Here is a 57002-nt window from a genome sequence, read left to right on the forward strand (position 1 = left end):
GTTAACGGCTCGTCCCGAGGCCCGCGTCCCAACGGGACGCGGGCCTCGACGCATGGGTCCAGGTGTGCGGGCGGGTCCCGCCCCGGGCGCCGAGCCCGGGTCTCGCTGCTTGATCGACTTCACTCCGCCGACTTGGCGGTGTCCGGTTACCCGGGATCACCCCACGTCGGCGATCCGGCGGCCGGGGAGTGGCCGCTGGGTCAGGCGGCGCGGCGGCGGGGGAGTGGCCGCTGGGTCAGGCGGCGCGGCGGTGCACCGGGCGGGTGCCGCGGCGACGCTGCTCCAGGCGCGGCGCGTGGAAGGCGAAGGTGGCGATCAGTTGGGCCGCGCCACAGCCGGTGCAGACCAGCTCCGACCACTTCGGCTCGGCGTGTCTGACGCCCCGCCGCGACTCGGAGCAGTCGTCGGGGCAGTCGGCGCCGTGACCGTCGACGCAGGGCGGGGCCTCGAACAACGCAACGCCCTCGCAGGTGTCGCAGTGGAACTCGCGGTCCGACACGGGCGTCTCCTCTCCTATCCGGTGCCCGCCGCGGGGCGCTGCCCGCTGTGGGGCGGTGCCCGCATTGGCGGAAAACGGAAAATTACTCCCGTGTAGTTTGGCACGCCGGTCTGACACTTCCGGGCGTGGGCCCGGGCCTGCCGTCCCGGGACGCCTTCAGGCGTACCAGCGGGGTGTGACAGCGCCCGGGGCCGGGCGTCAGAGCGAGCGGGCCACCTCGAGCCAGCGGTCCAGTACGCCGGCGGCGGCACCCGAGTCGATGGACTCCGCTGCCCGGGCCAGGCCGGCCCGCAGCGCCTCGTGCAGGTCACCGTCGAGCGGGCCCTGGGTGGCCAGCGCGACCGCGGCGTTCACCAGCACCGCGTCCCGGACCGGGCCGGTCTCGCCGGCCAGCAGCCGCCGGGCCACCCCGGCGTTGTACGCGGCGTCCCCGCCCCGCAGGTCGGCCAGGGTGGACCGGGGTACCCCCAGCTCCGCCGCGTCCAGCAGCGCCTCCCTGACGGTGCCCTGCTGGGCCGCCCAGACCCGGGTCGGCGCGGCGGTGGTGAACTCGTCCAGCCCGTCCTCGCCGCGCATCACCACCACCGAGTCGCCCCGGGCCGCGAAGACGGCCGCCATCACCGGCGCCATCCGCAGGTCGAAGCAGCCGACCGCGCCGGCCCGGGGACGGGCCGGGTTGGTCAGCGGGCCGAGGAAGTTGAACGCGGTCGGCACGCCGATCTCCCGGCGTACCGGGCCGGCGTGGCGCATCCCCGGGTGGAAGCGGCCCGCGAAGCAGAAGCCGATGCCGGCCTCGGTGACGCACCGGGCCACCTGCTCGGGGGCCAGGTCCAGCGGGACACCCAGGTATTCCAGCAGGTCGGCGGTGCCGCACGAGGAGGAGGCGGCGCGGTTGCCGTGCTTCACCACGCGGACGCCGGCCCCGGCCACCACCAGCGCGGTCATCGTGGAGATGTTCACCGTGTGGGCGAGGTCGCCGCCGGTGCCGACCACGTCCAGCGCGGTGGCCCGGATCTCCTCGGGGAGCTCGACCTGCACCGATCGGCCGAGCATCGCCTGCACCAGGCCGGCCAGCTCGGCGGGGGTCTCACCCTTGGCGCGCAGCGCCACCACGAAGCCGGCCACCTGCGCCGAACTGGCCGAGCCGGTCATGATCTCGTCCATCGCCCAGGCGGTGTCGGCGGTGGAGAGCTCCTCGCCGCGCAGCAGCGCGTTGAGCAGCAGCGGCCAGGTCCGGTCGCCCATGGCGGCCCTCCCGTGTCGGGTGAGAGCGGGGGTGGAACGGCGCCACGGCCTCGTTGCCGTGGCGCCGAAGGGGTCGCTCAGGCCGCGGCGTGCGTACGCCGCAGCAGCTCGGCGACGGTGGTGCCGGTGGTCACCGGGTCGAGCGGGTGGGTCAGCGTGGCGTCGACCTCGGCGTACGCGGCCAGCCAGCGGTCGGCGGCGCGGGCCAGCACCACGCAGGTCGGCGGGGCGTCGTCCCGGTCGTCCTTGATCTGGCGGGCGATGCCGAGGCCGCCGCCCGGGCTGGCCTCACCGTCCAGCAGGAGCAGGTCGATCTCGTAGTCGTCGACCAGCCGGACGCACCCGGCGTAGTCGGCGGCCTCCACGAACTCGATCTCGAGGCCGGGCGCGGGCCGGGTGCCGACGGCGAGTCGCATCCGGTCGCGGACCTTCGGGTCGTCGCTGTAGAGCAGGACGGTGTAAAGACGATCGCTCATGCCGGCACTCCGCTTCGCTTCGTGCCGTCATGAGGCACCGTCGCACTGAGCCTGATGATTCGCTCGCTGCGCTCACTCATTGGCTGACTAGCTCCCACCTCTGTAGCTGCCCGCTGATCGTAGCGGGCATCACATTCGGCCGGTCGGCCCGCCCTGGCGTGCCGCCCGACGGCTCCAGGTGGCGGCACGGCGTCAGACGCGCCGAGCTGGATTTGCCGCCGGGGCAGCTCAGGCGGTGGCCTCGGCGGCGCGCTCGCGGGCCTCCTGGCGGTCCAGCTCGCGGTCCAGCCGGCGGGCCTCGCGCTCGGAGTGCTTGATCCACTGGACGACCAGCACGGCCAGCATGGTGACGCTGACGAACTCGCCGCCGGCCCACAGCACCCCGCCGGCGACCACCTGGTCGTTCGCCGGGTCCGACCAGGTCAGGTGCAGCGACGGGTACCAGTCGCCGCCGAGCAGCGTGGTGCTCTGCATGATGGTGAGCCCGAGCACGGTGTGGAACGGCACGGAGAGCACCATCAGCAGCGCGCGGGCCGGGTGCGGCCAGCGGCCGGGCAGCGGGTCGAGGCCGAGCAGCGGCCAGAAGAACACGCACCCGGTGGCGATGAAGTGCGCGTGGACCAGCTCGTGCGCCCACCCGTGCTGCAGGGTGTACTCGTACAGGTTGGTGAAGTAGAGCACGAACGGGTTCACCACGAAGATGGCGAACGCCACCAGCGGGAAGGTGTAGATCCGCGCGATCCGGCTGTGCACGACCGCCAGCAGCCGCTTCCGCGGGCGCAGCGGCAGGGTACGCAGGGCGAGCGTCACCGGGGCGCCCAGCGCCAGGAAGATCGGCGCGACCATGGACAGCACCATGTGCTGCACCATGTGCACCGACAGCAGGGTGGTGTCGTACGCTCCCAGCCCGCTGACCGTCACCGCCGCGATGCCGCCCAGGCCCGGGCCGAGGAAGCAGACCGTGCGCAGGACCGGCCAGTGGTCGCCGCGCAGCCGCAGCCGGTACACGCCGTAGAGGTAGAGGCCGGCGGCCAGCACCAGCCCGACGGCGAGCCAGTTGTCCAGCCGGGTCTCGGTGAACACCCGGGCGATGGTGAAGGGCGGCGGGACGCCCTCGCCCCCGGCGGCCAGGGTCGACGGAGCGGCCGAGGTGGCGGCGAAGATCGGATCGACGTGCAGCACGCTTTTCAGGGTAGGTCAGGCGAAGCGGACGTCCCCGATCGGGCCACTGATGGCACGGGATTGCCACCCCGCTGATCGTCGGTCCCGGTCAAGGGCAATAATGACCGCGTGACTGCGGCCCCAGCCATTGACAAGAGCCGGATCCACTCCCTGACGCGCCCCAACATGGTCAGCGTCGGGACGATCGTGTGGCTCTCCAGTGAACTCATGTTCTTCGCGGCGTTGTTCGCGATGTACTTCTCGATCCGCGCGGCGGCGCCGGAGCAGTGGGAGAAGCACACCGAGGTCCTGAACATCCCCTACGCGACCACCTTCACGGTGATCCTGGTGCTGTCCTCGGTGACCTGCCAGCTCGGTGTCTTCGCCGCCGAGAAGGGTGACGTCCACGCCCTGCGGCGGTGGTTCACGATCACCTTCGTGATGGGCCTGATCTTCGTGCTCGGCCAGGCGAACGAGTACCGGACCCTGGTGCACGAGGGCGTGAAGATCAACGGAGACGGTTACGGGTCGATGTTCTACCTGACCACCGGCTTCCACGGTCTGCACGTGACCGGCGGTCTGATCGCCTTCATCATCTTCATGATCCGCACCACCATGGGCCGGTTCACCCCGGCCCAGGCCACGTCGGCCATCGTCGTGTCGTACTACTGGCACTTCGTCGACGTCGTGTGGATCGGGCTCTACGCCATGATCTACTGGCTCCAGTGATCTTGGCGCGTCACGTATCGCGCCGCTGCTTCGTCCCCTGAGACAAGGTCCAACCGGTTAAGGACACAGGTCATGACTTCTGACAACGACCGCCGACGCGGTCTGCTCGCGCGGCTGCGCGGGCGGCCCGTAGCGCGCAGCAGGGGCCGCCGCCGGCTGGGTGCCGCGGTCCGGCTGGCCGCCGCGCTGATGCTGGCCGGCGGTGCCTACACCCTCTTCGCCCCGGGCGTGCAGGCGCAGGAAAACCCGCCCCTGAGCGCCGCCGCCAACGAGGGCAAGGCGCTGTTCGACGTGAGCTGTGTGACCTGTCACGGTCGCAACGCCCAGGGCGTCGCGGGACGCGGTCCGAGCCTGATCGGCGTCGGGTCGGCCTCGGTGGAGTTCCAGGTCAGCAGCGGTCGGATGCCGATGGCCCGACAGGAGGCCCAGGCCCCCCGCAAGAAGCCCCAGTTCACTGACGAGCAGGTGCGCCAGCTCGGCCAGTACATCCAGGAGCTGGGCGGCGGCCCGCAGGTCCCCCACGGCAACCTGCGCGAGGGTGCCGACCTCGCCACCGGTGGTGAGCTGTTCCGGATCAACTGCTCGCAGTGCCACGCGTTCAGCGCCGGCGGCGGTGCCCTCTCCTCGGGCAAGTACGCGCCGAGCCTGTACCCGGCCACCGACCGGCAGATCTACGCCGCCATGCTGAGCGGCCCGCAGAACATGCCGGTGTTCGGCGACAACCAGATCTCTCCGCAGGAGAAGGCGGACATCATCGCCTACATCCAGGAGAACCTGAAGGACACCCAGGACCAGGGCGGTTTCAACCTGGGCCGGTACGGCCCGTCGACCGAGGGTCTGGCGGCCTTCCTGGTCGGCATCGTCGCGCTGGTCTTCACGAGCCTGTGGATTGCGGGCAAGTCGTGACCGAGCGGATCATTCGTTTCAGTGCTGTGGCGTCGACCCCCGGCGCCACCCGTAGCGAGGTGACGGCATGAGCGAGCGCAAGCGAGCGAATCGTCAGTACAGCGCCGTGATGCCTCATGCCGGCGCCGAGCGGAGCGAGGTGACGGCATGAGCACCCACACCGAGCACCAGGCCCCGGCGGGCCGGGAGCCGCTCGACGTGCACGACCCCCGGCTCTCCCGGTTCGAGGTGGTGCAGGAGGGCGCGCGGCGGGACGACATCGAGATCGTCCACTACGAGCCGCAGGTGGTTCCGGGCAGCAAGGCGGAGCGCCGGCTGACCCGCACGGTCGCCCTGATGTTCCTGCTGACCGGTGCGGCCGCGACCGCGTTCCTGATCATCTACATCTGGTGGCCGTGGGAGTGGGCGCCGGGCCGCGGCGGCGACAAGTACTTCACCCCGCTGCTCGGCCTGAGCCTCGGCATCGCGCTCCTCGGCATCGGCTTCGGCATCCTCACCTGGGGCAAGAAGCTGCTGCCCAAGGAGGTCTCGATCCAGGACCGGCACGACCAGCCGAGTTCCCCGGACGATCGCAAGATCACCGGCGAGACCATGCTCTTCCTGGCCGACGAGATGGGCGTCCGGCGTCGGCCGCTGCTCGGCGTCTCGCTGCTCGCCGGCCTGGTGCCGGTCGGCGCGGTCGTCGCGGCGCCGCTGGTCGGCGGCCTGATCTCCGACCCGCACAAGAACAACCAGATGTTCACCACCGGCTTCAAGCCGGAGAACGGGAAGAAGATCCGGCTGGTCCGCGAGGACGGCCGGCCGCTCCGCCCGGCGGACGTCAGCGTCGGCGGCCAGCTCACCGTCTTCCCGGGCATCAACGGCGGCGTGAGCAACAAGCACGCCGACTCGCCGACCCTGCTGATCCACCTGCGTGAGGAGGACGCGCAGAAGTCGCGCGAAGCCAACGCCCGGATCGGCCACGGCGACTACATGTGGGGCAACTTCGCGGCATACTCCAAGATCTGCACGCACGCCGGTTGCCCGGCCAGCCTCTACGAGCAGCAGACCAACCGGCTGCTCTGCCCGTGCCACCAGTCGCAGTTCCTCATCACCGACAACGCCAAGCCGGTCTTCGGCCCGGCGAGCCGGCGGCTGCCGCAGCTGCCGATCGAGGTGGATGAGGAGGGCTTCTTCGTGGCGAGGTCCGACTACACCGAGACCATCGGTCCCGACTTCTGGGAGCGGCCATGAAGCGCCGAAAGTTTGACGTAGCCGCGGTGCCGGCCAGGAGCGCGGGCGCACTGGACGACCGCTTCCAGGCGGCCACCCCGCTGCGGAAGCTGCTGAACAAGGTCTTCCCGGACCACTGGTCGTTCCTGCTGGGCGAGATCGCGCTCTTCTCGTTCATCGTCCTGATCCTGACCGGCGTCTTCCTGACCTTCTTCTTCGAGCCGGCGATGACCGAGGTCATCTACAACGGCAGCTACGCCCCGCTGCGGGGCACCCCGATGTCGGCCGCCTACGCCTCCAGCCTGAACCTGTCGTTCGATGTCAGGGGCGGTCTGATCATGCGGCAGATGCACCACTGGGCGGCCCTGCTGTTCATGGCCTCGATCGTGGTGCACATGCTCCGGGTCTTCTTCACCGGCGCGTTCCGCAAGCCGCGTGAGACGAACTGGATCATCGGCTCGTTGCTGTTCTGGGTCGGCTTCCTGGCCGGCTTCACCGGCTACTCGCTGCCGGACGACGGCCTCTCCGGCACCGGTCTGCGGATCGCCTCCGGCATCATGCTGTCGATCCCGGTGATCGGCTCCTGGGTCACCTCGTCCATCTTCGGCGGGGAGTTCCCCGGCACCATCATCATCAGCCGGTTCTTCATCGCCCACGTGCTGCTCATCCCGGGTCTGCTGGTCGCCCTGATCAGCGTCCACCTGGGCCTGGTCTTCAAGCAGAAGCACACCCAGTGGCCCGGCCCCGGCCGGACCAACGAGAACGTGGTCGGCGAGCGGATGTTCCCCCGCTACGCGCTCAAGCAGGGCGGCTTCTTCATGGTCGTCTTCGGCGTGATCGCGCTGATGGGTGGCCTGTTCCAGATCAACCCGATCTGGTACTTCGGCCCGTACGAGGCGTGGGTGGTGTCGGCGGCCAGCCAGCCCGACTGGTACGTCATGTTCCTCGACGGCTCGACTCGACTGATGCCGGCCTGGGAGATCAACATCCCGATCGGCGACGGCTACGTCATCCCGCCGCTGTTCTGGCCGACGGTCGTCCTGCCCGGCATCCTGGTCGGCCTGTCGCTGTTGTACCCGTTCCTGGAGGCCCGCCGCCTCAAGGACTACCGCCACCACAACCTGCTCCAGCGGCCCCGAGACGTGCCGGCCCGGACCGCGGCGGGCGCGATGGCCGTGTCCTTCTTCATCGTGCTGACCCTCTCCGGCGGCAACGACGTCATCGCCGACAAGTTCCACATCAGCTTGAACGCGATGACCTGGGCGGGCCGGATCGGCCTGCTGATCCTCCCGCCGCTGGCGTACTACTTCACCTACCGGATCTGCCTGGGTCTCCAGCAGCACGACCGGGAGGTGCTGGCCCACGGTGTGGAGACCGGCATCATCAAGCGGCTGCCCGACGGCCGGTTCGTCGAGGTCCACCAGCCGCTCAGCGAGGCCGACCACGACGGGCACGGCGCGCTGGACTACGTCGGCTGGGTGGTCCCGAAGAAGATGAACCGGCTCGGTGCCCTGGGCCCGGCGATCCGGGGCTTCTTCTACCCGATCGAGAAGCCGGCCGAGGCGCCGGTGTCGCCCGGGCACCCGCCGGTCGAGACCCGACCGGAGCGGGAGGAGATCACCAGCGGCGAGAGCCGCCGCTGACCCGCTCGCGCACGACTGACCGTGGCGCCCGCCGGAATCCCCGGCGGGCGCCACGGCCGTTTCCGGGCCGGGTGTCCCGTCCCGCCCGCCGCGGGCCGGACGCTCCCGCTCCGGCGGCCCGCCACCCCCCGACACGGACGGGTGGAATCGCAGGAATAACCCCGGTCAGCCGGGTATCCGTGCGGTCCAACGAAAAAGGGGGGGAAACATGTTGGGTATCAAACGCCTCGGACTGCTCGCCGCCATGGTGGTGGTCGGGGTGGCGCCCGCCGCGGCGGCGCAGGCCGCGGCACAGCCGTCGACGCAGGACACCCAGTACCTGCAGGCGCTGCACCAGGTCAACCTGTTCGAGATCACCTCGGGCAACCTGGCCCAGCAGAAGGGCCAGAACGCGCAGGTGAAGGACCTGGGCAAGCAGTTCGTGACGGACCACACCCAGCTGGACCAGACGGTGAAGTCCACCGCGCAGCAGCTGAACGTCCAGCTGCCGAACAACCCGACCGCCGACCAGCAGAAGGTCCTCGACCACCTGAACACCCTCAGCGGCGCCGCGTTCGACAAGGCGTGGGTGACCGCCGAGCTGGCCGGCCACGTCCAGGCCATCCAGGCGACCCAGACCGAGATCTCGCAGGGCTCCGAGCAGTCGGTGATCACCGTGGCCCAGGACGCGCTGCCGGTGCTCCAGGCGCACCTCGACGCGCTGACGGCCCTGGCCCAGACCCTGGGCGTCCCGGTGCCGCAGACCAGCGCCAGCAGCGGCACGCCCAGCCCGGGCGGCAGCGCCACCACGGGTCCGGGCGGCACCGAGTCGCCGGCTCCGGGCGGTACCGAGTCCCCGGCTCCGGGCGGCACCAGCACCGAGGCCCCGGCCCCGGGTACCACGGAGACCCCGGCGCCGAGCACCAGCTGACGCCGTACGGCCGACGGTGGCCGGTCCGCCCCTCCGGGGTGGGCCGGCCATCCGGCGTGTCGGGCTAGTCCGCGCCGGCCAGCCCGATCGCGAACGCCTCCTCCAGGTCGTGCTGCGAGTAGGCCCGGAACGCGATGTGCGACTCAGTGTTGATCACGCCGGGGACCTTGGAGATGCTGCCCGCGATGACCTGGGCGATCTGCTCGAACTCGCGGACCCGGACCATGGCGATCAGGTCGACGTGGCCGGCCACCGAGTAGACCTCGCTGACGCCGGGGAGGTTGGCCAGGGTCTCGGCCACCTCGGGGATGGAGTCGGTGGCGCAGTCGATCAGCACGATCGCGGTGATCACGGGACATTTCTCCGTTCGTCGGCGTCGTGGCCCATGCTAGAGGTTCGCCCGGTCAGGCCTCCCCCGGCTCGGGGATCCGGCCGGGACGGTCAGGTCGGTGCCGGCCCGGATCGCGTCGGTGAGGCGCTCCTCCGGGCCGACCGTCGCCCCGGGCCAGACCACCACCCGGGTGGCCGCACCCCGGACCACCGCACCCGCCCCGACCACCGACCGCGCCAACCGCCCGGTGACCGTGGCGGTCGGATCGACCAGGCTGCCGGCGCCGGCCGCGTGCAGGTTCGCCGCCAGGTAGTCGGCGGGGGTGCCGGTGTCGTAGAAGGTGCCCCGGTAAGGCACCACGGTCAGCGCGCCGGCCGCCTCCGCCGGCCGCCACACCGACCGGACCAGGTCCCCGAAGGCCGCCGGCAGGTCGCGGACCAGCCGCCAGGGCAGTAGCGAGAACCCGACGAACACGTGGCCGCTGAAGGTGCCGGGGGCCGCCGGGTCGGCGGCGGGCTGGCCGAGCAGGCGTACGCTCCGCCCGTCCCAGCCGTCCAGCAGCGCCGCCACGTCCGGCCCCGGTGGGGCATCCGGATCAGCCAGGTACGCGTCGGCGTTGCCGACCAGCACGCCCCGGCCGGCGATCCAGTCCCGCAGGTTGCCCAGCCCGCCCGCGGTGCCGAGCGGGTCGCCCGGCTCGACCGACAGGTGGGCCCGTCCGCCCGCGTGCGCGACCACCTGGTCGCCCAGGTAGCAGGCGTTCACCGCGACGCGCCGCGGACCGGCCAGGCCGAGTCCGGCCAGCCGATCGAGGGCCCGGTCCAGCAGCGGTACGTTGCCGACCGGGCAGAGCGCCTTGGGCAGCCGCCCGGTGAGCGGGCGCAGCCGGGTGCCCTCGCCCGCGGCGAGCACCACGGCGCAGACGTCCACCGCCGCCCGCCAGCCGGCGCCGGTCGGACCGGTGGGACGCCCGGTGCCGGCCGGGCCGGGACGCGGGCCGAGGTCGGTCACGGGGCCGGTGGCGCCGCCGGCGGGACCTCGCCGGCGCGCGGGCCGATGCCGTAGTGGGCGAGCAGGTTGGCGGTCGCGCGGCTCAGCCGCGGCAGGTCGTCCAGCGGGTGCCAGGCCGCCTCGAAGACCTCGGCCCCGTCCACCGTCAGTGCCGTGGTCGAGGCCGGCACCTCGGCCTCGAAGACCACGTCCACCCAGCCCTTGGCGTGCACCACGGCGTTGGGCACGGCCGGGCGGAGCCGGTCGGGGGAGAGCCGGACGCCCGACTCCTCGTACAGCTCACGGGCCGCGCCGACCACCGGCGCCTCGCCACGTTGCAGCAGGCCGGCCGGGAGGGTCCAGCTGTAGCCGGGCGGTTGGCGCAGCAGCAGGATCCGCCCCGGGCCCTCGGCCTCGGCGTCCCGGACCAGGGTGACCGCGCCGACGACGTACTTCGGCACGGCGAGCCGCACCAGGCGACGCCGCAGCGGGACGGGGAGCCGGTAGAAGATCTGGTAGCCGATGGCCCGTCCGGTGGCACGCGCGCGGGGGATCATGCCTTCAGGCTAGTGGCCGGACGGTCCCGCCGGATGAGCGGCGTTCACCTACTGCCGATGGTCGACGAGATCGATGAGCTGCTGGACCACCGTGTCCGGCTCGACGGCCCGGTCGAAGACCGCCACCAGCAGGGTCTCCAGGTCGGGGTAGCCCAGCTCCTCGGAGAGCCGCAGCAGCGGCAGGTCGCTGGCCAGGCCCCGGTTGTGCTTGCGCAGCGCCAGGCCGATGCTGGCCCGGCCGAGGCGTACCTTGTCGGCGATCGAGATGCCCGGCTCGGTGTGCTCGGCGAACCAGCGGTTGATCTGCATCTGCGCGTGCGGCGACTTCACGAAACGCAGCCACTCCCGGCGCGGTCCGCGCGGCGCCGCGTCGGCCTCGAAGCCGCTCTCCGCGTCGCTCTCGGTGAAGATCTCCACGACGTCGCCCTCCTCCAGTTCGGAGGAGAGCGGGGCCAGCCGCCCGTTGATCCGCGCGGCCAGGCAGTGGTCGCCCCGCTCCCGGCCCAGCTCGTAGGCGAGGTCGACCGGGGTGGCGCCGGCCGGCAGGACGATCTGCCGCCCGTCGGCGACCACCTGGACCTGCGCCTCCGCCAGGTCGCAGCGCAGCGACTCCATGAACTGCGTCGGGTCCACCGTCTCCTGCTCCCAGTCGAGCACCCGGCGCAGCCAGGCCAACTCGGCCGCCCGGTCGGCGGCACGCCCGGCGGCGCGGGGGAAGCGGTAGTGGGCGGCCACGCCGTACTCGGCGGAACGGTGCATCTCCTCGGTGCGGATCAGCACCTCCACCGTCCGGTCCTGCGGGCCGCAGACGCTGGTGTGCAGCGAGCGGTAGAGGTTGTTCTTGGGGGAGGCGATGAAGTCCTTGAAACGGCCCGGCACCGGCCGCCAGAGCCCGTGCACCGCGCCGAGCGCCGCGTAGCAGTCGGTGGCCGGGCCGTCCACCACGATGGCGATGCGGGGCAGGTCGTAGGGGGCGGTGTGGCCGCCCGCCACGGTGTCCTTCCAGATCGAGTAGAGGTGCCGGGGGCGGGGGGAGACCTCCGCGTCGACCCGGCTGCGGCGCAACGCGGCCCGGGTCTTCGCCACCACGTCGTCGAGGTACGCGTCCCAGCCCGGCCGGTCGTGCACGTGCCGGGCGATCCGGGCGTGCTCCTCCGGCTGGAGGTGCAGCAGCACCACGTCGTCCAGCTCGCGTTTGAGGGTCTGGATGCCCAGCCGGTCGCAGAGCGGGACGAGCACCTCCTGGGTCTTGCGGGCGATACGTTCCCGGGAGGCGGCGGAGCGTACGCCGAGGGTGCGCATGTTGTGCAGCCGGTCGGCCAGCTTGATGATCAGCACCCGGACGTCCTTGCCGGCCGCGACGATCATCTTGCGGACCGTCTCCGCCTCGGCGGCCTTGCCGTAGAACGCCTTGTCGAACTTGGTCACCCCGTCGACCAGGTGGGCCACCTCGCGGCCGAAGTCCTCCTGCAGCGCCTGGAGGGTGTAGCGGGTGTCCTCCACGGTGTCGTGCAGCAGCGCGGCGACCAGGGTGATGGTGTCCATGCCGAGGTTCGCGCAGATCTGGGCGACCGCCAGCGGATGGGTGATGTAGGGCTCGCCGCTCTTGCGGAACTGGCCGCGGTGCATGTTCTCCGCGATGGTGTAGGCCCGCCGGAGCACCGAAGCGTCGGCGTTGGCGTGGCTGCCACGGTGGGCGCGGACCAGCGCGTTGACCGGGTCGTGGTCGGTGGTGGGCCAGGTGAGCAGGGAGCGCAGCCGGCGGGTCAGCGGCAGCTCCCCGGGCTGGGTCGGAAGCGCGCCGCCCAGGGCGGCGCCGTGTCCGGCGTCGACGTCCACCTGGGACACCTCCTCACCCCGGCCCCCGGCCGTCGGGAGCGGCGACCGGGAGCAGGCCCGCGAAACGGGCAGGACTACACTTCTCTAACAGCCTAAGGGAGTCGACGTAGTCCGATCGGACAGTTGGTCATGAGCGTTCGGTTGAGAGTTGGTGGGACGCTCCGTTCTCCGCCTTGGTCAGCAGGTCCCGGAACCGGCCCGCGCCCGCGATCGGGGACGCCCAGCCGGACGAGATTTCCACCAGCCGAGTCTCCGGTCGCTCCAACCAGGACAGGATGCGCTCGCTCTCCTCGGCGGAGGCCCGGGGGACCGGGCCGTGGCCGGGCAGCACGGTCTCGGCGGTGGCTCGGATCGCGTTGATGGTCGGTCGCGGATGGACACCGGGCGGGGAGACGCCGGCGCCGGCCAGCCGGCCGTACCGGACCAGGGCCAGCTCCCAACCGCCCCGGGCGGCCGGGCGGGCGGCGGCCAGCTCGGCGATGCCGGTCAGCCCGGCCAGGCGCTGCATCCGCACCGCCGCGCGCAGCACCGCGACCAGCCGGCCGCGCACCACCGCGGCCTCCTCGTAGCGCTGGGCGCGGGAGAGCACCTCGATCCGGGCGAGCAGGGCGTCCACCACCACCTGCGGGTCGCTGGTGGTGGCGGTACGGAACGGGACGGCGGCGCGGTCGTCGTATTCCTCCGGGGTGATCCGGTGCTCGCAGGGCGCCGGACACCGGCCCAGCTCGGCCAGCGCGCAGGCCGGCATGGTGGTGCGCCGGGAGAGCCGGTGCGTGCACTGGCGCAGCGGCACGGCGTCGTGGAAGCCGGCGGCGGCCAGCTCGGCGGCCTGCTTCGAGCGGAACGGGCCCAGGTAGGCGGTGTCGGTGGGGGCGAGCTCGCGCACGATGGACAGCCGCGGGTACGCCTCGTCGGTGAGCTTCAGCCAGACCTGGCGTTCGGGGTACTTGGAGCGCCGGTTGTACGGCGGCGCGTGGGCGGCGATCAGCCGCAGCTCGCGGACCTCGGCCTCGAGCGAGTGGGCGCACTCGACGGCCTGGACCCGCTCGGCGGCGGCCAGCATCTCGGAGATCCGGGCCCGCTTCTCCGCGGCGGTGAAGTAGCTGCGGACCCGGGTGGCGATGTCGCCGGAGGTGCCGACGTAGAGCGGCCGGTCGTCGGCGGCCCGGAAGATGTAGACCCCGGGCACCTTCGGCAGCCCGTCGGCGAGGTGCCGCTTGCGGCGCTGGGTGGGGGTGACCGCCCGGGCGAACTCGATCGCCTCGCCGACGGTGTCGACCCGGTGCCCGCCGAGCCGCCCGATCAGCCCGTGCAGCACGTCGACGGTGGCCTTGGCGTCGTCCAGCGCCCGGTGCGTCGGCTGGGTGGCCGTGCGGAAGTACGCGGCGAGCGTGCCGAGCTTGCGGTTGGGCACCTCGTCGCGGCTGAGCACCCGGCGGGCCAGCGCCGCGGTGTCCAGCACCCGGGGGTTGGGCCAGCGGTAGCCGTGCTTCGCGCAGGCGGCCTTGAGGAAGCCGACGTCGTACGGAGCGTTGTGGGCGACCAGCACGGCGTCGGTGATGAACTCCAGGAAGCTCGGCAGCACCTGCTCGATCGGCGGGGCGGGGATCAGCATGGCCTGGGTGATGCCGGTCAGCACGGTGATGAACGGCGGGATCGGCACGCCCGGGTTGACCAGGGTGGCGAGCACCCCCAGCTCCTCGCCGCCACGGACCTTCACCGCGCCGATCTCGGTGATCCCTCCGCCGTCCGGCGCGCCGCCGGTGGTCTCCAGGTCGACGACCACGAAGGTGGTCGCGTAGAGCGGCAGCGCGGGGTCGACCCCCGAGCCCGCCGCCCGGTCCAGGCCGGCGAGCGCCTCCTGGACGTACTCCGCTCGCGTCACCCCGGGGACGCTAGCGGCGGGGTCCGACACTCCCGTCCCTCCCGTCCCAGGCGTTACCACGGGGCTAGGATGAGAGATCGGCTCACTCACCGGGCGGTGGGCCCGTCCGCGGTGGGAGACTTGCCACATGCCCCTCACCGAGCCGTACGACGACCACTCCTCCGAGGAGGAGCTGATGGCCGCCGTGCACGACGCCGGTGAGGACCCGGACGCGCCGGGCCCGGACCCCGCGGACCTCGCGGACGCCGCCGGAACCGACGCCGGTGCGGCGGTCCCGCCCGAGCCGGAGCCCAGCCTGCCCGAGCCGGTCCGGCAGCGGATCGTGGCGCTCACCGCCGCCGTGCTGCCCGGGCTGCCCGCCGACGAGGTGCCCGTCCCGCTGCGGCGGATCGCCAAGTTCGCCCCCAACCGGCGCGCCCGGCTGGGTGCCCCGGCCATCGCCGCCCAGCTCACCGCCGACCCGTTGTTCCGGCAGCGGGTCGCCGCACGGGTGCTGGCCGATGCCGGCGACCTCGGCACGGCCGTGGTGGAGGGGACCGCCCCGGCCGCCGCCGACCCGGTCGAGGTGGCCGCCCTGGCCTACCTGGCCCGGCCCCGGGGATGGCGGGAGCTGATCGAGGCGAGCGGCGCCGCCGTGCGCGCCGAGGCGGACACCGCGGTGGTGGCCGAGCTGGTCCGGGAGGCCGAGCAGCGGGCCACCCGCGCCGAGCACGACCGGGCCGTAGCCCGGGTGGAGGCGGAGAAGCTCCGCGACGAGCTCGCCCGGGTCCGGGAGGAGCTGGGGCAGCTCCGCGAGGAGGCCCGCCAGCTGGCCCGCGCGCTGCGGGAGACCCAGGCCCGGGAGCGCAAGGCCACCGAGATGCTCGCCACCGAGCGGGGCCGGGCGGCCCGGGCGGCGGCCGACGCTGACGCCGAGCTGCGCCGTGCCCGTGCCCGGCTGGCCGAGGCGGAGGCCGCGGCCGGGGTGGCCCGGGCCACCGCCAAGGAGGCCCGCTCGGTCGACGACGCGAAGCTGTGGCTGCTGCTGGAGACGATCGGCCAGGCGGCCGTCGGGCTGCGTCGCGAGCTGGCCCTCGACCCGGTGGACAGGCTGCCCGCCGACTTCGTCGCGGACGCCTTCGCCGACCAGGCGGCGGTCACCCCGGCCGGCGCGGCCGCCCGCGCCCGGGACACCGATGACCCGGCCCGGCTGGACCAGCTGCTCGCCCTGCCCAAGGCGCACCTCGTGGTGGACGGCTACAACGTCACCAAGCGAGGCTTCGGCGAGATGTCGCTGGAGCAGCAGCGCAAACGGTTGATCAGCGGGCTGGGCGGGATCGCCGCGCAGACCGGCGACGAGGTCACCGTGGTCTTCGACGGCGCGGAGCGGATCCACGGGCTGCCGCCGGCGCCGCGCGGGGTGCGGGTGCTCTTCTCCCGCAAGGGGGAGACCGCGGACGAGTTGATCCGCCGGCTGGTCCGCGCCGAGCCGCCGGGCCGGCCGGTGGTGGTGGTCTCCTCCGACCGCGAGGTCGCCGACGGGGTACGCCGACACGGGGCGTACCCGCTGGGTGCCGACTCGCTGCTGCGGCGGCTCGCCCGCTCCTGAGGTACGGCTCGCCCCCCGGTGCCTGATGATCGGATTCGGGGTGGCTGCTGCCTCGTTGTCCGGTTCTGTCATACCCCTGGCCTAGCGTCGTGGTGACCGACGGTGGTCGGGCGGCGACGGTCCCGTCTCCCGCCCGTCACCGGCGAGGCGTCTGGAGGCGTTGATGCTCATCGACTGCGACACCTGCGGGATCCGCGGCGCCGGCTGTTCCGGCTGCCTGGTGACCGCGCTGCTCGACACCGGCTCGCCGGCGGCCGACCTCGGTCCCGCCGAGCACCGGGCGATCGAGGTGTTCGCTCGGGCCGGCTTCGACATCGAGGTGCTGTCGGCCGAGATCGCCGGCTCCGCCCGGCGGCCGGGCCGCCGCCGGATCGCCTGATCCCCAGGGCGTACCGCCCCGATGGCCGGGCGCCCGGTGCGGCCCGGCCCGGTGCGTCCCGCTGCCGTATCCCGCGAACTCGTGTGGATCATCGAGCCGGGTCCGGCGCGGCCGTACCGGGCAATAGGATGAGCGCTCACGGCGGGAGGAGCGGCATGATCCGGGTACGGCGCGACGGCGGGGTGTGGCGGTGACGCCGCGCGCCTGGGCGCTTCTCACCCTCGCCGGGCTGGCCGTCGTGCTGGCCGTCACCGCGGCGCTGCTGATCCCCTGGCACCGGCCCCCGGCGCCCCGCGCCGACCAGTTGGCCGCGTTGCGGTCGCTGCCGGTCGAGCAGGTGGCCCGGGGCCGGGCGTTCCACGGCGCGCTGCGCCCCGCCGGGTGGTCGGCGCTCGTGGTCGGCCTGGTGGTGGCCCTGGTGCTCGGGCTCACCCCGATCGGCGGTCGCCTGGTGGAGCTCGCCGGCCGGCCGTTCGGCGGGCACTGGATCGCCCAGGCGGTGCTCGGCGGGCTCGCCGTGATGCTCCTCGCCGACCTGCTCACGCTGCCCTTCGCCGCCTGGCGACACACCGTGCTCACCCGCTACGGGCTGAGCACCCAGGGCTGGGGCGGCTGGGCGGTGGACCTGCTCAAGTCGTACGCGGTCAGCGCGGTCATCGGCGCGCTCGCCCTGCTCGGCTTCTACACGGTCGTCCGGCTCGCCCCGCGCTGGTGGTGGGCGTTCGGCGCGGCCGGCGCCGCCGCGTTGGTGGTGCTGCTGTCGTTCGTGCTGCCGGTGCTGGTGGAGCCGGTGTTCAACCGCTTCACCCCGATGGAGCCGGGGCCGCTGCGCACCGAGCTGATGAGCCTGGCCGCCCGGGACGGGGTGCCGGTCCGCGACGTGCTGGTCGCCGACGCCTCCCGGCGGACCCGAGCGGTCAACGCGTACGTCTCGGGGCTCGGGCCGACCCGGCGGGTGGTGGTCTACGACACCCTGCTGCGCGAGGCGACCCCGGCGGAGGTGACCAGCGTGGTCGCGCACGAGCTGGGGCACGCCCGGGACCGGGACGTGTGGGTCGGCACCCTGATCGGGGCGCTCGGCGCCGCCGCCGCGGTGGTGGCCCTCTACCTGATCGGCTCCTGGCCACCGCTGCTGCGGCTGGCCGGGGTCGACTCGGTCGCCCAACCCCGGGCGTTCCCGCTGCTGATCGCGCTGATCACGCTGGCCGGGCTGGCGGCCACCCCGGGGCAGGCGCTGGTGTCGCGGCGGGTGGAGGCCCGGGCCGACGCGCACGCGCTCGCGCTGACCGGCGACCCGGTCACCTTCGAGGCGATGCAGCGCCGGCTGGCCGGGGTGAACCTGGCCGACCCCGACCCGCCCCGCTGGGAGTACCTCTGGTCGGCGTCCCACCCGTCCACGGTCGAGCGGATGGCCGCCGCCCGCGCCTACGCCAGGGAGATCGGCAGATGAGCCGGACCTTGCTGATCACCAACGACTTCCCGCCGCGGCCCGGCGGTATCCAGTCCTTCGTGCACAACCTCGCCATCCGCCAGCCCCCGGGCTCCGTGGTGGTCTACGCGTCGAGCTGGCGGGGCGCCGCCAAGTTCGACGCCGACCAGCCGTTCGAGGTGATCCGGGAACGCACCAAGGTGCTGCTGCCCACCCCGCTGATCGCCCGTCGCGCCGCGCGGCTGGCCCGGGCGTACGACTGCGACACGGTGTGGTTCGGCGCGGCGGCCCCGCTGGGGCTGCTCGCGGCGGGGCTGCGCCGGCGGGCCGGGATCCGGCGGGCGGTGGCGCTGACCCATGGCCACGAGGCCGGCTGGGCCGCGCTGCCCGGCGCCCGGTCCGCGCTGCGCCGGATCGGGCGGGGCGTGGACGTCACCACCTACCTGGGGGAATACACCCGGGTCCGGCTGGCCCGGGTGCTTGACGGGGTGACCGAGCTGCGCCGGCTTGCGCCGGGCGTCGACGTGGAGACGTACCACCCGTCCGTCGACGGGGAACGGGTGCGGCTGCGGTTGGGCCTGGCCGACCGCCCGGTGGTGGTGTGTGTCTCGCGGCTGGTGCCGCGCAAGGGACAGGACATGCTCATCCGGGCGATGCCGGAGATCCGTCGGCGGGTGCCGGACGCGGCGCTGCTGATCGTGGGTGGTGGGCCCTACCGGGCCACGCTGGAGAAGCTGGCCCGGCAGACCGGGGTGGAACGTGACGTGGTCTTCACCGGCTCGGTGCCGTCGGCCGAGTTGCCCGCCCACTACGCCGCTGGCGACGTGTACGCCATGCCCTGCCGGACCCGCAACCGAGGCCTGGACGTCGAGGGGCTGGGGATCGTCTACCTGGAGGCCAGCGCGACCGGGCTGCCGGTGGTGGCCGGCGACTCCGGCGGCGCGCCGGACGCCGTCCGGGAGGGCGAGACCGGGTACGTGGTCCGCGGCCGGGACGTGGCCCAGCTCGCCGACCGGGTGGCGACGTTGCTCGCGGACCGGGACCTGGCCCGTCAGCTCGGCGGGGCCGGCCGCGCGTGGGTGGAGAAGGAGTGGCGCTGGGAGACCCAGGCGGAACGGATGACCGCCCTCCTCGCCGGCTGACCGGCGCAGGCCGACGCCCCGCCGTGCGCCGACGGCGGAGGTGCCCCGATCGGGTGCGCTTCCCACTGGCCGGGCCTGCCCACCGGCTGGGCCTTCCTTCCCGTCGGGCCTTCGCGGCCCGGCGGCCGAATGTCTCATTCGGACGCTACGAACTTGATGACGTGAACGACTCAGGCCGGGGTGGGGGGCCGTTCGGTCCGGCGTTCGGCGCTGAATCGTCTGCGTCATCAAGTTCGTAGGTGGGGCTAGGTGTACTCGCCGTCGCTGGCGGTGGCAGTTCCTGCGGACGCTTTGGAGTTGATAGCACGAACGACTCAGGTGGCTGCCACGGTTGGTGTCGTGAACGCCGCCGTCGTGAGTCGTTGGTGATGTCAGGTCCAAAGGCGGACCGCGGTTATCGTCCGTCGGGGCGCGGGGCGCGGGGCGCGGGGCGCGGGGCGCGGGGCGCGGGGCGCGGGGCGCGGGGCGCGGGGCGCGGGGCGCGGGGCGCGGGGCGCGGTGCGCGGTGCGCGGGCTCAGGCCGGGTGGGTGAGGGCCTGGCTGGCCGGGGCGGGGCGGCCGAAGTGCCAGCCCTGCCCGGCGTCGCAGCCGATCGCCCGGAGCCGGTCCGCCTGTCCGGCGGTCTCCACGCCCTCGGCGGTGACGGTCAGCCCGAGGGCGTGCGCGAGCGACACCAGCGAAGCGAGGATCCGCTCATCCGTGCGGCTGCTTGGGTCGTCGGCCGGCGCGCGCAGCCCGGCCACGAACTCGCCCGCCACCTTCAGCTCGGTGACCGGCAGGTCCCGCAGGTACGCCAGGTTGCAGTAGCCGGTGCCGAAGTCGTCGATGGCGATCCGGACCCCGAGCTCCTTGAGCACCCGCAGGGCGCGGACCGGCTCGGCCACCGTGCTCATCATGGTGCTCTCGGTGACCTCCAGCTGAAGCCGTTCCGGGGGCAGCCCGGTCCGCTGGAGCACCCCCTCCACCTCCTGCACCAGGCCGGGCCGGTGCAGCTGACGGACGGCCAGGTTGACGCTGACGAACGGCGCGTCGGGCCGCCCCGCCGACCAACTCCCCGCCTCCCGGCAGGCCTCGGCGAGCACCCAGCTGCCGAGCCGGACGATCAGCCCGGTCTCCTCGGCCAGCCCGATGAAGCTGTCCGGCTGGAGCACGCCCAGCTCGGGGTGCCGCCAGCGGACCAGCGCCTCCATGCCGAGCACCCGGCCGTCGCACAGCGAGGTCAGCGGCTGGTAGTCGAGGTAGAACTCGCCCCGGTCCAGGGCGGTGGGGATCGCCGCCGAGAGGGCGTACCGGGCCAGCTCCCGACGGTTGCGGTCGGCGTCGAAGACCGACCAGCGGGCGCCGCCGGCCGCCTTGGCCCAGTGCAGCGTGCTGTCCGCTTCCCGCATCAGCTCCATCGGCGTGGTGCCAGCCACCTGCCGCTCCACGATTCCGATGCTGGCCGACACGGTCAGCTCGTGCCCCTCCACGAGGGCCGGCTCGCTCACCGCCGCGAGGGCCGCCTCGGCCACCTTGACCACGTCCTCGATGCAGGCGGTGCGCTCGACCAGGATGACGAACTCGTCGCCGCCGAGCCGGGCCACCAGATGCTCGCCGAGCGCCCGGCGCAGCCGCTGCGCCACCGACAACAGCAGCGCGTCGCCGACCTGATGGCCGAGCGAGTCGTTGACCACCTTGAAGCGGTCCAGGTCGAGGAAGCAGACCCCGATCCGGTCGGCGCCCCGCCCGGGCGCCTCGATCGCGGCGGTGAGCCGCTCGGTGAACAGGATCCGGTTGGGCAGGTCGGTCAGCGGGTCGTGGGTGGCCTGGTAGCGGAACCGCGCCTCGCTCTCCCGCAGCGCCCGCTCGGCCTCCGCGCGGGCCATCATCGCGGCCCGCCGGATCGACTCCTGCTCGTCCAGGGTGCGGTCGCGCAGGGCGCGGGCGTACCCGGTGGCGACCATGGCCAGCAGCCGCGCCATTCGGTCCTCGACGTCGTCGATGACCAGACCCAGGTCGCGTACCAGGCGGAGCTGGATCACCTCGACGGTACGGCCCAGCCCTTCGGCGGAGGCAATGTGCGCCTGCACCAGCTCCGCGCCGACCTGCTGACCGATGCGCAGGTCGAACGGCTCGGACCGGATCGCCACGGCCAGCCGCTCGGCGAGCCGTTGCAGCAGCGCCTCCAACTGCGCCTGGGTCATCGGCAGGTAGCTGGTGCCGGAGACCGCCTTGGCCCACGCCCGGGCGAAGGTGCCGGGGCGGGAGCGGGTCGTGGCGGTGGCTCCGTCACCCACCGAGCCGCCCGACGCCGCCGATGAAGACTGATCGCTCGGCGTCCTCCGCATGCTCCGGCGACTCCGGACGCCACTGCGGTACCCAGACCACGCCCGGGTCGACCAGCTCGAATCCGTCGAAGAGCGTGACCAGCTCGGCCCGGCTACGGATCCAGAGCTGGTTGTCGGTGCGGCGGTAGACCTGCTCGGCCTCGGCCCGCTCGCCCGTCTCGCTACGGCCGTCGTCGCTGGCCTGCGACAGCACCAGGTGGCTGCCGGGCGCGAGCGCCGTGCGCAGCGTCCGCAGGATCTCCTCCGGTCGGTCCGCCGGCGGGATGAAGTGCAGCACCGCCACGACCAGCACAGCGACCGGCTGGGAGAAGTCCAGCAGCCGGTTGACCTCGGGGTGGCCGAGGATCGCGGCCGGCCGGCGCAGGTCCTCCTGGATCACTGTGGCCCGGTCGTTGCCGGCCAGGATCTCCCGGCTGTGCGCCACCGCGACCGGGTCGACGTCGACGTAGACCACCCGGCACGCCGGGTCGGCCCGCTGGGCGATCTCGTGCACGTTGCCCACGGTCGGGATGCCGGAACCGAGGTCGAGGAACTGGCGTATCCCGGAATCGGCCAGGAACTGCACCGCCCGGCGGAGGAAGGCCCGGTTGGCCTGGGCCATCAGCGGGGCCTCGGGCACCGCGTCCACCATGGCCCGGGCGGCCGCCCGGTCGGCCGCGAAGTTGTGCGAGCCGCCGAGGTAGTAGTCGTACATGCGGGCCACACTGGGGCGCTCGATGTCGATCGTGTCGGGTGCCCAGTCCGGCCGCTGCATGCCCCTGCCCCTTTTGCATCAACAACGCGCGGCTCGTCCCCGCGCGGACCACTCGCGTATTCTGCCCCTCCACTGACGCGGTGCAAAGACCATCGTCGCTGCGCGGTCGGTCCCTCACCGTACGCGTTCGTCGGCTGCCCGGAATGCCCGAGAGGCCCGCGTCCGGAGCACGGACGCGGGCCTCTCGGCAGGTGGTCGGGACGCCTCAGAACTTGGGGGCGTCCGGGGCCTCCAGCAGGCCGAGCCGCAGCGCGGTCATCAGCGCCTGGGCCCGATTGGCCGCGCCCAGCTTCTCGTAGAGCTTCGAGATGTGCGTCTTGGCGGTCGACTCGCTGACGAACAGCTGCTTGGCGATGCCGGCCACGCTCATGCCGTCGGCCAGCAGCCGCAGCACCTGGCCCTCCCGCGGGGAGAGCTGTGGGCCGGAGGGAGCCAGTCGGCGCTTCATCGCCTCGGCCAGGTCGGCGGCGGTGAAGGCGCTGGGCGAGGAGGCGGCGTGCCGGGCGGCGGCGACCACCTCGTCGGCCGGGGCGGTCTTCGGCACGAAGGCGCTGGCCCCCGCCTCCAGGGCGCCGAACAGTTGGTCGTCGCCGGCGTACATGGTCAGCACGACGATGCCCATCGACGCGCTGGACTTGCGGAGGGCGCGGGTGGCCTCCAGGCCGCTGCCGTCGGGGAGTCGCAGGTCCATGATCACCACGTCCGGCTGGAGCGCGCCGGCCTGGCGAACCCCTTCGGCTGCCGTGGCGGCCTCGCCCACGACCTCGAACTGCCGGTCCCGCTCGAAGGCGTGCCGCAGACCCTTGCGGATCAGGTCGTGATCGTCGACAAGGAGAACCTTGGTACGGGTGGCCGGTGTCGGGCTAGTGGTCATCCTCGGGTTACTCCCCTTCTGCTGCTGCGCTGCCGCGCACCTTATCGCGCCGGGGCGAGGAGCCGATCACCACCGCCACGGTCGTGCCGCTTGGTTGCCGCGGTCTGATCTCCAGCCGGCCCCGGATACGTTCCGCCCTCTCGGCCATGATCGCAAGCCCGTAGTGCCCGTCAGGGCGCTGGTCAACGATGCCGTGACCGTCATCCGACACTTCGATCTGGGCGTACGGGGGGTCCACCGCGCAGGTGACCCACAGGTTCGACGCCCCGGCGTGCTTGCGCGCGTTGGTGACCGCCTCCTGCGCGATGCGTAGCAACTCGGCCTCGGTCGCGGCGGGCAGCCGGGCGGTGGACTCGTCCAGGGACAGGTGCACCCGCAGCCCGCCGGAGGCGCCCACGGTGCGGGCGTACTCGGCGATCGCGGCGGCCAGGCCGCCGTGCCGGTCCACCTCGCTGCGCAGCTCGAACAGGCTCAGCCGCAGCTCGGTGATCACCCGGGTGACCTCCTGCCGCAGAGTGCGCAGCGAGTCGGCGGTCTCCTCGGCGTCGTCGTGCACGGTGGCCAGGGCGTTGTCGATGCCGTACCCGACCATCACCAGCTCCTGGGCGACCCCGTCGTGGATCTCCCGGGCCAGCCGCTGCCGCTCCTCGTTGGTGGCCAGCGACCGCACCTCGTCGAAGAGCAGCGCGGCCTCCAGCCGCAGCGCCGCCGGACCGGTCAGCGCGGTCACCCGGGACACCACCGGCGGCGGGTACGCGTGCGCGGTGTCCGCCTCGATGACCACCAGGCCGACCGTGCGTACCCCGGCGACCAGCGGCACGATCAGGGCCGACACCTCGCCGGTCTGCTGCGAGCGGGCCTGCGAGCGGGCCGCGGTCTGCGGCTGCTGGCTCGCCCAGGCGTCGGCGATCGCCGAGTCCGCGTCGAGCGTGGTCTCCCAGTCCACCCGGTCCGCGCCGACCTGGGCGAGCACCACGAGCCGGCCGCCACCGCTGGCGGACAGCACCGCGCCCCGGTCGGTCTTCGCCACCACCCGCAGCTCCTCCAGCAGGTGCTCGGAGATGCCGCCCGGGTCGAGCGTGGCGCCGGGCAGCTGGCGGGCGACCGTACGCAGCTGGGTCAGCAGCCGGGTGGCCTCCGCGTACGGCTGGGGCTTGCCTTCGCCGCGCACCCGCATCACCCGTTGGAGCGTGCCGGCCGTGTAGAGGCCGAGCGCGGCCAGGATCAGCCACTGCGCGCAGACCGCGAGGTAGCCGAGTTGGCCGAGCTGCCGCCCGCCGCCGACCACGGTGAAGGCCGCGCTGACCAGCAGGGTGGCGGCCGCCACGGCGAGCAGCGCCGCGCCCTCGCGGAACCGGCGGCGCAGCGCCGTCACGGTGACCGGCACGGCGAGGTACGGCAGCACCGCCGAGGCGCCCAGCCCGCCGGTCACCCCGGCCAGGTGGGTGTCCGCGGCGATCTTGCTGGCGGCCAGGCCGAGGACCACCACCTCGGCGAACCGGCTGAGCGGTCCGAGCAGCCGATGCTGCGGGGCCAGCACGGCGGGCAGCCCGGCCAGGCCCAGCAGAGCGATCCACCAGAGCTGCGTGACATCCCGGGTGGCGAACAGGGTCAGGCCGGCGACCAACGCGAGGAGCACCGCCCGCGCGAACGCGGCGAGGGGTTGCGTCGGTGGCTGGCTGGGTGTCGAGGCGGGCACGTGACGGATCGTAGTCAGCGTCGGTAGATATCCGCGATCTCCGCCGCGTACGTCTTGTGCACGACCTGCCGCTTCACCTTGAGCGAGGGGGTCAGCTCGCCGGTGTCCTCGGTGAAGTCGTGCGGCAGGATCCGGAACACCTTGATCGCCTCGGCCTTGGAGACCGACCGGTTGGCCTGGTCGATCGCGCCCTGCACCTCGGCCCGCAGCGCCTCGTCGTCGCGCAGGTCGGCGGCGCGGGCCGTCTCCGGCCGGCCGCGCGCGGCCAGCCACTTCGGCAGCGCCTCCTCGTCGATGGTGACCAGCGCCCCGATGAACGGCTGCCGGTCGCCGACCACCACGCACTGGCTCACCAGCGGGTGGGCCCGGACCTGGTCCTCCAGCGCCGCCGGGGCGACGTTCTTGCCGCCGGCGGTCACGATGATCTCCTTCTTGCGGCCGGTGATGCTCAGGTAGCCGTCCTCGTCGAGCCGGCCCAGGTCGCCGGTGCGGAACCAGCCGTCCGAAGTGAGCGCCTCGGCGGTGGCCGCCTCGTTGTGCCAGTACCCCTGGAAGACCAGGTCGCCGGAGATCAGGATCTCGCCGTCGTCCTCGATCCGGATCGTCACGCCGGGCAGCGGGCGGCCCACCGTGCCGATCCGGGTGGCGCTGGGCAGATTCGCGGCGGCGGCGGGGGCGGTCTCGGTGAGGCCGTAGCCCTCGGCGATGTTCACCCCGATGCCGCGGAAGAAGTGCGCGAGCCGGGTGCCGAGCGGAGCGCCGCCGGAGATCGCGTCCCGGCACCGGCCGCCCAGCGCCGCCCGCAGCTTGCCGTAGACCAGCTTGTCGAAGAGCACGTGCTGGGCGCGCAGCGCCAGGCCCGGCCCGTCCGGGGCGTCCAGCGCCTCGCTGTACGCGATGGCGACCTTCTCGGCCCGGTCGAAGATCTTCCCCTTGCCGTCGGCCTCGGCCTTCTGCCGGGCGCCGTTGTAGACCTTCTCGAACACCCGGGGCACGGAGAGCACGAAGGTCGGCTTGACCTCCTGGAGCTCGGCGACCAGGTTCTTGGTGTCCGCACAGTGCGCCATGGTGGCCCGGGCCTGCACCACGCCGATCTGGATGAGCCGGGCGAAGGCGTGCGCGAGCGGCAGGAAGAGCAGGGTGGAGGCGCCCTGACGGAAGAGGTTCGGCAGCACCGGCACCGCGTTGGTGATGTCGGCGTACATGTTGCGGTGGGTCAGCACGCAACCCTTGGGGCGGCCGGTGGTGCCGCTGGTGTAGATGATGGTGGCGATGTCGTCGGCCTTGACGGTCGAGCGGCGTACCTCGACGTCGGCCGGGTCGACAGAGGCGCCGGCGGCGACCAGATCGTCCACCGCGCCGCTCTCGATCTGCCAGATCTGGCGCAGCTCGGGCAGCCGGTCGCGGATCTCGGCGACCAGCCCGGCGTGCGCGGCGGTCTCCACCAGCGCGGCGACCGCGCCGGAGTCGGCGAGGATCCAGGCCGCCTGCTCGGCGCTGGACGTCTCGTAGATCGGCACGGTGACCGCGCCGGCAGCCCAGATGGCGTAGTCGAGCAGGGTCCACTCGTAGCGGGTGCGGCTCATCAGCGCGACCCGGTCGCCGGGGGAGATGCCGGCGGCGAGCAGGCCTCGGGCCACCGCCACGACCTCGTCGCGGAACTGCCGGCAGGTCACGTCCATCCAGGCACGGCCGTCGCCGCCGCCACGCCGGACGAACTGCACCGTCTCGGGGGCGACCTCGGCGTTTTCCCAGACCGGGTCGGTCAGGTTGGCCGCGTCGCCGACGGTGACGATCGGCGGTACGGAGAACTCGCGCACAGGCACTCCCTCGTGCTCACACGGCCCGGGCCGGCCGTGTCGGCTCTGTCGAAACCTACCCGCCCGTTCGCGAAGGTGAGGTGGCGAGGTTGCCCGCCCGGCTGACGGGACACACCCGGCCCGACCGCGACCGCGGCTCGGGGGTGGAGCGCCGCGCCCGGGCCCGCCGCCGGGTAGCCTCCCCCCATGGCGGACTCCTCCACCCAGTCGATCATCATCGGCGCGCCACCGGACCGGGTGGCGGCGGTCATCTGCGACTTCCCCAGCTACCCGGAGTGGGCCGAGGCGATCCGGCGGGCGGAGGTGATCGAGGAGTACGAGGACGGTTACGCCAGCCAGGTCCGGTTCACCATCGACGCCGGCGTCATGGCCGACGAGTACGTGCTGGCCTACGAGTACGCCGAGGACCTCGCCCGGATCGAGTGGCACCTGGTGGCGCCCTCGAAGATGCAGAAGGCCCAGCGGGGGTCGTACGACCTCACCGGCAGTCCCGACGGGACCACCACGGTCACCTACACCCTCGAGGTGGAGCTCTCCGTGGCCATGCTCGGCATGTTTCGCCGCAAGGCCGAGAAAATGATCATGGATGCGGCGTTGAAGCAGCTCAAGCGCCGGGTAGAAGCACTCGGTGCGGCCCACTGACCCGACCGGCGTCCGGTCGTCACGGTAGAGGAGCCGACCCATGGCCACCACTGATCCGGGTTCGGCCCGGGAGGAGGCGGAACGTCTCGTCGCCATGCTGCTGGCCTCCGCCCGGCTGGCCGCCGCCACGCCGGGGGCCGGCCCCTGGGGCCCGCTCGGCGGGATCCTGTCCGGTGTCCTCGGTCACACCCCGAGCGGTGCCGGCTCCGGCGAGCCGACGGCCTCGGCGGGTTTCGCCACCGGGTCGCCCGAATGCTGCGTCTGCCCGATCTGTCGGGGTATCGCGGCGTTGCGGGACCCCAGTCCGGAGTTCGCCGAGCGCCTCGCCACCGGGGCCGGGGACCTGGCGGCCGGCGTGGCCAGCCTGTTGCGGGCGTTCGCCCCGGCCGAGCCGGCGGGGGCCGACGAGCCGGCCGCCGGTACCCCCGCCGGAGATCACGTCTGGCGCGAGGCCACCCGTACCGGGCATGATTCTCAGCCGGCACCCGAGCAGGACGTCTGGTCCGCCGCGACCCGGGGGGAGGGCCTGGCCGACCCGGGTGCCAGCGTGCCGCCCGCCGACGCCGCCGGGCCGGACGTGCCGGTGTCGAGCCGGCCGCCGGCCGGCCGTCCCGTGGTGCCCGTCGCCCGGGCGTCCGGCGAGGTGGCCGAGGAGGCACCAGGCGACGGGGCCTGACCACCGGACATCCCGACCCTGCCCGGCCGTGCCGGACGAGGTCAGGGAGCACAGCAGAGGGGAGTGGCAGCGGTGACGCTGACCATCGGAGTCGACGTCGGTGGCACGAAGGTGGCCGGCGGTGTCGTGGACGACACCGGCAAGGTGCTCGTGCAGGCCCGACGGGACACCCCCGCCGAGGACGTGGCCAAGACCCGGGACACCATCATCGAGGTGGTCACCGAGCTGGCCACCGGCCACCCGGTCGAGGCGGTCGGCATCGGCGCGGCCGGCTGGATCGACGCCTCCCGGTCCACCGTGCTCTTCGCCCCCAACCTGGCCTGGCGGGACGAGCCGCTGCGCGAGTACGTCGGCAACGCCATCGGGGTGCCGGTGGTCGTGGAGAACGACGGGAACGTGGCCGCCTGGGCGGAGTTCCGCTACGGCGCGGCCCGGGCCGCCGACGACTCGATGGTCATGTTCACCATCGGCACCGGCGTCGGCGGCGGCATCGTGCTCGGCGGTGAGCTGCTCCGCGGCGCCAACGGCATCGCGGCCGAGCTGGGGCACATGCTCACCGTGCCGGACGGCCACCAGTGCGGCTGCGGCCGGCTGGGCTGCATCGAGCAGTACGCCAGCGGCAGCGCCCTGGTCCGCTTCGCCCGCGCCGCCGCCCGCCAGGAACCGCACCGGGCCACCGCCCTGCTGGAGCTGGCCGGCGGCGAGGCCGAGGGGATCACCGGACCGATGGTGACCGCCGCCGCGCAGGGTGGCGACCCGGTGTCCGCCGAGGCGTTCGCCCAGGTCGGCCGCTGGCTGGGCACCAGCCTCGCCGACATGGCGCAGATCCTCGACCCGCAGGTGCTGGTCGTCGGGGGCGGCGTGGTGGAGGCCGGTGACCTGCTGATGGGCCCGACCCGGCGGTCGTACACCCAGGCCCTCGCCCAGCGCAGCCGGCTGCCGGTGGCCGAGATCCGCCCGGCCGAGCTGGGCAACACCGCCGGCGTCATCGGCGCCGCCGACCTCGCCCGGCGGCTCTGAGGTGCCCGGCCCGGGCGTACCGCTGCGGGTGGTGTCGTACAACGTGCACAGCCAGCGGGACGACACCGCCGCGCTGGCCGAGGTGGTCCGGGAGGCCGCGCCGGACGTGGTGATCGTCCAGGAGGGGCCGCGGCGGTTCCGGTGGCGGCAGAAGTGCGCCTCGCTGGCCGACTCGTTCGGCCTGGTCGTGGCCGCGGGCGGCCTGCCGTCGCTGGGCAACCTGCTGCTGACCAGCCTGCGGGTGCGGGTAGTGGCCACCCGCTGCCAGCGCTACCCGCTGACCCCCGGGCGGCATCTGCGCGGCGCCGCGTACGCCGAGTGCCTGGTGGCCGGGAGCCGGTTCCTGCTGGCCGGCTCCCACCTCTCGACGGACCCGGCCGAGCGGCCGGCGCAGGCGGCCGCGTTCAAGCGGGAGCTGGCCGCCACGACGCTGCCGGTGGTGGCCGGCGCCGACCTCAACGAGGAGCCGGACGGGCCGGCGTGGCGGACGGTGGCGCAGGGGCTGACCGACACCGCGCTGGCCGCGGACCGGGCGGACCGGCACACCTTCCCCTGTGCCAACCCGCAGCGGCGGATCGACGCCCTCTTCGTGGACCCGCGGATCACCGTGGTGGACTACGACGTGGTGGACACCCCGCGCACCCGCCGGGCCAGCGACCACTTCCCGGTGCTGGTCGACCTGCTGCTGCCCGCCGGTTGAGCCGGCGACCCGCCGAGATGATCCGGCACGCTGGACAAGCGCGGGCATTCTCGGCAGGATTTCGCACCGACCCGGCCCTCGTGCCGCACAAAGGAGATTGTCCCGGTGCCCTCCTCCACCGACCTCGGCCGTCCCGATCCGGACCCGACGGTCGCCCTGACCCGGGACGGCCGCCCGGTCTCCGACCGGGGCGACACCGTCTGCGTCATCGGCGCCGGGGCCAGCGGCCTCACCGCCGTGAAGAACCTCCGCGAGCATGGCTTCGGCGTCGACTGCTATGAGCGGGAGACCGGTATCGGCGGGGCGTGGAACTGGCGGCATGACCGCAGCCCGGTGTACGCCAGCACCCACCTCATCTCGTCCCGGCCGTTCACCCAGTTCCCCGACTTCCCGATGCCGGACGACTGGCCGGACTACCCGCACCACACCCAGCTGCTGTCCTACTTCGAGCGCTACGCCGACCACTTCGACCTGCGCCGGCACGTCTGGTTCGGCACCGAGGTGGTCCGGGTGGAGCCGGTCGAGGGGGACCGGTGGGACGTCACCACCCGCAGCACCGGCGGGTACGGTCCGGAGCGCACCTCCCGGTATGCGGGCGTGGTGCTGGCCAACGGGCACAACTGGTCGCCGAAGCTGCCCCGCTACGAGGGCCTGGAGCAGTTCCGGGGCGAGGTCATGCATGCCTCGTCCTACAAGGACCCGGCGCAGCTGCGCGGCAAGCGGGTGCTGGTGGTGGGCGGCGGCAACACCGGCTGCGACATCGCGGTCGAGGCGGCCCAGCAGGCGTCCCGCTGCTGGCACTCCACCCGCCGCGGCTACTGGTACGCCCCGAAGTACGTCTTCGGCCGCCCCGCCGACCAGGTCAACGACACCCTGCTCGCGCTGCGGGTGCCGCTGCGGGTACGCCAGTGGCTCTACCACCGGACGCTGCGGCTGACCGTCGGTGATCTGACCCGGTTCGGCCTGCCCAGACCGGACCACCGGGTCTACGAGACCCACCCGATCGCCAACAGCCAGCTGGTCTACCACGTCGGCCACGGCGCGATCACCCCGGTGCCGGACGTGACCCGGTTCCACGACCGCACGGTGGCGCTGAGCGACGAGCGGGAGATCGACCCGGAGCTGGTCATCTTCGCCACCGGCTACCTGCCGCGCTTCGAGTTCCTCGACGGCGCGGTGCTCGGCGACGCCGACGGGTCGGGCCGGCCGCGGCTCTGGCTCAACGCCTTCGCCGCCGGCCACCCCACGCTGGCCGTGGTCGGCCTGGTGCAGCCGGATTCCGGCGTGTTCCCCATCGCGCACTGGCAGAGCGTGCTCTTCGCCCGGCTGCTCGCCGCGCGTACCGCCCGGCCGGACCGGGCCGCCGCGTTCGGCCGGAAGGTCGCCGCCGGCCTCGGTGAGCGGTACTCGGGGAAGGTCAAGGACAGCAGCCGGCACTGGTTCGAGGTCGGGCACGCCGACTACCTGCGGGCGCTCCAGCGCGCCCTGGACGAGCTGGAGGGCAAGTGAGCGAGCGAAGCGAGGCGGTGGCGTGAGCGAGCGGAGCGAGCGAACCGTTCGGTTCAGCAGCGTGGCGCCTCGCGCCGCCGGGGAGCGAAGCGAGGCGGCGGCGTGAGCGTGGAGCGGGTGCGGATCGTCCGGTCGTGGGAGTGGGCCCGCCCGGAGCGCCCGGCCCGACGTGAGGTGCTGGCCGTGGTGCCGGAGCTGGAGGAGGGGAAGCCGCCCCTGCTCTTCGTACCCGGGTTCGGGCACGGGGCGTGGGCGTTCGCCGAGCACTGGCTGTCGCACGCCGCGTCCCGCGGCTTCCCGGCGTACGCGCTGAGCCTGCGCGGGCACGGCGGCAGCGAGCCGGCGCCGGCGGCGACGCTGCGGTCGTACACCCATGACGTGGTCCAGGCGGCGGCGAGCCTGCCGCGGCAGGCGGTGCTGGTGGGGCACGGGGCCGGCGCCCGGGTGGTGGCGCACGCCCTGGCCCGCTACCCGGCCCGGGCGGCGGTGCTGGTGGCGCCGGTGCTGGGCAGCTGGGGGACGTTCGGCACCGCGCTGCGGCGTAACCCGGTGGGCACCCTGCCGGCGGTCTTCGGCGGCCGCCTGCGGCTGAGCCGCCGGCAGCTGTTCAGCCGGGAGCTGCCGGACGGCGAGGCCCGCCGGTACGTAGCGCGGCTGGGTCGGGCCGGCCGGCGGGCGCAGTGGCAGTTGCTCACCGGCGACCAGCCGGAGCCGGCGGTGGGCCGCCCGCCGGTGCTGGTGCTGGGCAGCCCGGACGACCGGGTGGTGCCCGCGGCGGCGCTGACCCGGGCCGCGCGCCGGTACGCCTCGGCCCCGCTGCTCTTTCCCGGCATGGGCCACGATCTGATGCTCGACGCCCGCTGGCGGGAGCCGATCGACGCGATCCTCGACTGGCTGGAGAAGGACCCGGCGCCCGCCGCCGGGTGAGCGCGGGCGCCGGTCAGTCGGCCGCGGCGAGCCGGCGCAGCAGTGAGCCGCTCTCGTCCAGGGCGCTCAGGTACGACCGCGCCCAGGCGTGGATGTCGTTGCGCCGCAGGTGCGCCCGCATCGCCCGCATCCGGGCCGAGACGTCCTCCGGGCCGGCCCGCAGCGCGGTGAGCAGGGCCTGCTTCAGCCCGTCCAGGTCGTGCGGGTTGACCAGGTACGCCTGGTCCAGCTCGGCGGCGGCGCCGGCGAACTCGCTGAGCAGCAGCGCGCCGGTGTTGTCCACCCGGGCGGCGACGTACTCCTTGGCGACCAGGTTCATCCCGTCCCGCAGCGGGGTCACCGCCATCACGTCGGCGATCCGGTAGAGGGCGACCAGTTCGGTCCGGTCGAAGGGCTGGCTGAGGTAGTGGATCGCCGGCTCGCCGACCCGGCCGAACTCGCCGTTGATCCGGCCGACCTGGTGCTCCACCCGGTCCCGGAGGATCTGGTACTGGGCGACGCGTTCCCGGCTGGGCACCGCGACCTGGACCAGCACCGTGTCCCGGACCTTGACGTCCCCGCTGGCCAGCAGCTCCCGGTACGCCTTGAGCCGCTGCTCGATGCCCTTGGTGTAGTCCATCCGGTCCACGCTGAGGATGACGTGCTCGGGGTCGCCGAGGTCCTTGCGCAGCCGGTGGGCCCGATCGGCGACCTCGGGCCGGGCGGCGAGCGCGGCCATCTCGGCGGTGTCGATGGAGACGGGGAAGGCACCGACCTGGACCGTCCGGTCGCCGACGTCGACCCGCCGGTCGGTGGCGGGCAGTTCGAGCACCTTGGCCACCAGCTGGGCGAAGTTGTGCGCGGCCTGCGCCCGCTGGAAGCCGATCAGGTCGGCGCCGAGCATGCCGCGCAGCAGTTCGGCCCGGCGGGGGAGCTGCATGAACAGCTCCGGCGGCGGGAACGGCACGTGCAGGAAGAAGCCGATCCGCAGGTCGGGGCGGAGCCGCCGGAGCAGCCCCGGGACGAGCTGGAGGTGGTAGTCCTGCACCCAGACCAGGCCGCCCGGCTCGGCCACCTCGGCCGCGGCCTCGGCGAACCGCTGGTTGACCCGCTGGTACGCCTCCCACCAGCGGCGGTGGTACTCGGGCTGCTCGACGGCGTCGTGGTAGAGCGGCCAGAGGGTCGCGTTGGCGAAGCCCTCGTAGTGGTCGCGGAGATCGTCGGCGGTCAGCGGGACGGTGTGCATCCGGACGCCGTCCACCTCGGGCAGGTGCGGTGCCGGGCCGGTGCCGCCGGCCCAGCCGAGCCAGGTCGCCGGGGTGTGCCGGAGCAGGGGGTGCAGGGCGCTCACCAGGCCGCCGGGGCTGCGGCGCCACTCGCAGGCGCCGTCCGGCGCCACACTGTCGTCGACGGGGAGGCGGTTGGCCACCACCACGAGGGGGCTCTGTCGCATCTCGGGCAATCCGCTCAGCAGGGGTCCGGCCACCGGAGCGAGGAACAAACCGGACAGCCGGTGCGGGAAGTGACGTACGGGTATTCCTACTGACCGTAAGTTACACCCCTGTTACGCGCCTGGCGCCGGGGCGGCGGCCGTCCCGGTATCCGGGCGGCGGCCGGGGCGGAGCGGATCAGACGACCGCGCCGTCGTCCGGGTCCTGCTCGTCGGAGTCGCCGGGGCGCAGCCGCCAGATCAGCATCACGAAGCCGGCCAGGATGCCGGTGAAGCCGAGCAGCGTCACCACGGACGGGTCGGTGACCGGGAGCAGGGTGGGGGAGAGGAAGAACACGAAGCCGGCCACGATGCAGAGCACGCCCACCACGGCGTACTTCGAGAAGCGCGGCAGCGGGGGCGGCGGTGGCGGGGTGTAGTGCTCGTCCTCGTCGTCGGGCAGGTCGGCGCCGAAGGTGTCCAGGCCGTCCAGCAGTGACGGCTCGTCGGACCGGCCCCGGCTCACCGAGATCCCGGAGACGTCCGCCGCGTACGGCAGGCGCCGGACGTCGGTGGCAGTCGGGCCGCCGGTCTCCTCCGCCCGGCCGCCGGCGCTCCCGGTCGGCTCGGGCGGGTCGACGGAGTCGTCGTCCACGTCCTCGGCGGCAGGCCACGGGTGGCTGCCGGAGGTGGGGGCGGAGTGGAAGCCGGCGACGATCTTGGCCCACTCCGCCTCGATGTCCGGCTCGTCGTCCCGGGTCGACTCGCGGGCCCCCTCGTCGCTGAGCTGGGTGAGGTAGTCCCGGGCGGTGGTCAGGTGCGAGCGGTCGACGTAGAGCCGGTCGACCGGGCGGGACGGGACCGTCGTGGTGCGGGTGATCGGGTTCAGGTCGGCGGAGGGCTGCAGGTAAGCGGCGATCCCGCCGGCGGCGAGCACGTCGAGCAGATGTTCGCCGATGCGCGGATCGACGTCGCCCGCGACCGCGTACTCGGCCGCGTCGAGCCCGTTGTCCCGCCGTCCCCGGCGGGGCCCACCCGCTGACACCGGACACCCCTCCTCGCCGCCTGTCGGTGCGTCCCGACCCGGCGCCCCGTACGCCGTGCCCTGAATCGTGACACGTCCGGACCCTGTTCCGGGAGTGCGTTGTGGCGTGCCGCTCCCGGTTCGTAGGCTCTTCCCGGACAGTCCCGCTCGCCGACGGCGCCCCGGGCGCGGTCCGGGCGCGTCCCGGCGGCCCGTTCCGGGCTCCCGGCCTCGACGGCTCCAGGTCGCCGCGCGGCGTCGGGCTGGCCGTCATCCGCCTCCGGTGCGCCGCCTGGCGTCGCCGAGGCCGAATGGTGGCCGCCAGCCGAGTTGGAGCCGTCGTCGGGCGTCGCCGCCCCCACCTGGAAGGACCCCGGTGCTGTACTGGCTGTTGAAGTACATCATCCTCGGCCCGCTGCTGAGGCTGATCTTCCGCCCGCAGGTGGAGGGGCTCGAGCACGTCCCGGAGACCGGTCCGGTCATCCTGGCCAGCAACCACCTCTCCTTCTCGGACTCGATCTTCACGCCGCTCATCGTCAAGCGAAAAGTCACATTCATCGCCAAAGCGGAGTACTTCACCGGTAAGGGGATCAAGGGCTGGCTGACCAAGATGTTCTTCGTCGGCTCCGGCACCATCCCGGTCGACCGGTCCGGTGGCCAGGCCGCCCGGGCCGCCCTGGACACCCAGCTCAAGGTGCTCCGGGCGGGCGGGATCGCCGGCATCTATCCCGAGGGGACCCGCTCGCCGGACGGCCGGCTCTACCGCGGCAAGACCGGCGTGGCCCGGCTCGCCCTGGAGAGCGGTGCCCCGGTGGTCCCGATGGCGATGCTCAACGCCGACGAGATCCAGCCGCCCGGCCAGCTCATCCCCACGATCAAGCGGGTGCGGATCCGCTTCGGCGCCCCGCTGGACTTCTCCCGCTACGCCGGCCTGTCCGGCGACCGGTTCGTCGAGCGGGCGGTCACCGACGAGATCATGTACGAGGTGATGGAACTCTCCGGCCGCGAGTACGTCGACACGTACGCCCAGAAGGCCAAGACCCAGCCGGTCCCCGCCTGACGCCCCAATCGGCCCCTGGGATCAGCAGGCGACGGCGGGGCCGGTGTCGGGCACCGGGCGGCGGGCCAGCGCCAGCAGGCCCGGCGCCTCGTTGCGCTGGGCGAAGGCGCTCACCTCGGCCAGCGGCGCGGTGACCGCCGCCCGATCCCCCGCCCGGTCCAGCTCGGCGACGGCCAGGGCGAGGGCCAGCATCCGGTCCGTCACGTCGGGGATCCGGGCGTAGATCTCCGCGCCCGCCAGGTGCAGCTCGCCGGCGCGCCGGTGGTCGCCGTCGGCCGCGGCGAGGGCCGCGGTCACCGTCCGCAGCGCCGCCTCCGACCAGGGCGTCCGGTGTTCGAGCCGGTCCAGCATCGCCCGCACGCGCACCGCCGCGTCCCGACCGGCCAGGGTGGCCGCGTACGCGGCCGCGGCGATCCATTCGCCGCTGGCCAGCGCGGGCACCGCCGACCACGAGTCGGCCAGCTCGTCGACCAGCTCCGCCGCCTCGTCGGCCCGCCCCTGCAGGGCGCGGCAGAGCGCGGCCATCCCGAGCATGGTCCAGCGCGGCCGGTGGAAGCCGCTGCGGCGGGCGCTGTCCAACGCGGCGGCCACGTCGTCCGGGTGCCGGGGCAGGGGCTCCTCCGGGCCGCCGTTCCGCTGGCCCGGTGCCGGTCGGGGCGCCGGCGGCACCGGCCGGCCGCGCAGCACCAGCAGGCACGAGCGCAGGCCGCGGACCTGCATGTCCCAGCCGCCGGTGGGGGTGTCCACGAAGGCGTCCGCGGCGGCGAGCAGCCGGGCGAAGTCCCCGTCGAAGTACGCCCGCATCGCCTCCCCGGAGTAGCTGGTGGTCAGCGTCTGCCCGCTGGCCGTACGCGCCGGCGCGGCGGACAGCAGCGCGTCCGAGCGCAGCCAGTCGCCTTCCTCGCGGACCGCGTACGCCAGGTTCTGCACCGCCCGGTGCAGCGCCAGCAGCTGCTGCGCCCGGCCGTACTCGACGAGCACGTGCAGCTCGTCCAGGCCCGACCGGTCACCCGACTGGTACCGGGCGGTGGCCGCGGTGATCCGCGCGTTGGTCCGGGTCTCCGACAGCCCCAGCCGCGCGCCGATCTCCGCCGCGGTCTCGGCGGCGGCCACCGCCGGGTCCCGCTCGTAGTTGAGCATGTGCAGCCGGCCCAGCTCCGCGTACGCGTCCGCCTTCTGGCCGCTGTCCGGCAGCGGCTCGAACAGGGACACGGCGCGGTTGAGGCAGGCCACCGCGGCGGTCCGGTCGGCGCGCAGCCAGGCGGCCTGGCCGAGCAGGGTCCAGGCCCGGGCGGCGCAGGGGTGGTCGCCGTGCGCGAGCAGCCGGTCGGCGAGCGCGTGCAGCTGCTCCGGCCCGCCGCCGGAGAGGAAGGCGTTGCCGTCCCGGTAGAACGAGATCTCGGTGCTCAGCAGCTCCAGCTGCAGCCGGCCGATCGGGTCGCTGTCGTCGGCCAGGCCCAGCGCCCGGCCGGCGTGCGCCGCCGCCGCGTCCAGCCCGTGCAGGGCGTACGCCCGGCGGGCGGCCCGGTGCAGCGCGGCGCGCGCCGGGCCGGCGTAGCGGTGGGTGTCCATGCCGAGCGTGCGGGCGATCTCGTGGGCCGCCCAGCGGTGGTGGGCGAGCACCTCGGCCAGGTCGGTGTCCCGGCTCTGCGACAGCGTGTCCAGCCAGTCCGCGGTGCGCTCGTGCCGGGCCACCCGCTCGGTACGCGGCAGCCGCTGGTAGCAGACGTCCCGGACCAGGACGTGCCGGAACCGGAACTCCGGCTGCCCGGCCATCGTGGACGCCCCCTGCTCGTGCACGAAGTCGCGCTGCTCCAGCCGGCGCAGCGCGCGCTCCACCGACTCGACCGGCTGGCCGAGCGCGGCGGCCACCGCGCCGGGCCAGAACTGCACACCCACCACCGAGGCGGCCAGCAGCACCGCCCGGTCCTTGGCGTCGAGCAGGTCGATCCGGTTGGCGATGACCGCGTGGACGCTCTCCGGCATGGGCAGGTCGAGGTGCTTGTCCAGCGACCAGCCGCGCCCGGACTGGCGCAGCGCGCCCTGCTCGATGAGCATCCGGACGTACTCGTGGGCGTAGAGCGGGTTGCCGCCGGCGACCTCCACCAGCGGGGTGAGCATCTCGGCGGGGAACGCGGCCTGGCCGAACATGTGCGCGTAGAGCGAGGCGATGCCGGTGTCCCGCAGCGGGGGCAGGGTGATGGTGACCGAGCCGGTGATCGTCCCCGCCCAGCTCGGGTCCCGGTCGACCAGCTCCGGCCGGGCGGTGCAGAGCAGCAGCAGCGGCGCGTCCCGGGCGGCGGCGCCGAGCAGCTCGACGAAGCGCAGCATGGCGTCGTCGGCCCAGTGCAGGTCCTCGAAGACCAGCACGGTGGGGCGGCGGGCGGCCAGGGCCAGCAGGAACCGCCGCCACGCCGACTCGGCCTCCTCGGCCGGCAGCGTGGTGCCGGTCAGCCCGACCAGCGGGCGCAGCGCGTCGACGATCCGGTCCCGCTCGGCCGGCCCGACCAGCTCGGTCACCGCGGACGTGAGCCGCTGCGCCGCGGTCGACGCCGGGTCGGTGTCGAGGATGCCGGCCTCGGTCTTCACCACGTCGGCCAGCGCGGCGAAGGTGACGTTCTCCCCGAACGGCGGGCACCGGCCGGTCCGCCAGGTCAGCGGCTCGTCGACCAGCCGACCGGCGTGCCGGTAGAGCTCGCGGACCAGTCGGCTCTTGCCGATGCCGGCCCGGCCGAAGACGGTCACCACCTGCGGGAGCCGGTCCCGCAGCGACCGGTGCAGGGCGTTGACCAGCAGACCCAGCTCGTGCTCCCGGTCGATCAGCGGCGTGGTGTCCGGCTCCTGGTCGGTGGGCTGGCGGCGTACCGGGGCGAGGGCGAGCCAGACCTCGGTGGGGGTGGACCGGCCGCGCAGGGTGACCGGCGGCTGCTCCTCGTAGCTGATGGCGTCCTTGGTGAGGGCGTGGGTCGCGCCGCAGACCAGCACCCCGCCGGGCGGCGCCACCGACTGCATCCGGGACGCCGTGTTGACCACGTCGCCGGCCACGATCGCCTGCCCGCCGTCCCGGGCGGCGGCCACGTCCACCAGCGCCTCGCCGGTCGCCACGCCGACCCGGAACCGCAGCTCGTCGCGGCCGGACGGGGCGAACCGGGTGAGCACCCGCTGCAGCTCCAGCCCGGCCCGGACACAGCGCAGCGCGTCGGTCTCGGTGGCCACCGGGGCGCCGAAGAGCGCCATCACGGCATCCCCGATGTACTTCTCGACCACCCCGCCGTACTGCCCGACCACCCGTTTCGCGGCCGAGAAGAAGCCGGTCTGCATGCCGCGGACCTGTTCCGGGTCGGCGCGCTCGACGTACGGGGTGAAGTCGATCAGGTCGACGAACAGGACGCTGACCCGCCGGCGGTCCTCCTGCGGCGTGGCGACGGGCTGCTTGGCACCGGACCGGGCTGCCCCGCACGAGGTGCAGAAGGCCACGTCGGCGGCGAGCGGGCGCAGGCAGTGTGGGCAGACCGCCCCCAGCTCCGCGCCGCAGCCACCACAGAAGCGGTCGCCTTCGGCGGCGGTACGTCCACAACGGTCACACTGGGCGGAGATGACGCCCTCCACTGGTGGATCCTCCGGCCGGTCCCGGCCGGGCGCCGCCCCCCGCGGCGTCCATCGCGAGTATCGCCGCTGGTAGCGGTGTCAGGTACCGGGCTGTTGGCTTGTGGACACTCGTCCGGACAGCCGTCGGCGCGGTTCGCGGACTAGATTCATGCCTCGGACGACGACCGCGATCAAGGGGGCCACACCATGGTGTACGTGAAGCTGGAGAGCGACTGGACCGACGCCGACGGGGTCGCCCACGCGGCGGGGGACTCCGTCGACGTGGACGCCGCCACCCTCGCCACCCTCCAGGCCGAGGGCATCGTCATCGAGGGCTCCGGCGGCGATGACAACAGCGACTGGGCCGGGCCGGGCCGGCCCAACGAGTGGGCCGGGCCGGGCAGCGCCGGCGTCTGAGCCGGGCGGCACGACCGCAGGGCCGGGGCGAGAACGCCCCGGCCCTGCGCGTATCCGTCAGCGGTCGTTCATCCCGGCGCGGCGGCGCAGCGCGGCCACGTCCGTCACCACGATCCGGCGCCCCTCGGTGCGCAGCCAGCCCCGGCTGGCGAACGAGCCGATCGCCTGGTTGACGCTCTGCCGGGAGCCGCCGGCCATCTCGGCGAGCTGGCTCTGGTTGAGCTCGATGGTGATCATCGGCGCCTGGCTCTCGCCGGCGAGCCGGACCAGCGTCTTGGCCACCCGGCCGGGCAGGTCGAGGAAGACGTGGTCGGCGTTCTGCTCGGTGAGCCGGCGGATCAGCCCGCCGAGCGAGCGCATCACCGCGTCGAGGATGCGCGGGTTCGAGTGCACCAGCTCCATGAAGGCCGGCCGGGACAGCGCCAGCGCGGCGCAATCCTCGATCGCCTCGGCCGACGCGGACCGGGTGGACGCGTCCAGCAGGGAAACCTCGCCCAGCACGTCCGGCGGACGGATCACCGACAGCACCGCGCGCTCGCCCGTCGGTGCCGTGCGGAACACCGCCACCGCCCCCCGGCGCAGCACGATCAGCGACTCGCCCGGGTCGTTCTCCACGAAGAGCAACTGACCCTTGCGGTAGGTGCGCGGCACCGCAGCGGCGATGACCCGCTGCCGCACCTCCGGCTCGAGCCCGGCGAACATCTCCACGCCCGTGAGCGCGTCACCCGGCTCCGGCAGGCGAACCTCCACGGCCCAACCCCTCCCCGGTCAAGGACCACAACTCGCTCACCGGGGTGGCCCTGACATCCCGGTACGAGGCATCTGAACCGGTTCGGCGTCCGGTAGCGGTACACATCAGATCATGACGCTCCGGTCGCGTGCTGTACACCCCTGGAGACAGTTCCGTGACCCTCCCGAACCGCCTGTCCGAACCGTGCCGACCTCGGCGGACGCCCCGGCGACGGGCGGGCGGGGGCGGTGGGCGAGGATGGCGGGGATGGTCTACCGCTACTTCTACGACTGCGAGTTCATCGAGGACGGCCGCATCGTCGACCTGGTGTCGATCGGCGTCGTCGATGAGTACGGCCGCGAGTTCTACGCGGTCTCCACCGAGTTCGACGACTCCCGGGCGGTGCCCTGGGTGCGCCGCAACGTGCTGGACAAGCTCCCCTCGCCCGCCGACCGCGCGTGGCGGTCCCGGGAGCGGATCCGGGACGACCTCTACGAGTTCCTGATGGCGCCGGTCCGGGACCGCCCGGGCGAGCAGCTGGAGCTCTGGGCCTGGTACGCGGCGTACGACCACGTGGTCCTGGCCCAGCTGTGGGGCGCGATGCCGGCGCTGCCGCGGGAGATCCCGCGGTTCACCAAGGAACTGCGCCAGCTCTGGGACGACCGGGGCCGGCCGAAGCTGCCGGACGCCGACGCGGACCGGCACGACGCCCTGGTCGACGCCCGGCACAACCTGGCGCGCTGGCGGGCGATGACCGAGCGGTGACCGGCAGCCCGGACGGCCGCCGCGTGGGGGAGAAGCGCGAGGTCGGCTACTGACGGGTAGCCGATCCGGCGGGCGGCAGGGGGCCGGGGCGCGGTGTCGCCGTACCCCCGCGCCGACTACAGTGCGCACTGACGGCCCGCCCCGGGCCGGCAACGGCGCCGATGGTCTGATCTGACACCTATCCTGGGGCTTATCCGGGCTTCACCTGATGCTCCAGGAGGATGAGCAGATCATGCGTATCGGCGTGCTCACCGGCGGCGGCGACTGCCCTGGTCTCAACGCGGTGATTCGGGCGGTGGTCCGCAAGGGCGTCGCCACCTACGGTCACGAGTTCGTGGGCTTCCGGGATGGCTGGAAGGGCCCGCTGGAGGGCCTGTCCAGGCCGCTGGGCATCGCGGAGGTCCGTGGCATCCTGCCCCGCGGCGGCACCATCCTCGGCTCGTCCCGGACCAACCCGTTCAAGATCGAGAACGGCGTCGAGCGGATCAAGGACAACCTCGCCGCCCAGGGCGTGGACGCGCTGATCGCCATCGGCGGCGAGGACACCCTCGGCGTCGCCACCAAGCTGCACGAGCTGGGCGTCAAGGTCGTCGGCGTGCCGAAGACCATCGACAACGACCTGGGTGCCACCGACTACACCTTCGGCTTCGACACCGCGGTCAACATCGCCATGGAGGCGATCGACCGGCTGCACACCACCGCGGAGAGCCACCACCGCACGCTGGTGGTCGAGGTGATGGGCCGGCACGCCGGCTGGATCGCCCTGCACGCCGGCCTCGCCGGCGGCGCCAACGTGATCCTGCTGCCCGAGCGGCAGTTCGACGTCGACCAGGTCGCCGGGTACGTCGAGAAGCGCTTCCAGCACCAGTACGCCCCGATCGTCGTGGTCGCCGAGGGCGCGCACCCGCTGGAGGGCCAGATGGTGCTGCACAACCAGGAGCTGGACTCGTTCGGCCACGTCCGGCTCGGCGGCATCGGCCAGTGGCTCGCCGAGCAGCTGGAGGCGAAGACCGGCAAGGAGGCCCGCACCGTGGTGCTCGGCCACATCCAGCGCGGCGGCACCCCGACCGCCTTCGACCGGGTGCTCGCCACCCGGCTCGGCCTGCACGCGATCGACGCGGCTAACGAGGGCGACTGGGGCAAGATGGTCGCGATGCAGAGCACGGACATCGTCCGCGTCCCGCTGGCCGAGGCCACCCGGGAGCTGAAGACCGTGCCGTTGGAGCGGTACGCCGAGGCCGAGGTCTTCTTCGGCAGCTGATCGACGCTGGCGGCGCGGCGGACCCGGCCGGGGTCCGCCGCGCCCCGCGACCGAGAGAGGTACGGCCCATGGCACCCGAGGTGCACACCGTCGCCGTGATCGGCGCCGGCAAGATCGGCGAGCTGATGCTCTCCGGCCTGCTCCGCTCCGGCTGGCCGGTCGAGCGGCTGCTCGCCACCGCCCGGCGAGCGAGCCGCGCCGAGGAGCTGACCGCCCGGTACGGCGTACGGGTGGTGGACAACCTCGTCGCGGTGGACGAGGCGGAGGTGCTCGCCGTCTCGGTCAAGCCGCAGGACGCGGCGGCGCTGCTCGACGAGATCGGCCCGAAGGTGCCGGCCGACAAGCTGGTCATCTCGCTCTGCGCCGGCCTGCCCACCACCTTCTTCAGCCGCCGGCTGCCGGAGGGCACCCCGGTGATCCGGGTGATGACCAACACGCCGGCGCTGGTGGACGAGGCGATGAGCGCCATCTCCGCCGGCGCGCACGCCACCGGCGCGCACCTGGCCCTCGCCGAGGAGATGTTCAAGCCGCTCGGCGCGACCATCCGGGTGCCCGAGTCGCAGCAGGACGCGGTGACCGCTCTCTCCGGCTCCGGTCCCGCCTACTTCTATCTGCTGGTCGAGGCCATGATCGACGCCGGCATCCTGCTCGGCCTGCCCCGGCAGGTGGCGCACGAGCTGATCGTGCAGACCGCCATCGGCTCGGCGGTGATGCTCCGCGACTCCGGCGAGCACCCGGTCAAGCTCCGCGAGGCGGTCACCTCGCCGGCCGGCACCACCATCTCCGCCATCCGGGAGCTGGAGAACCACGGCGTACGCGCGGCCATGCTGGCGGCGCTGGAGGCGGCCCGCGACCGCGCCCGGGAACTGGCGGCCCAGGCCGACTGAGGCGGCAGGTACGAGCCACGACGCGAGATCGCCCCAACCGTCGCTGACGGTGCCCCCGGTTTGTTCGTGCCGCATACTGGCGCCGTGTTCACTCTCGCCCAGGCGCGACACCTGGTGGCCACGCTGCGGCCGCGCATCGACGAGCTGATCCGGCTCCGCGCCGACCTCGCCGAGCTGCGGGTCGACCTGGCCGAGCACGGGGTCAGCGCGCTCGGCGGGTTGGCCGAGGTGAAGGCCCTCGAAGCCCGGCTGCACGCCGTCCTCGAGGAGATCCACCAGCACGACATCCAGGTCAAGGGGATCGCCCCGGTGCTGCTGGACTTCCCCGGCGAGCGGGGCGGCCGGGCGGTGCTCTGGTGCTGGCTGGAGGGGGACGACGAGGTGCGCTGGTACCACCGGGTGGAGTGCGGCTTCGCCGGCCGCCGCCCGATCTGACCGCCCTCCGGCACCCGTTCCACGGCCCACCCGCACCGGCCCGTCCCGGCGGTTCCACCGCGCGTCCAAGCCGGGCCGGCCGGTGTGGCCAGCCACGCGCCCGGACCGGGCGGAGCGTGCCGTCGCTGGCCGGGTACGGTGCCGTGCATGGTCGACGCACGCCCAGCGACGCCGGATGACGCCGCCGAGCTGGTCCGGTTGCGTGGCCTGATGCTCGCGGCGGTGAGGGGTGCGGAGCCGCCGCCGGGCCCGTGGCAGGACGTCGCCCGGGCGCAGCTACGGGAGTGGCTGGCCGAGCCGGAGCCGTCGATGGCGGCCTTCGTGGTCGACGGGCCGGACGGGACGCTGGCCGCCTGCGCGGTCGGCACGATCGAGCGCCGGCTCGGCGGCCCGGACAACCCGAACGGCCTGACCGGGTACGTCTTCAACGTCAGCACCGATCCCGTCCACCGCCGGCGCGGCCACTCCCGGGCCTGCCTGACGGCGTTGCTGGGCTGGTTCCGCGAGCGCGGCGTGCGGCGGATCGACCTGCGGGCCTCCGCGGCGGGACGGCCGCTCTACCGCTCGCTCGGCTTCCGGGAGACCCGCGACCCGGCCATGCGGCTCGCGCTCCCGCCGCAGGCGGTCTGACCGCCCGGGCACTACGGCGCAACCGGCGCGTCCGGAGGGCGGGCGGCTTCCCCACCCTCCGGACGGGACGGTCAGCTGTCGGCGTAGCGGCGGGCGGCGGCGAGAGCGGCGCGCAGCTGCTCCGCGTCGACCGGTGCCGGCCGCTCCCAGTCGTTGGCCGGGTCGGCCGAGTAGAGGGCGGCGTACGCGGTGGTGTCGCGCTGGAACCGCCAGCCCTCGGCGAGCGGGCCCACGTCGACCGCGTCGTAGCCGAGGGAGTCGAGGAACCTCGAGACGGTGCCCTTGGCGGCCGCGTCGTCGCCGGCGATCGGCAGGGCGGTACGGTCCGCCGCGCCGGCCGGCCGGGCCAGGGCGAGCAGGTGCTTGAAGTAGATGTTGTTGAAGCCCTTGACCACTCGCGCCTGGGGCAGGTGCCGCTGGAGCAGCTCGCTGGTGGTGGTCGACTCGTCGTCCAGCTCCGGGAACTGCCCGTCCCGCTCCGGGTAGTAGTTGTTGGTGTCGATGACGATCTTGCCGGCGAGCGGCTCGGCCGGCACCGCCCGGTAGGCCCGCAGCGGGATGGTGACCACCACGAGGTCGCCGGCCGCCGCCGCCTCGGCCGGGGTGGCGGCGCGGGCTCGGGGGCCCAGCTCGTCCACCAGTTCCTTGAGCGTCTCCGGGCCACGGGAGTTGCTGAGTACCACGTCGTGACCGGCGGCCACCGCCAGCCGGGCCACCGTGCCGCCGATGTTGCCGCTGCCGATCAGTCCCACAGTTGTCATGCCGGTGCCAACCGCATGACGGCGGCCGGCATTCCCGACCAAGGTGGTCGGTTATTCAGCGGCCCGGCATCCGGTCGGGGGCGTTCGCCTCGGCCTGGCGAAAACCTTCAGCGACCGGAATCGCATTGGCAATGATTTGTATCAATAAGGGTCTATCGACGAACCCTGCGAATTGTTGATCTTCCGTCCGGACCTGATTCATTGATATCTATCTCCCACCACCACTTCCCACCCCCAGGAGTGCGACGTGCGGAGATCCCGTCTTGCCACCCTCGCCCTGACCCTGGCGTCCTCGCTCGGGTTTACCCTGGCCCTGGCCGCCCCCGCCCAGGCCGCCCCCGCCGACCGGTACGTCGCGCTCGGTGACTCGTACGCCTCCGGCGTCGGCGCCGACAGCTACACGTCCGAGAGCGGGTCCTGCCTGCGCAGCACCAACGCCTATCCCGCGCTCTACAACACCAACATCAGGCCGGCCTCGTACCGCTCGGTGGCCTGCTCGGGCGCGACCACGACGGACGTCATCAACAGTCAGCTCTCGGCGCTGTCCTCGACCACCACCCTGGTCAGCGTCACCGTCGGCGGCAACGACGTCGGCTTCGCCAACATCATGACCACCTGCGTCCTGCAGGGTGAGAGCCAGTGCGTGGCGGCCGTGCAGGCCGCCGAGGACAAGGCCCGGACCGAGCTGCCCGGCAAGCTCGCCAACGTCTACAACGGCATCAAGAGCCGGGCGCCCTCGGCCCGCGTGGTGGTCGTCGGCTACCCGGTCTTCTACCAGCTCGGCACGATCTGCGTCGGGCTCAGCGCGACCTCCCGAGCGAAGATCAACGAGGGCATCAACCTGCTCGACGACATCACCAGGACGGCGGCCACCTCGGCCGGCTTCAAGTTCGCCGACGTCCGGTCGATCTTCGTCGGCCACCAGCTCTGCAGCTACGGCGAGAAGTGGCTGCACGCGTTGAACTACCTCAACCTGACCGTCTCGTACCACCCGACGGCTGCCGGGCAGTCCGGCGGCTACTACCCGGTCTTCCGCTCCGTCGCGGGCTGACCGCCTCCGGGGCCGCGCCGATTCCCGTAGTGGAGTCGGCGCGGCCCGCTGCGCTGCCGCTGAGCCGACCCGATCCGCCCGTCCGAACCATCGCGGACGGGCTCGCTGGCTGCACTTTCCCGGAAGAGCGGCTATTTCGTGTTGAACAGCCACTCTTTCCGGGAATCAGGGCGGATCTTGAGCGCGGTCAGGCGGGCAGCACCTTCTCGATCGCGGCCCGCAGCTCGGCGGCGTCCGGGGTGACCTGCGGCGCGAACCGAGCGGCGACCGTGCCGTCCGGGGCGACCAGGAACTTCTCGAAATTCCACCGCACGTCGCCGGTGTGTCCCTCGGCGTCCGGCGTGGACACCAGCTCGGCGTAGAGCGGGTGCCGGCCCGGCCCGTTGACGTCGACCTTCTCCGTCAACGGGAAGGTCACGCCGTAGTTGACCTGGCAGAATTCCTCGATCTCCGCGGCCGTGCCGGGCTCCTGTCCGGCGAACTGGTTGCAGGGCACCCCGAGCACGGTCAGGCCCCGGTCGGCGTACTCGTCGGCGAGGGCCTGGAGGCCGGTGTACTGCGGGGTGAGGCCGCACCGCGAGGCCACGTTGACCACCAGCAGCGCGCGGCCGCGGTACTGCGCGAGGTCGGCGGGGCCGCCGGTGAGGGCGTCGATCTGCACGTCGAAAACGGTCATGTGGCGAGGCTACGCGCCCGCCGGGACCGGTCGGCGCGGACATAGGAAATCGATGCATCTACATCTTGACGAAGTGATGACGCGTGAGTAGCGTCTCAGCATCAATCTGGAAAGTTTCCTAACTGTTTAGGGAGACGCCGTATGAAGAGATCGCTCCGCCGGGCCCTCTGGGCCACCGGTGCCGTGGTCGCGCTGGCGGTCGCGGCGGTACCGATGGCGACCGCGTCCGCCGCGGGCAGCGTGACCGCCACCTTCGCCAAGGTGCAGGACTGGGGGACCGGTCACGAGACGAAGGTGACCGTCACCAATGGCACCAGCGCCAGCGTGGACACCTGGCGCATCGAGTTCGACCTGCCCGCGGGCACCACCATCAGCACCTTCTGGGATGCCGACGTCACCAGCAGCGGCAACCACTACGTCGCGGTGAAGAAGAGCTGGGCCGGCCCGCTCGCCCCCGGGGCCAGCTTCAGCTGGGGCTACAACGGCACCGGGGCGTACAAGGCGCCGCTCAACTGCACCGTCAACGGCGCCTCCTGCGCCGGCGGCACCCCGCCGCCCACCACGACCCCGCCGACGACCACCCCGCCCACCACGGCTCCGCCGACCACTCCGCCACCGACCACCCCGCCGCCCACGACCCCGCCGCCGACCGGGGGCAAGAAGGTCGTCGGCTACTTCGCCGAGTGGGGCGTCTACGCCCGCAACTACCACGTCAAGAACATCCACACCAGCGGGTCGGCGGCCAAGCTGACCCACATCCTGTACGCGTTCGGCAACACCAGCGGCGGTCGGTGCAGCATCGGCGACAGCTATGCCGACTACGACAAGGCGTACACCGCGGCGGACAGCGTGGACGGCGTGGCCGACACCTGGGACCAGCCGCTGCGCGGCAGCTTCAACCAGCTCCGCAAGCTGAAGCGGATGTACCCGAACCTCAAGGTGCTCTGGTCCTTCGGCGGCTGGACCTGGTCGGCCGGCTTCACCCAGGCCGCGCAGAACCCGGCCGCGTTCGCCGACTCGTGCTACGCCCTGGTCAAGGACCCGCGCTGGGCGGACGTCTTCGACGGCATCGACGTCGACTGGGAGTACCCGAACGCCTGCGGCCTGCAGTGCGACAGCAGCGGCCCGAACGCCTTCAAGAACGTGGTCAGCGCGCTGCGCAGCAAGTTCGGCGCCAACTTCCTGGTCACCGCGGCGATCACCGCCGACGGCAGCAGCGGCGGCAAGATCGACGCGGCCGACTACGCCGGCGCCGCGCCGCAGCTCAACTGGCTGATGCCGATGACCTACGACTACTTCGGCGCGTTCAACGCCCAGGGGCCCACCGCCCCGCACTCCCCGCTCTACTCGTACGCCGGCATCCCGCAGCAGGGCTTCTGGGCGGACGCGGCGATCCAGAAGCTCAAGGGCAAGGGGGTCCTGTCCGACAAGCTGCTGCTCGGCGTCGGCTTCTACGGCCGGGGCTGGACCGGGGTGACCCAGTCCGCCCCGGGCGGCACCGCCACCGGCCCGGCGCCCGGCACCTATGAGCAGGGCATCGAGGACTACAAGGTGCTCAAGAACAGTTGCCCGGCGACCGGCACCGTGGGCGGCACGGCGTACGCCAAGTGCGGCAGCAACTGGTGGAGCTACGACACCCCGTCCACCATCGGCGGCAAGATGACCTACGCGAAGAACCAGGGCCTCGGTGGCGCGTTCTTCTGGGAGCTCTCCGGTGACACCAGCAACGGCGAGCTGATCGGCGCCATCAAGGGCGGCCTCGGCTGAGCCGAGGGCCGACGCATCACCCACCCGGCGGGGAGGGGCCCTACCGGCCCCTCCCCGCCCGGCTGTCCAGCCCCGCCGAGCCGCCCGCGCGCCGGACCGGCTGACCGGGGTGGTCGAGGCAAGATGGAACGGCCGCGCGCCGCGTCGCCAGGGACGTGACCGACATTCCGTACGACGGTTCGACAGGCGGGAAGGTCGATGTGGCACACTCGCCGCTCGGCATCTTCCGATGCCCGCGCCGATGGGAGGGACCGATGGGCCTGACGCACCCGAGGGTGGCGACCGGGGTGGTGCTGCTCGCGCTCCTGCCGCTGGCCCTGACCGGCTGCGGCCTCGGCGGGGACGACGGGCCCGGGGCCGCCTCCGACGGCGGGCCGCAGCGGGCACCGGCCGAGGAGGCGGCGGCCAAGAGCCGCGAGCGGGTGCAGGCATACCTCGACGCGATGGCGGGCAAGGACGTCGACGCCGGCCGCAGCCAGTTCTGCGCCCCCGTGCAGGCCGCCTTCGACGCCGCCGCGACGGGTCCCAACGGCGACTTCGCCGACCACTTCACCGTGCCGCAGGCCACCATCACCGACGTCCGGTCCGGGCCGAACGGCCAGGAGGTCAGCACCTCCGTCACCGTCGCCGTCGGCTCCCGCAAGGCCACCCGGGCGCTGCTGTTCACGGTCACCCGCAGCGGCGCGGACTGGTGCATCTCCGGCGAGGCCCCGGGCGGCCACACCCCGGAACCGTCGATCACCCCCTGACCCGCCCGCCTGGCTGACCTGCGGCCCGCCGGAGTGTGGCGGTGATCTCCCAACTGCCGGAACCGTCCCCCTCGGCGGCGGGTCACCCCGGCGGTCGCCGTACGCTTTCTCTCATGCGCCATGAGTGGCATCAGCTGACCCACCCGGCGGTGGGCAGCCCGGGACTCCAGACCAGCCGCCCGACCGCCGACTCCGCCGAGGACGCGGCCCTCGGCCTGGACCGCTGGCGGGAGCTGCCGCGGGCCCAGACTCCGCCGTGGCCGGACCCGGCCCAGGTCGCCGAGGTCTGCAAGGTCCTCGACACGGTGCCCTCGGTGGTCGCGCCGTACGAGGTCGACCAACTCCGGCAGCGCCTCGCGCTGGTCTGCGAGGGCAAGGCGTTCCTGCTCCAGGGCGGTGACTGCGCCGAGACCTTCGCCGACAACACCGAGAGCCACCTGCTGGCCAACGCCCGCACCCTGCTCCAGATGGCGATCGTGCTGACATACGGCGCGTCGCTCCCGGTGGTCAAGGTGGCCCGGGTCGCCGGGCAGTACACCAAGCCCCGGTCGCTGCCGACCGACGCGCGTGGCCTGCCGGCGTACCGCGGGGACATGATCAACTCGCTGGAGGCCACGCCGGAGGCCCGGGTCGCCGACCCGCAGCGCATGATCCGGGCATACGCCAACTCGGCGGCCGCGATGAACATGCTCCGGGCGTACCTGGCCGGCGGGCTCGCCGACCTGCACGCGGTGCACGACTGGAACAAGGACTTCGTCAAGCAGTCGCCGGCCGGCGAGCGCTACGAGGCGATCGCCCGGGAGATCGACCGGGCGCTGGCCTTCATCCGGGCCTGCGGGATGACCGACGACGAGGCGCTGCGTACGGTCACCCTCTACTGCTCCCACGAGGCCCTGGCGCTGGAGTACGACCGGGCGCTCACCCGGATCTCCGGCAACCGGGCGTACGGCCTGTCCGGGCACTTCCTGTGGATCGGCGAGCGGACCCGGCAGATCGACGGGGCGCACCTCGACTTCATCTCCCGGATCGCCAACCCGATCGGCGTGAAGCTGGGCCCGACCACCACCCCGGACGAGGCCATCGAGCTCTGCGAGAAGCTCAACCCGGACAACATCCCCGGCCGGCTCACCCTGATCAGCCGGATGGGCAACCACCGAGTCCGGGACACCCTGCCGCCGATCGTCGCCAAGGTCACCGCGGCCGGGGCCAAGGTCGTCTGGCAGTGCGACCCGATGCACGGCAACACCCACGAGTCCTCGAACGGCTACAAGACCCGGCACTTCGACCGGATCGTCGACGAGGTGCTCGGCTACTTCGAGGTGCACCGCAGCCTGGAAACCCACCCGGGCGGCCTGCACGTCGAGCTGACCGGCGAGGACGTCACCGAGTGCCTGGGCGGCGCCCAGGGCATCGAGGACCTCGACCTGCCCGATCGGTACGAGACCGCCTGCGACCCGCGACTGAACACCCAGCAGTCGCTGGAGCTGGCCTTCCTGGTGGCGGAGATGCTTCGTGGCTGACGCGCGGAGTGGGCTTGCGAGCCCCGCGGTCGGCAGCCGAAAGGATGACTGTGGCTGAGCTTGTTGATCTACGATCCGACACGGTGACCCGGCCCACCGCCGGGATGCGGGAGGCGATGGCCACCGCCGAGGTCGGCGACGACGTGTACGGCGAGGACCCCACCGTCGCCGCGCTCGAGGCCGAGGTGGCCGCCCGTTTCGGGCACGAGGCCGCACTGTTCGCCCCGAGCGGCTCGATGGCCAACCAGATCGCGCTCCAGCTCGTCGTGCCGCCCGGTGAGGAGCTGCTCTGCGACGCCGACGCGCACGTGGTCACGTACGAGATCGGCGCGGCGGCCGCGTACGGCGGAATCTCGTCGCGGACCTGGCCGGCGGTCGGCGCGGAGATCGACCCGGACGTGGTGGCCGGGATGGTCCGGCCCGACGGCTACTTCGCGGTGCCGACCCGGGCGATCGCCGTCGAGCAGACCCACAACCGGGGCGGCGGCGGGGTGATCCCCCTCGCCACCCTGCGTGAGCTGCGCCGGGTGGCCGACGACCACGGGCTGGCGCTGCACTGTGACGGCGCCCGGATCTGGCACGCGCACGTCGCCGACGAGGTGCCGCTGGCGGAGTACGGCGCCCTCTTCGACACCCTGTCCGTCTGCCTCTCCAAGGGCCTCGGCGCGCCGGTCGGCTCGCTGGTGCTGGGCAGCGCCGAGAAGATCGAACGGGCCCGGTGGATCCGCAAGCGGATGGGCGGCGGCATGCGGCAGGTCGGCATCCTCGCCGCCGCCGGCCGGTACGCGCTGGCCCACCACGTCGGGCGGCTCGCCGAGGACCACGCCAAGGCCGCCCGGCTGGCCGAGGCCGTCGCCCCGTACGGCGTGCTCGCCATGCCGGTGCGGACCAACATCGTCCCGCTCGACCTGACCAAGCACCCGCTCGACGCGAAGGCCCTCGCGGCCGCCGCCCGGGCGGCGGGTGTGCTGGTCTCGGTGCTCGGCCCGCGTACCGCCCGCCTGGTCACCCACCTGGACGTCACCGACGCCGCCGTCGACCGCGCCGCCGAGGCCCTAACCCAAATCCTCCGCGCCTAACCCCACCCCACCCCCGCCTCAGAGTGTTGATCAAGGAGTTTGCGTCGCCGGCGGCGCGGATTCCGATGCAAACTCCTTGACCAACGCGGGTTGAGCGGGGCGCGGGGGAGGGGGTGGTTTAGGGGTGGAGGCGGGTGAGGGTGGCGATGTCGGCGGCGTGGCCGACGTGCTTCTCCGTCGGGGTCTCCACCACGACCGGGATGCCGGCGGTGGCCGGGTGGCGCATCAGCTCGGCGAACGCCGGCTCACCGATGGTGCCCTTGCCGATGTTCTCGTGCCGGTCCCGGGTCGAGCCGCACAGATCCTTCGAGTCGTTCGCGTGCACCAGCTTCAGCCGATCCGCCCCCACGGCGGCGACCAGGGCGTCCAGCGTGGCGGTCATCCCGCCCTCGACGGCCAGGTCGTGCCCCGCGGCCCAGGCGTGGCAGGTGTCGAAGCAGACCCCCATCATCGGGTGGCGGTCCACCGCGTCCAGGTAGGGGCCCAGGTGCTCCACCCGGGAGGCCAGCGACCGGCCGCCCCCGGCGCTCGGCTCGACCAGCAGCATCGGCCCGCCGCTCGCCGCCGCCTCGTCGAGCAGCGGCAGCAGCGCCTCGCGTACCTGGCGCATCGCCGCCTCGGCGTACCCCGCGTCCACCGCGCTGCCGGCGTGGAACACCACGCCCTCGGCACCGATCGCCCGGCCCCGGCGCAGCGCGTGCGCCAGGGTCTGGGCCGACCGTTCGACGGTGGCCGGGGTGGGGGAGCCCAGGTTGACCAGGAGCGACGCGTGGATGAAGACCGGTACCCCGCGCTCGCCGCAACCGTCCCGGAACAGCGCGTCCTGCGCCGGGTCGCCCGCCGGCAGGGCCCAGCCCCGCGAGTTGGAGACGTAGACCTGCACCACCTCGGCGCCGGCCGCGTCGACGTACGGCAGCGCCGCCTTCGCCAGGCCGCCTGAGGTGGGGGTGTGCGAGCCGACCCGCCGCCGCGCGCTCCGCGACTGCGGGGCTCGCAAACCCGGCTCACTCCTCGCGCTCACAGGCAGGTCACCGTGACCGGGGTGCCCGGCGGCACCGGCGTGTTCTCGCCCGGGTTCTGGAAGCGGGCCACCCCTGCGGGGTTGACCTGGATGTTGGCCGGGAAGCCCTGGCTCTCCAGCACCTGCTTGGCCTGATCGCACGGCAGGTCGATCACCCGGGGCACGATCACCTGCGGCGGCCCCTTGCTGATCTCCAGCTTGACCTGGGCGCCCTTCTCCACCCCGGTGCCGTCGGCCGGACTCTGGCCGAGGATCTCGTCCTTCGGCTTGTCCGAGTCCTTGTACGACTCCACCGGGGTCAGCCCGAGCTGGGCGAGGATGCCCCGGGCGTCGTTGAGGTTCTTGCCCACCAGGTTCGGCACGGTGACCGGGGCGCGGCCCTTGCTCAGCACCACCGTCACCTTCGTGCCCGGCTTGACCACCGTGCCCACCTTCGGATCGGTGGCCATCACCACCCCGGCGGGCAGTTCGTCGTCGTACCGGGCGGAGCCCTTGACCACCACCAGCTTGGCGTCGGTCAGCTCGGCCTGGGCCAGCTCGAAGTCCTTGCCCACCACGTCCGGCACCGGCAACTGCTCCGGACCGAGCGACAGAGTCAGCGTGATCTTGCCGCCCTTGAGGATCCGGGCCGCGGAGCCCGGGTTCTGCCCCAGCACGCTGTCCTTCGGCACCTTCTCGTCGTAGCGGGGGTCGGCGTAATCGAGGGTGAAGCCGCCCCGGGCGGCCCGCGCCTCCGCCTCGGCCTTGGTGAGGCTCACCAGCTGCGGGGCGACCGTGTAGCGCCCCACCCCGAACCACCAGCCGCCGAGAGCGGCCACCAGGCCGAGCACCACGGCCGCCGCGGCGACCGCCAGCCGGCCCCGGGGCGAGCCCATGATCCGGGTACGCAGCCCAGCCAGCCCGGAGCCCGGGTCGTTGTCGGCGGACCAGTGGCGGTGCGGGCGCTGCCCGCCCCCCTCCGGCAGTCGGGCCCAGGCGGGACGCTCGGCCGGGCGGACCGCCGCCACCACCATGGTCGGCTGCGCCATCGGGTTCTCGTCGCTCACCTGCCGCAGCACCGCGGTGTGGGCGTTGCCCAGGCCGTCCCGGGCCACCTGCACCTCGGCCAGCAGCGCGCCGGCGTCGGTGGGGCGGGCGCCCGGGTCGCGCCGGGTGGCCCGGCCGACCAGGTCGTCGAGGACCTTCGGCAGGCTCGGGACCAGCGTCGACGGCGGCGGTACGTCCCGGTCGACGTGCTGCCAGGCGACGTCCACCGGGCGGTCGCCGTCGTACGGCACCCGGCCGGTGAGCATCTCGAACAGCACGATGCCGGCGGAGTAGACGTCGGTGCGTGGGTCTGCGTGGCCCTCGGTGACCAGCTCCGGGGCCACGTACGCCACCGTGGCCATGAGCTGGTTGCCGTTCTCCTCGGCGCTCGCCTCGACCGCGCGGGCCAGCCCGAAGTCGGCCACCTTGACCACGCTGTCCACCAGGTTGCCGGTGCCGCCGGTGGGCGCCTCGGCGACCAGCACGTTCTCCGGCTTGACGTCGCGGTGCACCAGGCCGGCACGGTGCGCGGCGGCGATCGCGGCGAGCATCTGCTCGGCGATCGCCAGGGCCTCGTCCGGGTTGAGCCGGCGCCGCTCGGCGAGGACGTCGCGCAGGGTGCGGCCCCGGACGTACTCCATCACCAGGTAGGGGAGGCCGGCGTGGGTGCCCTGGTCGTAGACCGCGACCACGTTCGGGTGAGTGAGCCGGGCGATCGTCTTCGCCTCGTCGGTGAACCGCTCCACGAAGCCGGCCATCCGGGCCCGGGCCTCGGGGGCCTGGGTCGGGTGAATGATCTTGACCGCCACGGTGCGCTCCAGGCGCTCGTCGGTGGCGGTGTACACGGTAGCCATGCCGCCACGGGCCACGCGACCGCGAATGCGGTAGCGCCCGTCGATCAGCGAGCCCAGCAACGTGTCGGCGACCTGTGTGTCCATCGGCAGGCAGTCTATGTGTCAGGAGGGTGAAGGTTGAACAGGATGCTACAGCCGAGGGCCGACGATGGTCCCGCCGCGCGTGTCCGGCCTGGTCGCGCCGCGTCCGGAAGCGCCGGACGGGGGTGCCGCCGCCCGGGCCGCCCCGGCACGTGGCAGGGTGGTCGGGTGACCGAATCCGTACCCGCCGCCGCCGGCGCCGACCTGCCCGGACCGACCGACCCGGCCGGCTGGCTGACCCTGCCGGACGTGGCCGAGCGCCTCGACCTGTCGATCAGCAAGGTGCACCAGCTGATCCGCGACCGGGAGTTGATCGCGGTCCGCCGCGACGGCGTCCGCCGCGTCCCGGCCGACCTGGTGGCCAACCGCACCGTGCTCAAGCACCTGCCCGGCGTGCTCAACCTGCTCGCCGACGCGGGGTACGACGACGAGGCGGCGTTGCGCTGGCTCTACGAGGAGGACCCCACCCTCCCCGGCACGCCGGCCGCCGCCCTCGGCGGCGACCAGGCCCGCGAGGTCAAACGCCGCGCCCAAGCCCTCGGCTTCTAACCCCACCCACCCCACCCCCCGGGTCCGCCCGTTGATCATGAGCTTGACGGCAGTTTCTGCGATCAACTCAGCCGCCAACCTCATGATCAACGGACGGAGGTGGGGTGGGGGTGGGGTCAGTCGGTGCGGCGGGTGGCGGCGATGGCCAGGTCGACCAGGGCCTGGCGGGCCTCGGTGTCCAGGTCGACCGTGGCGAGGGCGGCCAGCGCGCTCTCGGTCAGCGCGGCGATCCGCCGCTCGGTACGCTCCAGCGCCCCGCTCGCCGTGATCAGCTCGCGCAGCCGGGTCACCCCGGCGGCGTCCAGCCCCGGATCGCCGAGCCCGCCGAGCAGCAGCTCCCGGCCCGCGTCGTCGACCGCCTCCAGGGCCGCCGCCACCAGATACGTCCGCTTGCCCTCGCGCAGGTCGTCGCCGGCCGGCTTGCCGGTGCGCCCCGGATCCCCGAAGACCCCCAGCACGTCGTCGCGCAGCTGGAACGCCTCGCCCAGCGGCAGCCCGTACTGCGAGTACGCCGCGTGCACCTCGGCCGGGGCGTCGGCCAGCGCGGCGCCCAGCAGCAGCGGCCGCTCGACCGTGTACTTCGCCGACTTGTAGCGGGCCACCTTGCCGGCCCGCTCCCGCGAGGTGTCCCCGGTGGCCTGGGTCAGCACGTCGAGGTACTGCCCGACGGTCACCTCGGTGCGCATCTCGTCGAAGACCGGCCGGGCCCGGGCCACCGTACGCGGGTCGAGGCCGGCGGCGTGCAGCAGCTCGTCCGACCAGACCAGGCAGAGGTCGCCCAGGAGGATCGCGGCCGCGTCACCGAAGCCGTCCGGGTCGCCGCTCCAGCCGGCCGCCCGGTGCCGGGCCGCGAACCGCCGGTGCACGGCCGGCTCACCGCGCCGGGTGTCCGAGCGGTCCATCAGGTCGTCGTGGATCAGGGCGCTGGCCTGCACGAACTCCAGCGCGGCCAGGGCTGCCACCACCTGGTCGGAGTCGAGCCCGCCGGCCCCCCGGTAGCCCCAGTACGCGAAGGCCGGACGCAGCCGCTTCCCGCCTCTCAGCACGAACGCCTCGATCGCCTCGGCGACCGGCACCAGGCCGTCGTCGACCGCGGTCAGCCAGCCGCGCTGGCCGGCGAGGAACTCGGTGAGGGCCTTGTCGATCCGCTGGCGCAGGCCGGCGCGGTCGACGGGGGATACGGGAGCAGCGTGGGTCACGCGTGAACGCTAGCCGGTCCCCGCCGATCGCGTCGTGCCGCCATGGCGGGGGTTCGACGGGGGTCGACGGGATCCCGCCGCCCCGGGCCCGCCCGCCGCGCCGACCGGCAGGTACGGGCGGGCCGCCGCGAGCAGACCCGCGTACCGTCGGGCCGCCGGCTCGTCGCGGTGCGCGACCAGCCGCCGGCGTACCTCGGTGAGCTGGCCGACCGCCCGGGGCGAGCCGGACCGGACGGCGTCGAGCAGCGCCTCGCCGGCCACCGCGCACGCCCCCGCCACCTCGCCGAGCTGGAGGTAGCCCCGGGCCAGCCAGCCGCCGTAGACCGCGGCGCGGCGCGGCCGGTCCCGCCCGCGCGCCGCCGGCCCGAGCAGCGGCACGGCGGCCCCCGGACGGCCCAGCGCGACCAGGGTGCGGCCGGTCAGCGCGGCCAGCTCGGCCTCGTCGAGCCAGTACAGCCACGGCGGTTCCCGGCCCGGCGCGGGCCCGCCGGTCCGGTCGGCGGCGTCGAGGGCCGGCCGGGCGGCGCGCGGCCGGCCGGCCAGCGCGGCGGCGAACGCCACCCGGTGCAGCAGCAGCGCCCGCAGCCCGGGGGAG

At 73.5% G+C, this 57002-nt stretch carries 52 protein-coding genes (1 of these 52 cut by a window edge); 28 read left to right on the forward strand and 24 right to left on the reverse strand.

Translation table 11 applies throughout. The annotated features are described in order from the left end of the window. Positions 1-235 precede the first annotated feature (235 nt). The 4 genes from ABZ783_RS07470 to ABZ783_RS07485 all read right to left on the reverse strand — a co-directional run bounded on the left by ABZ783_RS07470 (position 236) and on the right by ABZ783_RS07485 (position 3384). Entirely contained in the window at positions 236-499 is a 264-nt protein-coding gene (locus tag ABZ783_RS07470) for a hypothetical protein (RefSeq protein ID WP_357435071.1), read from the reverse strand. Between the two features lie 198 nt (positions 500-697). Further along, the gene (gene trpD, locus ABZ783_RS07475; RefSeq protein WP_357435072.1) at positions 698-1744 is read right to left on the reverse strand and encodes an anthranilate phosphoribosyltransferase; all 1047 of its coding nucleotides are present in this window, start codon (positions 1742-1744) and stop codon (positions 698-700) included. Between the two features lie 77 nt (positions 1745-1821). Next, positions 1822-2220: a hypothetical protein gene (locus ABZ783_RS07480; RefSeq protein ID WP_357435074.1), complete on the reverse strand. Its 399-nt coding sequence runs from the start codon at positions 2218-2220 to the stop codon at positions 1822-1824. Between the two features lie 228 nt (positions 2221-2448). After that, a complete protein-coding gene (locus ABZ783_RS07485; RefSeq protein ID WP_357435312.1) occupies positions 2449-3384 on the reverse strand; it encodes a cytochrome c oxidase assembly protein in 936 nt (311 codons plus the stop codon). Between the two features lie 126 nt (positions 3385-3510). Between ABZ783_RS07485 and ABZ783_RS07490 the strand changes: the two genes are divergently transcribed. The 5 genes from ABZ783_RS07490 to ABZ783_RS07510 all read left to right on the forward strand — a co-directional run bounded on the left by ABZ783_RS07490 (position 3511) and on the right by ABZ783_RS07510 (position 8781). After that, positions 3511-4110, forward strand: a complete 600-nt coding sequence (locus ABZ783_RS07490; RefSeq protein ID WP_073833637.1) for a heme-copper oxidase subunit III — start codon at positions 3511-3513, stop codon at positions 4108-4110. 72 nt (positions 4111-4182) lie between these two features. Next, positions 4183-5016 carry a cytochrome c gene (locus ABZ783_RS07495; protein WP_357435076.1) on the forward strand — a complete coding sequence of 278 codons (834 nt, stop codon included), beginning with the start codon at positions 4183-4185 and terminating at the stop codon, positions 5014-5016. A 147-nt stretch (positions 5017-5163) separates the two neighbouring features. Beyond that, positions 5164-6249: a Rieske 2Fe-2S domain-containing protein gene (locus ABZ783_RS07500; protein ID WP_357435078.1), complete on the forward strand. Its 1086-nt coding sequence runs from the start codon at positions 5164-5166 to the stop codon at positions 6247-6249. Continuing rightward, positions 6246-7871, forward strand: coding sequence for a cytochrome b N-terminal domain-containing protein (locus ABZ783_RS07505; protein ID WP_357435079.1), 1626 nt, complete (start codon positions 6246-6248; stop codon positions 7869-7871). The genes ABZ783_RS07500 and ABZ783_RS07505 overlap by 4 nt, the downstream gene beginning before the upstream one ends. Positions 7872-8079: 208 nt before the next feature. Continuing rightward, positions 8080-8781, forward strand: a complete 702-nt coding sequence (locus ABZ783_RS07510; protein WP_357435080.1) for a DUF4142 domain-containing protein — start codon at positions 8080-8082, stop codon at positions 8779-8781. A gap of 64 nt (positions 8782-8845) precedes the next feature. On the opposite strand, the gene ABZ783_RS07515 is transcribed toward ABZ783_RS07510, so the two are convergent. The 5 genes from ABZ783_RS07515 to ABZ783_RS07535 form a co-directional block, all read right to left on the reverse strand. Next, positions 8846-9133, reverse strand: coding sequence for an Lrp/AsnC ligand binding domain-containing protein (locus ABZ783_RS07515; RefSeq protein ID WP_357435082.1), 288 nt, complete (start codon positions 9131-9133; stop codon positions 8846-8848). Between the two features lie 36 nt (positions 9134-9169). Continuing rightward, the gene (locus ABZ783_RS07520) at positions 9170-10042 is read right to left on the reverse strand and encodes an NTP transferase domain-containing protein (protein WP_357435314.1); all 873 of its coding nucleotides are present in this window, start codon (positions 10040-10042) and stop codon (positions 9170-9172) included. 77 nt (positions 10043-10119) lie between these two features. Continuing rightward, on the reverse strand, positions 10120-10659 hold the full coding sequence (locus ABZ783_RS07525; protein WP_357435084.1) for an NUDIX domain-containing protein: 540 nt from the start codon (positions 10657-10659) through the stop codon (positions 10120-10122). Positions 10660-10707: 48 nt separating this feature from the next. Beyond that, positions 10708-12498, reverse strand: a complete 1791-nt coding sequence (locus tag ABZ783_RS07530) for a RelA/SpoT family protein (RefSeq protein ID WP_357435085.1) — start codon at positions 12496-12498, stop codon at positions 10708-10710. Positions 12499-12625: 127 nt separating this feature from the next. Then, positions 12626-14383, reverse strand: a complete 1758-nt coding sequence (locus ABZ783_RS07535) for a DEDD exonuclease domain-containing protein (RefSeq protein ID WP_357435087.1) — start codon at positions 14381-14383, stop codon at positions 12626-12628. Positions 14384-14510: 127 nt separating this feature from the next. Between ABZ783_RS07535 and ABZ783_RS07540 the strand changes: the two genes are divergently transcribed. The 4 genes from ABZ783_RS07540 (at position 14511) to ABZ783_RS07555 (ending at position 18921) form a co-directional block, all read left to right on the forward strand. Further along, positions 14511-15971: an NYN domain-containing protein gene (locus tag ABZ783_RS07540; RefSeq protein ID WP_357435088.1), complete on the forward strand. Its 1461-nt coding sequence runs from the start codon at positions 14511-14513 to the stop codon at positions 15969-15971. A gap of 163 nt (positions 15972-16134) precedes the next feature. Next, on the forward strand, positions 16135-16350 hold the full coding sequence (locus tag ABZ783_RS07545; protein WP_357435089.1) for a hypothetical protein: 216 nt from the start codon (positions 16135-16137) through the stop codon (positions 16348-16350). A 190-nt stretch (positions 16351-16540) separates the two neighbouring features. Then, positions 16541-17800, forward strand: a complete 1260-nt coding sequence (locus ABZ783_RS07550) for a M48 family metallopeptidase (protein WP_357435090.1) — start codon at positions 16541-16543, stop codon at positions 17798-17800. Then, positions 17797-18921 (forward strand): glycosyltransferase family 4 protein, encoded by a 1125-nt coding sequence (locus ABZ783_RS07555; RefSeq protein ID WP_357435091.1) that lies wholly within the window; start codon positions 17797-17799, stop codon positions 18919-18921. The genes ABZ783_RS07550 and ABZ783_RS07555 overlap by 4 nt, the downstream gene beginning before the upstream one ends. A 515-nt stretch (positions 18922-19436) precedes the next feature. Here the strand turns inward: ABZ783_RS07555 and ABZ783_RS07560 are convergent. The 5 genes from ABZ783_RS07560 to ABZ783_RS07580 form a co-directional block, all read right to left on the reverse strand. Further along, entirely contained in the window at positions 19437-21104 is a 1668-nt protein-coding gene (locus tag ABZ783_RS07560) for a bifunctional diguanylate cyclase/phosphodiesterase (protein ID WP_357435316.1), read from the reverse strand. 85 nt (positions 21105-21189) lie between these two features. Further along, positions 21190-22002: an SAM-dependent methyltransferase gene (locus tag ABZ783_RS07565; RefSeq protein WP_357435092.1), complete on the reverse strand. Its 813-nt coding sequence runs from the start codon at positions 22000-22002 to the stop codon at positions 21190-21192. Between the two features lie 205 nt (positions 22003-22207). Beyond that, positions 22208-22876: a response regulator transcription factor gene (locus ABZ783_RS07570; RefSeq protein ID WP_007072219.1), complete on the reverse strand. Its 669-nt coding sequence runs from the start codon at positions 22874-22876 to the stop codon at positions 22208-22210. A gap of 7 nt (positions 22877-22883) precedes the next feature. Then, positions 22884-24575, reverse strand: coding sequence for a GAF domain-containing sensor histidine kinase (locus ABZ783_RS07575; RefSeq protein WP_357435093.1), 1692 nt, complete (start codon positions 24573-24575; stop codon positions 22884-22886). Positions 24576-24589: 14 nt separating this feature from the next. Next, a complete protein-coding gene (locus tag ABZ783_RS07580) occupies positions 24590-26395 on the reverse strand; it encodes a long-chain fatty acid--CoA ligase (RefSeq protein WP_357435094.1) in 1806 nt (601 codons plus the stop codon). 186 nt (positions 26396-26581) lie between these two features. Between ABZ783_RS07580 and ABZ783_RS07585 the strand changes: the two genes are divergently transcribed. The 6 genes from ABZ783_RS07585 (at position 26582) to ABZ783_RS07610 (ending at position 31869) form a co-directional block, all read left to right on the forward strand. Beyond that, entirely contained in the window at positions 26582-27037 is a 456-nt protein-coding gene (locus ABZ783_RS07585; RefSeq protein ID WP_357435096.1) for an SRPBCC family protein, read from the forward strand. A 40-nt stretch (positions 27038-27077) separates the two neighbouring features. Then, on the forward strand, positions 27078-27713 hold the full coding sequence (locus ABZ783_RS07590; RefSeq protein WP_357435098.1) for a hypothetical protein: 636 nt from the start codon (positions 27078-27080) through the stop codon (positions 27711-27713). Between the two features lie 63 nt (positions 27714-27776). Beyond that, positions 27777-28733, forward strand: a complete 957-nt coding sequence (locus ABZ783_RS07595) for an ROK family glucokinase (RefSeq protein ID WP_357435100.1) — start codon at positions 27777-27779, stop codon at positions 28731-28733. A gap of 1 nt (position 28734) precedes the next feature. Then, positions 28735-29433, forward strand: a complete 699-nt coding sequence (locus tag ABZ783_RS07600; protein WP_357435103.1) for an endonuclease/exonuclease/phosphatase family protein — start codon at positions 28735-28737, stop codon at positions 29431-29433. Between the two features lie 105 nt (positions 29434-29538). Further along, positions 29539-30942: an NAD(P)-binding domain-containing protein gene (locus tag ABZ783_RS07605; RefSeq protein WP_357435105.1), complete on the forward strand. Its 1404-nt coding sequence runs from the start codon at positions 29539-29541 to the stop codon at positions 30940-30942. Between the two features lie 108 nt (positions 30943-31050). Next, entirely contained in the window at positions 31051-31869 is an 819-nt protein-coding gene (locus ABZ783_RS07610; protein WP_357435318.1) for an alpha/beta fold hydrolase, read from the forward strand. Between the two features lie 13 nt (positions 31870-31882). Here ABZ783_RS07610 and ABZ783_RS07615 read toward each other — a convergent pair whose 3' ends face one another. Continuing rightward, positions 31883-33301 carry a trehalose-6-phosphate synthase gene (locus ABZ783_RS07615; protein WP_357435107.1) on the reverse strand — a complete coding sequence of 473 codons (1419 nt, stop codon included), beginning with the start codon at positions 33299-33301 and terminating at the stop codon, positions 31883-31885. Between the two features lie 175 nt (positions 33302-33476). Then, the gene (locus ABZ783_RS07620; RefSeq protein ID WP_357435108.1) at positions 33477-34322 is read right to left on the reverse strand and encodes a DUF308 domain-containing protein; all 846 of its coding nucleotides are present in this window, start codon (positions 34320-34322) and stop codon (positions 33477-33479) included. A 355-nt stretch (positions 34323-34677) separates the two neighbouring features. Here ABZ783_RS07620 and ABZ783_RS07625 point away from each other — a divergent pair, with 355 nt between their 5' ends. Next, positions 34678-35361, forward strand: coding sequence for a lysophospholipid acyltransferase family protein (locus ABZ783_RS07625; protein WP_357435109.1), 684 nt, complete (start codon positions 34678-34680; stop codon positions 35359-35361). A 21-nt stretch (positions 35362-35382) separates the two neighbouring features. Here ABZ783_RS07625 and ABZ783_RS07630 read toward each other — a convergent pair whose 3' ends face one another. Further along, the gene (locus tag ABZ783_RS07630) at positions 35383-38970 is read right to left on the reverse strand and encodes an adenylate/guanylate cyclase domain-containing protein (protein ID WP_357435111.1); all 3588 of its coding nucleotides are present in this window, start codon (positions 38968-38970) and stop codon (positions 35383-35385) included. 186 nt (positions 38971-39156) lie between these two features. Here ABZ783_RS07630 and ABZ783_RS07635 point away from each other — a divergent pair, with 186 nt between their 5' ends. Further along, on the forward strand, positions 39157-39366 hold the full coding sequence (locus tag ABZ783_RS07635; RefSeq protein ID WP_073838867.1) for a hypothetical protein: 210 nt from the start codon (positions 39157-39159) through the stop codon (positions 39364-39366). A 57-nt stretch (positions 39367-39423) separates the two neighbouring features. Here the strand turns inward: ABZ783_RS07635 and ABZ783_RS07640 are convergent, their stop codons facing one another. Next, positions 39424-40116: a Crp/Fnr family transcriptional regulator gene (locus tag ABZ783_RS07640; protein ID WP_073838866.1), complete on the reverse strand. Its 693-nt coding sequence runs from the start codon at positions 40114-40116 to the stop codon at positions 39424-39426. Positions 40117-40363: 247 nt separating this feature from the next. Between ABZ783_RS07640 and ABZ783_RS07645 the strand changes: the two genes are divergently transcribed. The 5 genes from ABZ783_RS07645 to ABZ783_RS07665 all read left to right on the forward strand — a co-directional run bounded on the left by ABZ783_RS07645 (position 40364) and on the right by ABZ783_RS07665 (position 44074). Then, complete coding sequence (locus ABZ783_RS07645) at positions 40364-40861, forward strand: polyadenylate-specific 3'-exoribonuclease AS (protein ID WP_073838865.1); 498 nt, start codon at positions 40364-40366, stop codon at positions 40859-40861. A 232-nt stretch (positions 40862-41093) separates the two neighbouring features. Beyond that, positions 41094-42122, forward strand: a complete 1029-nt coding sequence (locus ABZ783_RS07650) for a 6-phosphofructokinase (RefSeq protein WP_357435320.1) — start codon at positions 41094-41096, stop codon at positions 42120-42122. Between the two features lie 68 nt (positions 42123-42190). Then, positions 42191-43009: a pyrroline-5-carboxylate reductase gene (gene proC, locus ABZ783_RS07655; RefSeq protein ID WP_357435113.1), complete on the forward strand. Its 819-nt coding sequence runs from the start codon at positions 42191-42193 to the stop codon at positions 43007-43009. A gap of 84 nt (positions 43010-43093) precedes the next feature. Continuing rightward, entirely contained in the window at positions 43094-43444 is a 351-nt protein-coding gene (locus tag ABZ783_RS07660; RefSeq protein WP_357435114.1) for a DUF2203 domain-containing protein, read from the forward strand. 147 nt (positions 43445-43591) lie between these two features. Continuing rightward, positions 43592-44074: a GNAT family N-acetyltransferase gene (locus tag ABZ783_RS07665; RefSeq protein WP_357435116.1), complete on the forward strand. Its 483-nt coding sequence runs from the start codon at positions 43592-43594 to the stop codon at positions 44072-44074. A gap of 71 nt (positions 44075-44145) precedes the next feature. Here the strand turns inward: ABZ783_RS07665 and ABZ783_RS07670 are convergent, their stop codons facing one another. Next, a complete protein-coding gene (locus ABZ783_RS07670; protein ID WP_357435118.1) occupies positions 44146-44835 on the reverse strand; it encodes an NADPH-dependent F420 reductase in 690 nt (229 codons plus the stop codon). Positions 44836-45082: 247 nt separating this feature from the next. On the opposite strand from ABZ783_RS07670, the gene ABZ783_RS07675 reads away from it, so the two are divergent. Continuing rightward, positions 45083-45886, forward strand: a complete 804-nt coding sequence (locus ABZ783_RS07675) for an SGNH/GDSL hydrolase family protein (RefSeq protein ID WP_357435119.1) — start codon at positions 45083-45085, stop codon at positions 45884-45886. A 187-nt stretch (positions 45887-46073) separates the two neighbouring features. On the opposite strand, the gene ABZ783_RS07680 is transcribed toward ABZ783_RS07675, so the two are convergent. Further along, positions 46074-46562 (reverse strand): glutathione peroxidase, encoded by a 489-nt coding sequence (locus ABZ783_RS07680; protein WP_357435121.1) that lies wholly within the window; start codon positions 46560-46562, stop codon positions 46074-46076. A gap of 141 nt (positions 46563-46703) precedes the next feature. Here ABZ783_RS07680 and ABZ783_RS07685 point away from each other — a divergent pair, with 141 nt between their 5' ends. The 4 genes from ABZ783_RS07685 (at position 46704) to ABZ783_RS07700 (ending at position 51677) form a co-directional block, all read left to right on the forward strand. Continuing rightward, the gene (locus ABZ783_RS07685; protein ID WP_357435122.1) at positions 46704-48329 is read left to right on the forward strand and encodes a glycosyl hydrolase family 18 protein; all 1626 of its coding nucleotides are present in this window, start codon (positions 46704-46706) and stop codon (positions 48327-48329) included. A 254-nt stretch (positions 48330-48583) separates the two neighbouring features. Then, positions 48584-49078, forward strand: a complete 495-nt coding sequence (locus tag ABZ783_RS07690; RefSeq protein ID WP_357435123.1) for a hypothetical protein — start codon at positions 48584-48586, stop codon at positions 49076-49078. Between the two features lie 113 nt (positions 49079-49191). Then, entirely contained in the window at positions 49192-50598 is a 1407-nt protein-coding gene (locus ABZ783_RS07695) for a class II 3-deoxy-7-phosphoheptulonate synthase (RefSeq protein WP_357435125.1), read from the forward strand. Positions 50599-50642: 44 nt separating this feature from the next. Further along, positions 50643-51677: a GntG family PLP-dependent aldolase gene (locus tag ABZ783_RS07700; RefSeq protein WP_357435126.1), complete on the forward strand. Its 1035-nt coding sequence runs from the start codon at positions 50643-50645 to the stop codon at positions 51675-51677. 118 nt (positions 51678-51795) lie between these two features. Here the strand turns inward: ABZ783_RS07700 and ABZ783_RS07705 are convergent, their stop codons facing one another. Then, positions 51796-52674, reverse strand: coding sequence for a deoxyribonuclease IV (locus ABZ783_RS07705; protein WP_357435128.1), 879 nt, complete (start codon positions 52672-52674; stop codon positions 51796-51798). A gap of 20 nt (positions 52675-52694) precedes the next feature. Then, positions 52695-54662: a Stk1 family PASTA domain-containing Ser/Thr kinase gene (pknB, locus tag ABZ783_RS07710; protein ID WP_357435130.1), complete on the reverse strand. Its 1968-nt coding sequence runs from the start codon at positions 54660-54662 to the stop codon at positions 52695-52697. A 165-nt stretch (positions 54663-54827) separates the two neighbouring features. Here pknB and ABZ783_RS07715 point away from each other — a divergent pair, with 165 nt between their 5' ends. Further along, positions 54828-55208 (forward strand): Rv2175c family DNA-binding protein, encoded by a 381-nt coding sequence (locus ABZ783_RS07715; RefSeq protein ID WP_073838851.1) that lies wholly within the window; start codon positions 54828-54830, stop codon positions 55206-55208. Positions 55209-55324: 116 nt separating this feature from the next. Here the strand turns inward: ABZ783_RS07715 and ABZ783_RS07720 are convergent, their stop codons facing one another. After that, entirely contained in the window at positions 55325-56407 is a 1083-nt protein-coding gene (locus ABZ783_RS07720) for a polyprenyl synthetase family protein (RefSeq protein ID WP_357435131.1), read from the reverse strand. A 9-nt stretch (positions 56408-56416) separates the two neighbouring features. Beyond that, positions 56417-57002: the 3' end of a helix-turn-helix transcriptional regulator gene (locus ABZ783_RS07725; RefSeq protein WP_357435132.1), read on the reverse strand. It continues 902 nt past the right edge of the window; the window shows 586 of its 1488 coding nt (coding positions 903-1488); its start codon lies off the right edge, out of view; the stop codon is at positions 56417-56419.

Source organism: Micromonospora sp. NPDC047738, assembly GCF_040642675.1.
Classification (GTDB): domain Bacteria; phylum Actinomycetota; class Actinomycetes; order Mycobacteriales; family Micromonosporaceae; genus Micromonospora.

What these genes read in the sequence shown, in the direction of transcription:
- trpD (WP_357435072.1), bottom strand. Translation starts at nt 1,744, where the DNA reads ATGGGCGACCGGACCTGGCCGCTGCTGCTCAACGCGCTGCTGCGCGGC.
- ABZ783_RS07480 (WP_357435074.1), bottom strand. Translation starts at nt 2,220, where the DNA reads ATGAGCGATCGTCTTTACACCGTCCTGCTCTACAGCGACGACCCGAAG.
- ABZ783_RS07495 (WP_357435076.1), top strand. Translation starts at nt 4,183, where the DNA reads ATGACTTCTGACAACGACCGCCGACGCGGTCTGCTCGCGCGGCTGCGC.
- ABZ783_RS07500 (WP_357435078.1), top strand. Translation starts at nt 5,164, where the DNA reads ATGAGCACCCACACCGAGCACCAGGCCCCGGCGGGCCGGGAGCCGCTC.
- ABZ783_RS07505 (WP_357435079.1), top strand. Translation starts at nt 6,246, where the DNA reads ATGAAGCGCCGAAAGTTTGACGTAGCCGCGGTGCCGGCCAGGAGCGCG.
- ABZ783_RS07510 (WP_357435080.1), top strand. Translation starts at nt 8,080, where the DNA reads ATGTTGGGTATCAAACGCCTCGGACTGCTCGCCGCCATGGTGGTGGTC.
- ABZ783_RS07525 (WP_357435084.1), bottom strand. Translation starts at nt 10,659, where the DNA reads ATGATCCCCCGCGCGCGTGCCACCGGACGGGCCATCGGCTACCAGATC.
- ABZ783_RS07540 (WP_357435088.1), top strand. Translation starts at nt 14,511, where the DNA reads ATGCCCCTCACCGAGCCGTACGACGACCACTCCTCCGAGGAGGAGCTG.
- ABZ783_RS07545 (WP_357435089.1), top strand. Translation starts at nt 16,135, where the DNA reads ATGCTCATCGACTGCGACACCTGCGGGATCCGCGGCGCCGGCTGTTCC.
- ABZ783_RS07555 (WP_357435091.1), top strand. Translation starts at nt 17,797, where the DNA reads ATGAGCCGGACCTTGCTGATCACCAACGACTTCCCGCCGCGGCCCGGC.
- ABZ783_RS07560 (WP_357435316.1), bottom strand. Translation starts at nt 21,104, where the DNA reads ATGACCCAGGCGCAGTTGGAGGCGCTGCTGCAACGGCTCGCCGAGCGG.
- ABZ783_RS07565 (WP_357435092.1), bottom strand. Translation starts at nt 22,002, where the DNA reads ATGCAGCGGCCGGACTGGGCACCCGACACGATCGACATCGAGCGCCCC.
- ABZ783_RS07570 (WP_007072219.1), bottom strand. Translation starts at nt 22,876, where the DNA reads ATGACCACTAGCCCGACACCGGCCACCCGTACCAAGGTTCTCCTTGTC.
- ABZ783_RS07585 (WP_357435096.1), top strand. Translation starts at nt 26,582, where the DNA reads ATGGCGGACTCCTCCACCCAGTCGATCATCATCGGCGCGCCACCGGAC.
- ABZ783_RS07590 (WP_357435098.1), top strand. Translation starts at nt 27,078, where the DNA reads ATGGCCACCACTGATCCGGGTTCGGCCCGGGAGGAGGCGGAACGTCTC.
- ABZ783_RS07615 (WP_357435107.1), bottom strand. Translation starts at nt 33,301, where the DNA reads ATGCGACAGAGCCCCCTCGTGGTGGTGGCCAACCGCCTCCCCGTCGAC.
- ABZ783_RS07635 (WP_073838867.1), top strand. Translation starts at nt 39,157, where the DNA reads ATGGTGTACGTGAAGCTGGAGAGCGACTGGACCGACGCCGACGGGGTC.
- ABZ783_RS07645 (WP_073838865.1), top strand. Translation starts at nt 40,364, where the DNA reads ATGGTCTACCGCTACTTCTACGACTGCGAGTTCATCGAGGACGGCCGC.
- ABZ783_RS07650 (WP_357435320.1), top strand. Translation starts at nt 41,094, where the DNA reads ATGCGTATCGGCGTGCTCACCGGCGGCGGCGACTGCCCTGGTCTCAAC.
- proC (WP_357435113.1), top strand. Translation starts at nt 42,191, where the DNA reads ATGGCACCCGAGGTGCACACCGTCGCCGTGATCGGCGCCGGCAAGATC.
- ABZ783_RS07665 (WP_357435116.1), top strand. Translation starts at nt 43,592, where the DNA reads ATGGTCGACGCACGCCCAGCGACGCCGGATGACGCCGCCGAGCTGGTC.
- ABZ783_RS07670 (WP_357435118.1), bottom strand. Translation starts at nt 44,835, where the DNA reads ATGACAACTGTGGGACTGATCGGCAGCGGCAACATCGGCGGCACGGTG.
- ABZ783_RS07680 (WP_357435121.1), bottom strand. Translation starts at nt 46,562, where the DNA reads ATGACCGTTTTCGACGTGCAGATCGACGCCCTCACCGGCGGCCCCGCC.
- ABZ783_RS07685 (WP_357435122.1), top strand. Translation starts at nt 46,704, where the DNA reads ATGAAGAGATCGCTCCGCCGGGCCCTCTGGGCCACCGGTGCCGTGGTC.
- ABZ783_RS07690 (WP_357435123.1), top strand. Translation starts at nt 48,584, where the DNA reads ATGGGCCTGACGCACCCGAGGGTGGCGACCGGGGTGGTGCTGCTCGCG.
- ABZ783_RS07695 (WP_357435125.1), top strand. Translation starts at nt 49,192, where the DNA reads ATGCGCCATGAGTGGCATCAGCTGACCCACCCGGCGGTGGGCAGCCCG.
- ABZ783_RS07700 (WP_357435126.1), top strand. Translation starts at nt 50,643, where the DNA reads ATGACTGTGGCTGAGCTTGTTGATCTACGATCCGACACGGTGACCCGG.
- pknB (WP_357435130.1), bottom strand. Translation starts at nt 54,662, where the DNA reads ATGGACACACAGGTCGCCGACACGTTGCTGGGCTCGCTGATCGACGGG.